Source organism: Marinococcus salis, from assembly GCF_054971365.1.
In genome coordinates this window covers 171,260-228,930 of record NZ_JBQOJB010000001.1, presented here as the reverse complement: position 1 = coordinate 228,930, position 57,671 = coordinate 171,260, and the positions used below count along the sequence as shown (strand labels likewise).

47 protein-coding genes and 1 pseudogene (2 of these 48 running past the window's edge) are annotated in these 57,671 nt (G+C 48.7%); 44 read left to right on the top strand and 4 right to left on the bottom strand.

Features of this window, described 5'->3' with window-relative positions; genetic code table 11:
* Positions 1-1,321, bottom strand: the beginning of a protein-coding gene (locus ACTTK6_RS01080) for a peptidoglycan-binding protein (RefSeq protein WP_462832396.1). 2,087 nt of this gene lie to the left of the window's left edge; only the first 1,321 of its 3,408 coding nucleotides appear in the window; the start codon lies at positions 1,319-1,321; its stop codon lies off the left edge, out of view.
* A 349-nt stretch (positions 1,322-1,670) separates the two neighbouring features.
* On the opposite strand from ACTTK6_RS01080, the gene ACTTK6_RS01075 reads away from it, so the two are divergent.
* The 5 genes from ACTTK6_RS01075 (at position 1,671) to ACTTK6_RS01055 (ending at position 8,737) form a co-directional block, all read left to right on the top strand.
* A complete protein-coding gene (locus ACTTK6_RS01075) occupies positions 1,671-4,112 on the top strand; it encodes an N-acetylmuramoyl-L-alanine amidase (protein ID WP_462832395.1) in 2,442 nt (813 codons plus the stop codon).
* A 206-nt stretch (positions 4,113-4,318) separates the two neighbouring features.
* Positions 4,319-5,125, top strand: a complete 807-nt coding sequence (cysQ, locus tag ACTTK6_RS01070) for a 3'(2'),5'-bisphosphate nucleotidase CysQ (RefSeq protein WP_462832394.1) — start codon at positions 4,319-4,321, stop codon at positions 5,123-5,125.
* A gap of 107 nt (positions 5,126-5,232) precedes the next feature.
* Complete coding sequence (locus ACTTK6_RS01065; protein ID WP_462832393.1) at positions 5,233-7,011, top strand: SLC13 family permease; 1,779 nt, start codon at positions 5,233-5,235, stop codon at positions 7,009-7,011.
* Between the two features lie 116 nt (positions 7,012-7,127).
* Positions 7,128-7,919, top strand: a complete 792-nt coding sequence (locus ACTTK6_RS01060; protein WP_462832392.1) for a hypothetical protein — start codon at positions 7,128-7,130, stop codon at positions 7,917-7,919.
* A gap of 125 nt (positions 7,920-8,044) precedes the next feature.
* Positions 8,045-8,737, top strand: coding sequence for a CpsD/CapB family tyrosine-protein kinase (locus ACTTK6_RS01055; protein ID WP_462832391.1), 693 nt, complete (start codon positions 8,045-8,047; stop codon positions 8,735-8,737).
* 24 nt (positions 8,738-8,761) lie between these two features.
* Here the strand turns inward: ACTTK6_RS01055 and ACTTK6_RS01050 are convergent, their stop codons facing one another.
* Both ACTTK6_RS01050 and ACTTK6_RS01045 read right to left on the bottom strand, forming a co-directional pair.
* A complete protein-coding gene (locus ACTTK6_RS01050) occupies positions 8,762-9,433 on the bottom strand; it encodes a response regulator (RefSeq protein ID WP_462832390.1) in 672 nt (223 codons plus the stop codon).
* 61 nt (positions 9,434-9,494) lie between these two features.
* On the bottom strand, positions 9,495-10,667 hold the full coding sequence (locus ACTTK6_RS01045; RefSeq protein WP_462832389.1) for a sensor histidine kinase: 1,173 nt from the start codon (positions 10,665-10,667) through the stop codon (positions 9,495-9,497).
* Between the two features lie 218 nt (positions 10,668-10,885).
* Here ACTTK6_RS01045 and ACTTK6_RS01040 point away from each other — a divergent pair, with 218 nt between their 5' ends.
* The 39 genes and pseudogenes from ACTTK6_RS01040 (at position 10,886) to ACTTK6_RS00850 (ending at position 57,212) form a co-directional block, all read left to right on the top strand.
* Positions 10,886-11,620, top strand: a complete 735-nt coding sequence (locus tag ACTTK6_RS01040) for a tyrosine-protein phosphatase (RefSeq protein WP_462832388.1) — start codon at positions 10,886-10,888, stop codon at positions 11,618-11,620.
* Positions 11,621-11,677: 57 nt separating this feature from the next.
* Positions 11,678-12,172: a winged helix-turn-helix domain-containing protein gene (locus ACTTK6_RS01035; RefSeq protein ID WP_462832387.1), complete on the top strand. Its 495-nt coding sequence runs from the start codon at positions 11,678-11,680 to the stop codon at positions 12,170-12,172.
* 15 nt (positions 12,173-12,187) lie between these two features.
* The gene (locus ACTTK6_RS01030; RefSeq protein WP_462832386.1) at positions 12,188-13,111 is read left to right on the top strand and encodes an NAD-dependent epimerase/dehydratase family protein; all 924 of its coding nucleotides are present in this window, start codon (positions 12,188-12,190) and stop codon (positions 13,109-13,111) included.
* A gap of 51 nt (positions 13,112-13,162) precedes the next feature.
* Positions 13,163-13,921 (top strand): tyrosine-protein phosphatase, encoded by a 759-nt coding sequence (locus tag ACTTK6_RS01025; RefSeq protein ID WP_462832385.1) that lies wholly within the window; start codon positions 13,163-13,165, stop codon positions 13,919-13,921.
* Positions 13,922-13,963: 42 nt separating this feature from the next.
* Positions 13,964-15,352 carry a sugar phosphate nucleotidyltransferase gene (locus tag ACTTK6_RS01020; RefSeq protein WP_462832384.1) on the top strand — a complete coding sequence of 463 codons (1,389 nt, stop codon included), beginning with the start codon at positions 13,964-13,966 and terminating at the stop codon, positions 15,350-15,352.
* A gap of 268 nt (positions 15,353-15,620) precedes the next feature.
* Positions 15,621-16,577, top strand: coding sequence for a GDP-L-fucose synthase family protein (locus ACTTK6_RS01015; protein WP_462832383.1), 957 nt, complete (start codon positions 15,621-15,623; stop codon positions 16,575-16,577).
* The gene (gmd, locus tag ACTTK6_RS01010; RefSeq protein WP_462832382.1) at positions 16,574-17,572 is read left to right on the top strand and encodes a GDP-mannose 4,6-dehydratase; all 999 of its coding nucleotides are present in this window, start codon (positions 16,574-16,576) and stop codon (positions 17,570-17,572) included. The genes ACTTK6_RS01015 and gmd overlap by 4 nt, the downstream gene beginning before the upstream one ends.
* 66 nt (positions 17,573-17,638) lie before the next feature.
* A complete protein-coding gene (locus ACTTK6_RS01005) occupies positions 17,639-18,295 on the top strand; it encodes a sugar transferase (protein ID WP_462832381.1) in 657 nt (218 codons plus the stop codon).
* Positions 18,296-18,330: 35 nt separating this feature from the next.
* Positions 18,331-19,533 carry a glycosyltransferase gene (locus ACTTK6_RS01000; protein ID WP_462832380.1) on the top strand — a complete coding sequence of 401 codons (1,203 nt, stop codon included), beginning with the start codon at positions 18,331-18,333 and terminating at the stop codon, positions 19,531-19,533.
* Complete coding sequence (locus tag ACTTK6_RS00995) at positions 19,517-20,104, top strand: WcaF family extracellular polysaccharide biosynthesis acetyltransferase (RefSeq protein ID WP_462832379.1); 588 nt, start codon at positions 19,517-19,519, stop codon at positions 20,102-20,104. The genes ACTTK6_RS01000 and ACTTK6_RS00995 overlap by 17 nt, the downstream gene beginning before the upstream one ends.
* Positions 20,101-21,327, top strand: a complete 1,227-nt coding sequence (locus ACTTK6_RS00990) for a glycosyltransferase family 4 protein (protein WP_462832378.1) — start codon at positions 20,101-20,103, stop codon at positions 21,325-21,327. Before ACTTK6_RS00995 ends, ACTTK6_RS00990 begins: the two co-directional genes overlap by 4 nt.
* Before the next feature lie 66 nt (positions 21,328-21,393).
* On the top strand, positions 21,394-23,481 hold the full coding sequence (locus tag ACTTK6_RS00985; RefSeq protein ID WP_462832377.1) for a Wzz/FepE/Etk N-terminal domain-containing protein: 2,088 nt from the start codon (positions 21,394-21,396) through the stop codon (positions 23,479-23,481).
* 13 nt (positions 23,482-23,494) lie between these two features.
* A complete protein-coding gene (locus ACTTK6_RS00980) occupies positions 23,495-24,607 on the top strand; it encodes a glycosyltransferase (RefSeq protein WP_462832376.1) in 1,113 nt (370 codons plus the stop codon).
* A 14-nt stretch (positions 24,608-24,621) separates the two neighbouring features.
* A complete protein-coding gene (locus tag ACTTK6_RS00975) occupies positions 24,622-25,917 on the top strand; it encodes a lipopolysaccharide biosynthesis protein (protein ID WP_462832375.1) in 1,296 nt (431 codons plus the stop codon).
* A gap of 151 nt (positions 25,918-26,068) precedes the next feature.
* Entirely contained in the window at positions 26,069-26,587 is a 519-nt protein-coding gene (locus tag ACTTK6_RS00970) for a winged helix-turn-helix domain-containing protein (RefSeq protein ID WP_462832374.1), read from the top strand.
* Positions 26,588-27,603: 1,016 nt separating this feature from the next.
* Positions 27,604-29,424, top strand: coding sequence for a polysaccharide biosynthesis protein (locus ACTTK6_RS00965; RefSeq protein ID WP_462832373.1), 1,821 nt, complete (start codon positions 27,604-27,606; stop codon positions 29,422-29,424).
* A 26-nt stretch (positions 29,425-29,450) separates the two neighbouring features.
* Positions 29,451-30,560 carry a DegT/DnrJ/EryC1/StrS family aminotransferase gene (locus ACTTK6_RS00960; protein ID WP_462832372.1) on the top strand — a complete coding sequence of 370 codons (1,110 nt, stop codon included), beginning with the start codon at positions 29,451-29,453 and terminating at the stop codon, positions 30,558-30,560.
* A 6-nt stretch (positions 30,561-30,566) separates the two neighbouring features.
* On the top strand, positions 30,567-31,175 hold the full coding sequence (locus ACTTK6_RS00955) for a sugar transferase (protein WP_462832371.1): 609 nt from the start codon (positions 30,567-30,569) through the stop codon (positions 31,173-31,175).
* A 35-nt stretch (positions 31,176-31,210) separates the two neighbouring features.
* The gene (locus ACTTK6_RS00950) at positions 31,211-31,744 is read left to right on the top strand and encodes a GNAT family N-acetyltransferase (protein WP_462832370.1); all 534 of its coding nucleotides are present in this window, start codon (positions 31,211-31,213) and stop codon (positions 31,742-31,744) included.
* A complete protein-coding gene (locus tag ACTTK6_RS00945) occupies positions 31,731-32,666 on the top strand; it encodes a 1-aminocyclopropane-1-carboxylate deaminase/D-cysteine desulfhydrase (protein WP_462832369.1) in 936 nt (311 codons plus the stop codon). Before ACTTK6_RS00950 ends, ACTTK6_RS00945 begins: the two co-directional genes overlap by 14 nt.
* Positions 32,666-33,634 (top strand): ATP-grasp domain-containing protein, encoded by a 969-nt coding sequence (locus tag ACTTK6_RS00940; protein ID WP_462832368.1) that lies wholly within the window; start codon positions 32,666-32,668, stop codon positions 33,632-33,634. Before ACTTK6_RS00945 ends, ACTTK6_RS00940 begins: the two co-directional genes overlap by 1 nt.
* Positions 33,635-33,682: 48 nt before the next feature.
* A complete protein-coding gene (locus ACTTK6_RS00935) occupies positions 33,683-34,846 on the top strand; it encodes a glycosyltransferase family 2 protein (RefSeq protein WP_462832367.1) in 1,164 nt (387 codons plus the stop codon).
* Positions 34,847-35,558: 712 nt separating this feature from the next.
* Positions 35,559-36,986, top strand: a complete 1,428-nt coding sequence (locus ACTTK6_RS00930) for an oligosaccharide flippase family protein (RefSeq protein ID WP_462832366.1) — start codon at positions 35,559-35,561, stop codon at positions 36,984-36,986.
* A 416-nt stretch (positions 36,987-37,402) separates the two neighbouring features.
* Positions 37,403-38,203 (top strand): O-antigen ligase family protein, encoded by an 801-nt coding sequence (locus tag ACTTK6_RS00925; RefSeq protein ID WP_462832365.1) that lies wholly within the window; start codon positions 37,403-37,405, stop codon positions 38,201-38,203.
* A 152-nt stretch (positions 38,204-38,355) separates the two neighbouring features.
* Complete coding sequence (locus ACTTK6_RS00920) at positions 38,356-39,114, top strand: YveK family protein (RefSeq protein ID WP_462832364.1); 759 nt, start codon at positions 38,356-38,358, stop codon at positions 39,112-39,114.
* Between the two features lie 335 nt (positions 39,115-39,449).
* A pseudogene (istA, locus tag ACTTK6_RS00915) lies at positions 39,450-40,663 on the top strand (IS21 family transposase).
* Complete coding sequence (gene istB, locus ACTTK6_RS00910; protein WP_462832363.1) at positions 40,660-41,316, top strand: IS21-like element helper ATPase IstB; 657 nt, start codon at positions 40,660-40,662, stop codon at positions 41,314-41,316. Before istA ends, istB begins: the two are co-directional and overlap by 4 nt.
* Positions 41,288-41,395: an ATP-binding protein gene (locus tag ACTTK6_RS00905; RefSeq protein ID WP_462832362.1), complete on the top strand. Its 108-nt coding sequence runs from the start codon at positions 41,288-41,290 to the stop codon at positions 41,393-41,395. The genes istB and ACTTK6_RS00905 overlap by 29 nt, the downstream gene beginning before the upstream one ends.
* A gap of 53 nt (positions 41,396-41,448) precedes the next feature.
* On the top strand, positions 41,449-42,783 hold the full coding sequence (locus ACTTK6_RS00900; protein ID WP_462832361.1) for an ABC transporter substrate-binding protein: 1,335 nt from the start codon (positions 41,449-41,451) through the stop codon (positions 42,781-42,783).
* Positions 42,784-42,842: 59 nt separating this feature from the next.
* A complete protein-coding gene (locus ACTTK6_RS00895) occupies positions 42,843-43,757 on the top strand; it encodes a carbohydrate ABC transporter permease (RefSeq protein WP_462832481.1) in 915 nt (304 codons plus the stop codon).
* On the top strand, positions 43,754-44,602 hold the full coding sequence (locus ACTTK6_RS00890) for a carbohydrate ABC transporter permease (RefSeq protein WP_244897344.1): 849 nt from the start codon (positions 43,754-43,756) through the stop codon (positions 44,600-44,602). Before ACTTK6_RS00895 ends, ACTTK6_RS00890 begins: the two co-directional genes overlap by 4 nt.
* Positions 44,603-44,651: 49 nt before the next feature.
* Positions 44,652-46,712: a beta-galactosidase gene (locus tag ACTTK6_RS00885; protein WP_462832360.1), complete on the top strand. Its 2,061-nt coding sequence runs from the start codon at positions 44,652-44,654 to the stop codon at positions 46,710-46,712.
* Positions 46,713-46,723: 11 nt separating this feature from the next.
* Positions 46,724-49,768, top strand: coding sequence for a glycoside hydrolase family 2 TIM barrel-domain containing protein (locus ACTTK6_RS00880; RefSeq protein WP_462832359.1), 3,045 nt, complete (start codon positions 46,724-46,726; stop codon positions 49,766-49,768).
* Between the two features lie 85 nt (positions 49,769-49,853).
* Positions 49,854-51,053 (top strand): ROK family transcriptional regulator, encoded by a 1,200-nt coding sequence (locus ACTTK6_RS00875; protein WP_462832358.1) that lies wholly within the window; start codon positions 49,854-49,856, stop codon positions 51,051-51,053.
* A gap of 85 nt (positions 51,054-51,138) precedes the next feature.
* Complete coding sequence (locus ACTTK6_RS00870) at positions 51,139-51,492, top strand: hypothetical protein (protein WP_094907605.1); 354 nt, start codon at positions 51,139-51,141, stop codon at positions 51,490-51,492.
* 148 nt (positions 51,493-51,640) lie between these two features.
* Complete coding sequence (locus ACTTK6_RS00865; RefSeq protein WP_462832357.1) at positions 51,641-52,804, top strand: MFS transporter; 1,164 nt, start codon at positions 51,641-51,643, stop codon at positions 52,802-52,804.
* A gap of 253 nt (positions 52,805-53,057) precedes the next feature.
* Positions 53,058-54,311 (top strand): L-lactate MFS transporter, encoded by a 1,254-nt coding sequence (locus ACTTK6_RS00860; protein WP_462832356.1) that lies wholly within the window; start codon positions 53,058-53,060, stop codon positions 54,309-54,311.
* Positions 54,312-54,368: 57 nt separating this feature from the next.
* Positions 54,369-54,725 carry a Na-translocating system protein MpsC family protein gene (locus tag ACTTK6_RS00855; protein WP_462832355.1) on the top strand — a complete coding sequence of 119 codons (357 nt, stop codon included), beginning with the start codon at positions 54,369-54,371 and terminating at the stop codon, positions 54,723-54,725.
* A 126-nt stretch (positions 54,726-54,851) separates the two neighbouring features.
* Entirely contained in the window at positions 54,852-57,212 is a 2,361-nt protein-coding gene (locus tag ACTTK6_RS00850) for an FdhF/YdeP family oxidoreductase (protein WP_462832354.1), read from the top strand.
* A gap of 60 nt (positions 57,213-57,272) precedes the next feature.
* Here the strand turns inward: ACTTK6_RS00850 and ACTTK6_RS00845 are convergent, their stop codons facing one another.
* On the bottom strand, positions 57,273-57,671 hold the 3' portion of the coding sequence (locus tag ACTTK6_RS00845) for a GGDEF domain-containing protein (RefSeq protein WP_179124030.1). Its footprint extends 687 nt past the window's final position; only the last 399 of its 1,086 coding nucleotides appear in the window; its start codon lies beyond the right edge, outside the window — the gene reads right to left on this strand; the stop codon is at positions 57,273-57,275.

Sequence of the window (57,671 nt, the reverse complement as noted above, 5' to 3'; positions counted from 1 at the left end):
TGGTGACGCCGTCCTTCAGGAGTGTATCGGTGCTGATTGGTTCCTCTTCTTTTTCGTCAGCAGCGTGGTTTTTCTTCAGCACGTCGTTCAGCTTTGCCAGGGTGTTCGGTCCGGCGACGCCATCGACCGCTAATCCGTGGTCGCGCTGGAAGGCTTTAACCGCGGCTTCTGTCTGCGGGCCGAAGCGTTCATTCGGGTCAGCAATGTCCAGGTAGCCGAGCGTGTACAGGTTCTGTTTCATCGCCTTGGCTGCGGAGCTGGTCACGCCGTCCTTCAGAATCGTATCAGTGCTTACAGGCTTCTCATCCTTTGGGGCGGCGGTGTTATTTTTTTTCAGCACTTCGTTCAGCTTTGCCAGGGTGTTCGGTCCGGCCACGCCGTCCACGACCAGCCCGTGGTCGCGCTGGAAGGCTTTAACCGCGGCTTCTGTCTGCGGGCCGAAGCGCTCGTTCGGATCAGCGATATCGAGATAACCGAGCGTGTACAGGTTTTCTTTCATCAATTGGGCGGCGGGGCTCGTTACGCCATCCTTCAGAATCGTACTGTTAATTTCTTTCATGATAGTTGCTGAAGAAAAAGTTCTAGCCGCCAATACAAAAGTTCTTTCTTTTTGCGGTTCAGCTTCTTCCTGCTTTTCTGTATTTCCACTTCCGTCGTCAGAGGACTCATTCTCAGAGGCAGAGGCGTTCTCTTGTACTGTATCTTCAGATGCCTGCTTTTCCTGGTCGATATTCTCCTCTTCATGATCAGGGCCAGCCTGGTCTTTGATCTCCGTTTGTTGTGAATCTTCTTCGGAACGTTCCACTGGCGGATCTTCCTCTAATTCTTGGTCTTTCTCCTCTTCTGAAGATCTCTCAATAGAAGATTCATCTATATCATCCTTTAGATCACTATTCTCCTCTTCAGAAGTATCTTCCGGGTTGGGTTGGTCAGTGGAGGAATCGTCCGGTAAGTCTTCTTCTAAATCCGTGTTAACGGAGGCTTCACCTTCTTCTTGGTTTTTCACGTCACCCAGAATATTTTCAAGCAATTCCTGATCAACTTCCCCAGTTACTTCAAAGCTGTTTCGCTCCTGGTAATCTGAAATATGTATAGACGTATCGCTGTCGAATAAAGTGTCTGCTTCTTGAAGGGGGTAGCCTAAAACAATTAAAGCTTCTTCGAGTTCTTTCACTTCAGAAGCTTCTGTACCCTGCGTCATGTATAATTCATTGCTATTATCTTCTTCATTGGCCTGGGCCGTGTCAGCGGTGGCGAAACTACCTAAAGAAATAGAAACGATAAACGAACTGAAAAATATAATTTTTTTAGATGAAACCATACTCAGCCTCCTAATTAAGTAGTACGTGTATATTATCGTCCTAACTAAGAAAAATTACACAATAAAGTGCGGTTTAAAAGAATTATGCAATTTTTAAAATATATATGATAGGACAAAAAATAATTCTTTAGAACTAATTATAACAAGACGAAAATGAAATTTAGTGTATAAGAATAAAATTAAAAAATAACGATAAAAACAGACTATATTGGGTTTTTTTATGAGGGGGTATATAATCACGATGCATTTTTTGCATAATAATTACCTATTGATTGATTCTTAAGTCCTAACTAGAATGAACACATGCATAAAATTAAGTTATAGAAAAAGGAGTGAGGAAGTAATCAAGATGTCTAAAAACTTCATATTTGTCTTAGCTGGCGTTTTGCTCGCTATTTCGTTTGTATTGTCTACGTCAACTCCAGCCAATGCAGCTTCCAATATCGTTAAATACGGAAACAACAGTTCGCAGGCACAGGAACTGAAAGAGGATCTGTATGAGCTTGGTTATTTGGATATAGCGAACCCGACTAAATACTTCGGTAGGCAGACAGAACGAGCGGTGGAAAATTTTCAAAAAGACCACTCGCTGACTGTAGACGGGGTCGCTGGACCAAATACATTCTCCAAGATAAACGAAATCTTACATAGCAAATCTTCTGGAGACAGCAATACAAACAGCAGCGTGCTGAAAGATGGCGTCACGAGCTCAGCGGCGAAGGCGATGAAAGCGGACCTGTATACGCTCGGATATCTGGACATCGCCAACCCGAACGAGCGCTTCGGCCCGCAGACAGAAGCCGCTGTTAAAGCCTTCCAGCGCGACCACGGATTAGCGGTCGATGGCGTCGCCGGCCCGAACACGCTGGCGAAAATCGATGACGTGCTCAAAGCTTCGTCGGACGACAGCAAGAGTGAAGACGACAGCGCAGGCAGCAGCGACAGCAGCACGCTCCTGAAAGACGGGGTGACGAGCCCGGCGGCGAAGGCGATGAAAGCGGACCTGTATACACTCGGCTACCTCGATATCGCTGACCCGAACGAACGCTTCGGCCCGCAGACGGAAGCGGCTGTTAAAGCCTTCCAGCGGGACCATGGCCTTGTCGTGGACGGCGTCGCCGGCCCGAACACGCTTGCGAAAATCGATGACGTGCTAAAAGCTTCGTCGGACGACAGCAAAAGTGAAGACGACAGCGCAGGCAGCAGCGACAGCAGCACGCTTCTGAAAGACGGGGTGACGAGCCCGGCGGCGAAAGCAATGAAAGCAGACCTGTATACGCTCGGCTACCTCGACATTGCTGACCCGAACGAACGCTTCGGCCCGCAGACGGAAGCCGCGGTTAAAGCCTTCCAGCGGGACCATGGCCTTGTCGTGGACGGTGTGGCTGGCCCGAATACCCTGTCGAAAATCAGCGAGGTACTGAAGGCAGCTTCAGAGGATGGCGACAACGATGACAACAGCAGTGACAGCAGCAGTACCCTTCTGAAAAACGGTGTGAGCAGCAAAGCTGCCCAATTACTGAAAACCGATCTTTATACCCTGGGGTATCTGGACATCTCCGAGCCAAATGAACGCTTTGGCCCTCAGACGGAAGCCGCGGTGAAGGATTTCCAGCGCGATCACGGGCTGGTGGTGGACGGTGTGGCTGGTCCAAACACCCTGTCGAAACTCAGAGAAGTACTGAAGACCCCGCCAGCAGAAGACGACAATAGTAACAGTGAATCTGGCAGCGGCTCTGATGAGCTGTTGAAAGACGGTGTAACGAGTCCGGCAGCAAAAGCGATGAAAGAAGACCTTTATACGCTCGGCTATCTGGATATCGCGAATCCGAACGAGCGCTTTGGCCCTCAAACGGAAGCCGCGGTTAAAGAATTCCAGCGTGACCATGGTTTGTATGTAGACGGTGTAGCTGGTCCGAATACCCTCGCGAAAATCAGCGAAGTTCTCAGCACTAAGGGGAGCGACGATGAAGAAAGCGATGTAGGAGATCCAGGAAACTACGGATCGATTTCGATCATGAAGATAGGCACGACTCATGATGGAGTGGTTCAGCTGAAGCTTGACCTTGAAGCACTTGGGTTCATGAGTGTAAGCAACCCATCCAATCAGTTTGATTCCGCAACTGCGCAGGCAGTAAAAGATTTTCAGCGTTCTGAAAATCTCGCAGTGGACGGTGTGGCTGGTCCGAACACCATGAAAGCTCTTCGTGCAGCATTGAATGTAGATGAAATATATCCATCCGAATCTGCTGTAGCCGGCAAGACGATTGTGGTAGACGCTGGACACGGCGACCATGATCCAGGCGCACAGGGAAATGGATTGAAAGAAAAAGATATCAACCTCGAAACATCTAAATACCTGGCTAGTAAATTACGTGCAGCTGGAGCAAACGTGGTAATGACGCGTGAAAGTGACAAGTATCTATCGCTTTCCCAGCGTTCTTCGATCGCAAATAACGCAGGCGCGGATGCTTTCATCAGTATCCACACAAACGCCGGTGGCGGTCACGGAATTGAAACGTACTGGTACAGTAAATACGAAGGTGCAGAAAGTAAAGAGCTCGCAGAAGAGATTCAATCAGGAATCATCCGGGAAACCTCTGGAAAAAGCCGTGGAGTAAAACAAGGCAACTTCCACGTTATCCGTGAAACGAAGGTTCCTTCTGTGTTAGTGGAAGTTGGATTTATCGATAACGCAACGGAAGCTTCCTACTTGAAACAAAGCTCCTACAGAGAAAAACTTGCTGAAGGAATTTATCAAGGTACCAATTCTTATTTCAGCAAAAATTAATAGCAACGAGCTGCTCATATGGGCGGCTCGTTTTCTTTATAATATGTAAAAAATTTCGGCCCACACTATTATTAAGAGGAAATCATCTTTTCACTTAATTGGAAGAAGTGTACAATAAAGCAAGTGAAACAAAGTAATTAAATTAAACGGCAAATTTTTAACTCAAATGGACCACATAAACATGTAATTAAAAAGGGAGCATGCATATGCAGGCGGTTATCACAAGCGCAATTATTTCAATTGCAGTAGAAGCAGGGCAGGAAATCATGGACGTGTACAAGCGGGATTTTACCGTTGAGCATAAAGAGGACAATTCCCCGCTGACAGAAGCGGATAAGCGCGCCCATAATGTCATCGCTAAAGGGCTTCACGAAGCAGACCCGGAAACGCCGGTCATCAGCGAAGAAGGAAATGCCGTGGATTACGAGCAGCGGAAAGACTGGGACTCGTTTTGGCTCGTGGACCCGCTGGATGGTACAAAGGAATTCGTGAAAAAGAATGATGAATTCACGGTTAACATCGCAAAAATTGAAAACAAATACCCGGTTATGGGAGTTATTTATGTACCTGCACAGGACGTGCTGTACATCGGCGGGCAATCATTCGGGGCATATAAAGTGACTGACGTTACCTCCAAGCTGCCCCTCAGTGAAGAGCTGCTCCGGCAGCACGGCGAAAAGCTTGCCGTTTCCAGGCCTGAAGACAAAGCGCATGTGGTAGCAAGCCGCTCACACATGTCAGCGGACACGGAAGCATTCATTAATGAACTAAAAGAAACGTATAATGAAGTCGATGTAGTCTCCGCCGGCAGCTCATTGAAATTCTGCCTGGTCGCAGAGGGGGAGGCCGATTTTTATCCGCGATACGCTCCGACGATGGAGTGGGACACAGGAGCGGGTCAGGCAATTGTAGAGGCCGCCGGAGGAACGGTAGTAAGGTACGAAGACAATGAAAGGTTCTATTATAATAGAAAAGACCAGAAGAACGGCTGGTTTATTGTAAAATCGGTTTAAACCTAATTCTTTTTTAAACTATAAACTAATGAAAAGAGACTCCCGCAGTGGGTCTCTTTTGCTGTATAATCATTCCTATAAGAATGGTAGGAAATAGAGGGATACATATGACGATCGAAATGGGTGTTGTATTAATATTAATTGTGGCAATGCTGCTGGCGTTGTTTTTTGAAGTTGCGCGCCCGGATATGATCGTATTTACTGTGCTGGTTATTCTTCTGATCAGTGGTATTCTGACGACGGAACAGGCCCTTGTCGGCTTTTCCAACGAAGGGATGCTGACAGTGGCGCTTTTATTTATTGTCGCCGGAGCAGTGCAGAAGAGCGGGCTCGTGGAGCGGTTTATGACTCACTGGCTGCAGAAGAGCCGCGGCCCGGTATCATCAATGGTACGAACCTTTGTGCCGATCTCCGGCATGTCAGCGTTTTTAAATAACACCCCCATTGTGGTAGCGTTCACCCCGATTATCAAAAAATGGTGCGAAGACCGCGGCTACGCCCCCTCCAAGTTTTTAATTCCTTTGTCATACGCGACAATTATGGGGGGGACGATTACGCTGATCGGAACTTCGACCAACCTGGTGGTTCACGGGATGCTTCTGGATTATGATATGGCAGGGTTTGGCATGTTCCAGCTGGCGATCGTCGGCCTGCCGCTTACAGCTGTCGGGCTCATTTACCTGTTTACCATCGGCTACCGGATACTGCCAGCCTATGAGGGAACGCAGAAACGGATGGAGGATGAGGCCAAGGAGTACCTGTGTGAGATGAAGGTGGAGCCGACATTTCCATATGTGCGGAAAAGCGTTCAGGAAGCAGGACTCCGGGATTTGCAGGGAATGTTTTTGATCGAAATTATCCGCCGTGATGAGCGGATATCACCGGTAAGCTCCAATACGATTGTGCAGGCGGGTGACCGTTTGATCTTCACCGGGATACTCGAGAAAATGGCCGATCTTCAGCGCACAGCAGGACTAACGCTGAAAACCGGCACCGAGCTGACGCTCGATGACCTGCAGAACGGCTCGAGTCAGCTGGTGGAAGCAGTCGTCTCCCACCAGTCCTCGCTTCAGTCAAAGACTATTAAGCAGGCGCAGTTTCGTTCTTCCTACGATGCAGGCGTAGTGGCGGTGCACCGTAACAACGAACGGATCCAGAGTAAAATTGGGGACATCCGGCTGCGTCCCGGGGATTCGCTTCTTCTTCTCGCCGGTTCGGATTTCCTGCAGAAATACAAGCGCTCGAACGATTTTTACGTTGTTTCTGCCCTCGAAACTCCGGGGTCCATTAGAGAGAAGCCCATGAAAGGATGGCTCTCGCTCGGGGTGCTGCTCGCAATGATTGCGATTGTTACAGTCGGATGGTTGAGCATGTTTCAGGCGATGGCAATGGCAGTACTCATTTTCCTGGTGGCGCGTATTATTACACCCGAGGAAGCGAAGCGCTACGTACAGTTTCAGGTGCTGCTGTTGATCGCGAGTGCCTTCGGGGTGGGGTCGGCCATGACCGAAACGGGACTTGCTGCTTGGATAGCGAAGGGACTGCTTGCCTTTGGGGAACCACTCGGGATCATTGTAGTGCTGTTTTTTGTTTACGCTCTGACGAACCTGTTCACTGAATTGATCACAAACAGTGCGGCCGCCGTGCTGATGATTCCAATCGGCCTTAGTATTGCCGAAAGCCTGAACGCTGATCCGATGGGTTTTGCCGTCACGATTGCGATCGCCGCTTCAGCGAGCTTTGTCACGCCGATTGGATATCAGACGAACCTGATTGTCTACGGGCCCGGCGGATATAAATTTTCCGACTATATCAAAGTCGGTTTGCCGCTTACGGTCATCGCGATGGGGATGACTGTTGGTATTGTGTACACGTTTTATTTTTAAAATATTTCAATAAGCTGAACGATATATGCTTTTATGGAAATTTTCGGTTTTCGTCTTTACAATTTGAAGGATTTTCGTAATACTTAAGAATGGATTAATAAACGAGGGGAGATCTCATGAAACAATCAATTGGGTTATTTATCCTCGTCCTGATTACAGCTGTGGTACTGATCGCGGGCTGGTTATACTACCAGGACCGCATCGATAACACAGGGGGGGCAGGAAGTGGAAGCGGGCAGCAGGATAGCAGCAGCGAAGCCTCCTCTGAAAGTGGGTCAGAGAGCGGCATTAATGCTGAAGGACTAAATGCCGGTCTGCAGACTCAGCTTGAAGAAGCCAAGCAGTCGGGCGAACCTCTGCGACTGGTTGTGGCGGGTTCCGGAGCAGTGACGTCAGAGGGCGATAACAGCTTTCCGCAGCAGCTGGCCGATCGGATCGAGGAGAACTGGAACGGAGTTAACACAGAAGTAGAAACGATTACATATGATGACAGCACGTCCCTTGAAGTGCTGAATGAAGGCGGACCGGAGGAAATGGCCGGAGCAGAGGCTGATTTGTTTATCTTTGTGCCGTTTGCAGTGAGTGATAACGGAACGGTCAGCAGCGACGATACTATTTACGCCACCCGTGAAATTACGGAAGCGGTGCAGGAAAACGACAGCGCGTACTATATCAGTGCGCCGCAGCCGTGGTACGAGGCGCAGTATTACTTAGAACAGCTCGACGCCGTAGAAGAATATGCCGACGAGGCCGGCGTCACCTACCTAAACCACTGGAGTGCCTGGCCGGCGGTGGATGATGAAGCCCTGATTGACTACGTCGGCGAGGATACACCGGTGCCGACGGAGCAGGGGCATACAGCCTGGATGGACGGCATATGGCAGCAGTGGACGGAAAACGGGTCATAAAAAGGTCCTGCTTTTTGAAAAAGCAGACCGGGGCCCGCTGGAATATGCTATACTACGCCTATAATGAATGAAGCCCCCGGCCTATATAAGGAGTAATGGACAGAAATCAAAAGGAGTGTGCGCCTTTGGCACGAAAAAAGAAGCAAGAGACGAATACGAACCAGCGGAAGCTCATCACCTGGCTGAACAGTAAATCCCCGGTTTCCGAGCAGTACCGTACGATCCGTACTAATATTCAGTATTCCTCGGTGGATAAAGAAATGCAGACGATGGTAGTGACTTCGGCAGGCCCGGGGGAAGGTAAGTCTACAACCGTGGCGAATCTCGCGGTAACGATGGCTCAGCAGGAAAAAAAGGTGCTCCTTGTAGACGCCGATCTTCGTAAGCCGACGGTGCACTACACATTTCGCCGGATGAATACCCACGGGCTGATCAACGCCTTGACCAATCACGGGGAGTACGCCTCATACGTCCAGGAAACCGAAGTGCCGAATCTCGATATTCTGCCGAGCGGACCGATTCCGCCGAACCCGTCCGAAATTCTTGGAAGCCGCTCGATGGCGCATCTGGTGGAGCTCGCCCGTGAGCAGTATGACGTGATTTTGTTTGATGCGCCGCCGGTGCTCGCGGTGACAGATGTGCAGGTGATTTCCCGCCACTGCGACGGAAGCATTCTCGTCGTCAAAGCTGGAGAAACCGAAAACGATGCTGCCCGGAAGGCCAAGGATCTGCTGGAAGTAAGCGGCGTGCCGATCCTCGGCTGCATTCTGAACCAGAAAAAGGGCATGGATCAAAGCTATTACTATTATTACGGTTAACCAGAACAAACCGGCTCCTAAGCTTTAGGAGCCGGTTTGTTTGTGCCGCCGCTGAAAATAGGCAATTGCTTCGCGGCGGTTGCGGACACCGATTTTCCGGTAGATGGCGGTCAGGTAATTTTTGACGGTGCCGAGCGTTAAAAACAGCGTATCCGCGATCTCCTGGTTGGAGTAGCCTGCAAGCAGCAGATCCACGATTCTCCGGTCCTGCAGGGAGAGTTCGGTGATGTCCTCGGTTTCCTGAAAACGGGGAGCACCGTCCTTCCGGTCCCGGGCAGCGAGCTGGTCACTCAGCGTTTCCGAGACGGATGTGGGAAGCACCATCTGGCCGCGGGCCACCTGGCGCACGCAGCGGACGAGCTCCTCGCTTTCCCAGTCCTTCAGAAGAAATCCCTTCGCGCCGTTGGCAAGCGCCTGGATGGCGTTTTCGGCATCCACGTAGGAGCTGAGCATAATAAACTTCGTCTGCGGCGACGTCAGCTGAAAGTCCGGCAGCCATTCAATACCGTTATTGCCTTCTAAGTACACATCCAGCATCACCACGTCCGGCAGCTCGTTGGTAAGCATCATTTCTGCTTCTGCCCCGTTTCTCGCAATACCTACCACCTCCAGATCCTCTTCAAGCTCCATAATCATCGCCAGTCCGTCCCGGACAATGGCATGGTCATCAACAATTCCTATCCGAACGGTATCCATCTGCAGATCCTCCTTCTGATACGTATCCTGAGATTTACGCGTACAAATAGTCAGCTTCATATTAGGACGGGGTGTAAGGACTCCGGTCTTTCACCGGCAGGCGCAGCTCGAGCGCCATACCGTTTCTGTCTTCGGCAATGGCTTCAAAACGAAGCAGGCCGCCAAGCTCCTCGGCCCTAGCGGACAGCCCGCGCAGGCCGAAGCCGTAGCTGACGTTTTTCGCGGCTGTGCGCCCGTTGTCTTCAAGCCGGGCAATCAGCTGACCGGGCACCTTCGTGGATAATGTATAGGAAAAATGCGTGCACCCGCCGTGGCGGAGCCCGTTAGTGAGCCCTTCCTGGAGCATCCGGTATAAAAGCATTTCCTGCTCCGCCCGGAGAAGGGGCAGCGGCTCGTCAAACTGCCACTCGATCCGCACATCCGACGTGTCACGGGTGGAGACGAGCAGCCCCTCCAGCGCAGCCGACAGATCAATGAAGCCGTCGGTATGCGCCATAGAATGCGCGGTTTTCCGGATTTCCTTCATGGTCTCCTGCACCTGGTGCTTGGAGGTCTGAAGCTGGGTACGGGCTTTTTCCACTTCGCCCTTTTCGAGCAGCCGTCTGGCTGTTTCCAGCGCCATCATGGAGGTGGTCAAGTAATGGCCGGCGCTGTCATGAATATCCCGGGAGAGCTTCAGCCGCTCCTGCATGATGGATTTGTCCTCCATCTCCCGGTGATACAGGCGGAGCCGGTCGTAGGCACGCTGCAGCTCATTACGCTGCTCGGTGGAGCGCTTGGCCAGGTAGCTGAAGCCCCAGAACAGCACGTATTCGATAAAGCGGGGAAGCACAAAGGCGAGAGCGGCAGGAGCTGGAAAGCCTTCATGAAAGGCTGTGGCGCTTGCGAATCCCGCAAAGCAGAGAAGCATGAACGGGAAGCTGAAGCGCCTCGGCGCCCGGTACCCGAGCTCGGCAATCAGGACGAAAAAAAGTGTCTGTGGAACAAACCCGCCCGCAATCGCCTGGACCGCCCAGGCAATGACGAACTGGAGGCTGATAACCATGACCGAGGAAAAACGAGCAAGCGGTATGGATAGAAATACGAGCCGGATCATCTGAATAATACCAAATACCCAGCAAAGGCCTGCGGCAAGCCACCGCTCACCCGGCGACTCCATGTACACGAATAGTCCGGCTGCGATGATGGCTATAAATTGGATCGTATACATGAAAATTCGCTGGCGGCGGTTCATATGGATCCACTCCCTTTCGCCGGGGTCATCCCGGGCGGGGTCCCATCTTCCTAGAAAAGGTCATATGACTATTAACATTTGTGTGATTATTAATGACTAGGTAATTACTATTAATAATTATACTGGACTATTAATATAAAAGAAACGGCAACAGGCAAAATATTCTAAAAAATATCATGTAGGACATTTGCCTTAATTAAATGGAAAGAGGTGAGTACATGATTGAGATGCATACCCATATTCTTCCCGGCTTTGACCACGGACCAAACACAATGAAGGAAAGCCTGGAGATGGCCAGACAGGCAGAGGCCGCCGGGGTCGGCATTATTTACGCAACACCCAGCTACCGGTATCCGTCGTACGATTTCGGAGCCGTTTTCGTAACAGAGGCCGTGAAATTTCTGAATTTTCAGCTCTTGAAAGCGCGGATTCCGGTCCGTGTCCGCTCGGGGCAGGAAATCACCCTATATGACGGAATGGAAATTGACTTGGAAAGAAAAAGGATTCTGCCGCTGGAGCATACCAATTATGTACTCATTCACATGAATGAAAGTCACAGCTTCCTGTACGTCCGGCAGATGCTCACAAAACTGTACAATCACGGGTTCATTCCCATTCTTTCATCGCCGGAGCGGCTTCAGATGCTTCAGAAAAAGCGCGGGGGAATCGAAACGCTCGTAAATGAAGGAGCAGCCGTACAAATTAGTGCCGGAGCGCTGCTCGGCCGCGATGGAAGAAGCGACAGGCGCTGGGCGAAATATTTTCTGAAAAAGCGGCTCGTGCATTTTATCGCTTCTAACGCCTGCAGTGCATATGACCTACCGTTCTGCCTGGATCAGGTGTACCGGCAGTTTGTCAGGATGGACCGGCTGGAAGAATGGGAGCGGATGCAGAAAAATACACATCTGCTTCTCGAAGGGGGAAGGGTTACGCCGCCGGCGCTCACATTATAAAAATGCCGGCGGAGCAAACAATCTTTATTGACGAGGGGACTGAAGGGGGAGATGGTTTTGCATCAATTAGTAACATCCAAAACAAGACTGCGGCTCGTAATGAAATTTTATCTGACAGAGGAAGAAACGTACCTGCGTGAGCTTGTGCGCGAATGCAAGGAGTCAACAAATGCGATCCGCCTTGAGTTGCGGCGGCTGTATGACATGAATTTAATTACCGACCGCTGGGTGAAAAACCGGCGCTACTATAAAATCAATAAAGATTACTACCTGCACGGACAGATGGAGTCGCTCATTAAACAGTACTTATACTGGGACGAGCTGCACGAGCAGCTCAAAGGCATCGACTGGAAGACCATCTACATTACGCCCGATCCGAAACGGAGCTCGCCGGTGGAATACGTGATCGAGGTGGAGGAAAACTCTCCGCACTGGGGCAAGCAGTTTTATCTCGGAGAGGGAACGACGGTGACATTCGCAACGACTTCCATGCTGAACCATATTGAACAGGTGCTGATCAGCGTAGGCAGGCAAAAAGAAAAAGTTTCCTAAAAGGAGGTCATCAGGTTGGATAAACAGGCGAAGATTTATGTAACCAATCATCAGGAGCGGGCAGGCAGCGCCATTTATCACTATCTATTAAAAGAGGGATACAAAAATGTAGTCGTGCAAAGCGGCATTGACACAGGGAAGGAAAGCATTCAGGCCATGAACATGTTTTTTGCGAAGGAAAATATCGAGTATGTGTTTATGACCGACGGCTATGAATATGCGGAGGCAAACGCAAAAGCACAGCTGCAGGCGAGGCGCTGGCAGCAGGCAAACGTGCTTGAAGCCTCCGCCCGGTATAAGGTGAAAAAGCTGCTGTACCTCGGTGATATTCATGTGTATCCGAAATATACCCCGCAGCCGCTGAAGGAAACGTTTCTGCAACGTGGGATTATTGACGAAGTGTACGCGGAGCAGACGCAGGTGACCCGGGAGGGCATCGCCCTCTGCCGGGCCTACAACCGCACCTCCAACACGAATTTTCACATTGCGGTGGCGCCGCGGATGTATGCCGCGACAGACATGAACAAATGGACCGGCATGGTGGCCGATGCGATGCAGCGGTGCATGCGGGCCCGGGACCAGTGGCAGCCGAAGGTGGAGATTCCGGAAAAGGAACCGGCCTTCCAGGAGCTCATCTACGGCGAGGATCTGGCCTCCGGCTGCGTGTTCGTGATGAATCACTACAATGAAAAGGGGCCGGTCAATATCGGCACCGAGCGGGAAATCAGCTCAAAGGAGCTCGTCATGCTGATCAAGCGGGTTACCGGCTACAGAGGGGCCGTATTTTTTACAGGATCCGGATCCGGGGGGATGCGGAGAAAAACGCTCGATACGTCGAAAATCAACCGGTACGGCTGGTACCCGGAAGTATCGCTTGCCAGGGGGCTTCGGGCCCTGCATGAATGGGAAACAGAGAGGGACCGCGCCGGCCGGGCGTAAAGGCGCTCCCCGCAAGGAACGAACCGAAACAAATACCTGGGGGAACGCCGCATGATTGATATACACACACACATCCTGCCAAAGCTCGATCACGGGCCGGAGGCGTTAAACGAAAGCATTGCCATCGCAAAGGAAGCCGTCGCAAACAATATCCAGACGGTGTTTGCCACGCCGCATTACCGGCCCGGCCTCTACGAAAATGACGGTCTGATTGTAAAAGAAGCCGTGCTTGACTTTAATATGCACCTCCGGGCCGAAAGCATTCCGCTGCACGTCAAAAGCGGCCATGAAATTACGCTGCATCAGGGGATGACAGATGACCTTTTATCCGGGCAGCTGCTGCCGCTTGAAGACACCAATTATGTGCTTGTGGAAATGCAGTCGGACGACACCTTCGCCCGGATTAAAAAGCTGTTTTACTTCATGCAGCTTGAGGGCTATATTCCAATCATGACGCATCCCGAGCGTCTGCACGGATCCACCGAAACAGACGACCCGCTGTATTATTTCGTTTCCCACGGAGCGCTTGCGCAGGTGAGTGCGGAAACGGTCGCAGGAAAAAACGGCCGCAAAAAGCAGCGATTTGCTCTAAAACTTCTGCGGAAAAATCTGGCTCATTTTATCGCTTCCCAGGCAGACAGCGTGCCTTTTCGCTTAAAGCCTGCCTACGAACAGACCGCTGCAGCCCTCGGCCTGAAAAAAGCCCGGGAGCTGCAGGAAAATACGAAGCGCCTGCTGGTCGGTTCGCCGGCGTTTGTGGACCCACCCGAGCCCCTGCACAAAAAACGTGCTTTTTTTAAACGAACGTAAGGAAATCCTGCCCAAAATTTCAGGAAACAAGGAGGAAGGCAGATGCGATTAGTCCTGTTATCCGGAGGATCGGGAAAACGATTGTGGCCATTGTCCAACGATACGAGATCCAAACAGTTTCTGAAGGTGCTCGACGGCCCGGACGGCCAGAAGGAGTCGATGGTCCAGCGGGTGTGGAGACAGCTTGAAGCATGCGGCCTTGCCTCCTCGGCGGTGATCGCCACCTCGGAATCACAGAAGGATCTGATCAGGCGCCAGCTCGGGGAAGAGGTTCCTCTGGTGATAGAGCCGTCGCGCCGCGATACGTTTGCGGCTGTGGCCCTTGCAGCGAGCTACCTGTTTTCTGTCGAAAAAGCGTCTCCGGAGGAAGTGATTGTGATGCTGCCGGTAGATGCCTTCGTAGACAATTCGTTTTTTGAAAATTTTAAACTTTTGGAACGACTGATTCAGGAAGGCACGAGCAATATGGCTCTGATGGGCGTGCGGCCGGTATACCCATCCACCAAATACGGCTACATTGTGCCGGACAGCCAGAATAAGCAAACCGGCGCTTTTACCGTCAGAGCCTTTACGGAAAAGCCGGACGAAGCAACCGCAAAGCGGCTCATCGATAAACAGGCGCTCTGGAACTGCGGCGTGTTCGGCTTTACGATGAATTATCTGCTTCGGATTCTCAAGGAGGAGCAGCTGCCGTTTGAGTACGAGCTGCTTAAAAGCCAGTACCATATCATCCCCGAGATCAGCTTTGATTACCGGGTCGTGGAGAGAGCGGAAAAAATCACCGTTTTAAAATACGAAGGCGACTGGAAGGACCTTGGCACGTGGAACACGCTTACCGAGGAAATGGCCGCGAATCAGACCGGGAAGGGCATCATTTCCGAAAGCTCGGTCAACACGCATCTTGTGAACGAGCTCGATATTCCGGTCGCCGTCATCGATGCCCGCGACATGGTGATCGTCTCAAGCCCTGACGGCATCATCGTTGCCAGCAAAGAATCGAGCTCGCAGATTAAAGAGCTCATCAAGGACTTCCGCTACCCGCAGATGTACGAGGAGCGGCTGTGGGGATGGTCACGGGTGCTCGACCACGCTACGTATCCGGACGGCCAGATGATGATCACAAAACGTATTCTGCTGGAAAGAGGAAAAAATTCAACGCTTCACTATCACCATAACCGCGACGAGGTGTGGACGGTCGTGCGTGGGGAAGGCGAAGTTGCGGTCGACGACCATATGTACCGCATTAAAGCGGGCGACGTTGTCCATCTGCCGGCCGGAACGAAGCACGCGCTCCGGGCCACCATCGATCTGGAGATTGTAGAGGTGCAGACTGGCACCGACATTAGTGACGACGACACCGTCCGGCTCCATGACACGTGGGATGACGTGCTGCGCGCCCACAACGGCTCTGCGGCCAAGTTTATTAAATAGGCTTTTCCAAAACCATTCGGTCATGTCTCCTGCACCGGTATCACGTGGAGGCACTCGGCAGTGCTAAGGGCTTTTAGAAAAGCCTTAGACGTTTATCGTCAACAGCGCTGCGTGAGGAGAGGTTCAATGCCTCCGGTTTACCTGCAGCAGCTGCGCATACAACGCTGCTGCAATTAGAAAACCATTGGCATTCAGACTTCAGCCATCTGTTTTGAATGGATGCAGGCACTGCACAACACCAAAATCTTAAAAGAAAAGAGGGCCCTGAGTGGAAAAACATGCGTGTATATATGTAGCCGGGCACCGGGGGCTTGCAGGCTCCGCGATTCTGCGGAAGCTGCAGGACGAAGGCTATACGAACCTGGTGTACCGGACGAGCAGCGAGCTTGACCTGCGAAACCGAACGGACGTAGACGCTTTTTTTCAGTCCTCTTCGATCGATTATGTATTTCTGGCAGCCGCAAAGGTTGGCGGCATTACCGCAAACCATGATTATCCGGCGGATTTTATCCGCGATAACTTATATATTCAGACGAACGTCATTGACGCGGCCTGCCGAAACAGCGTGAAAAAGCTGTTGTTCTTAGGCAGTACGTGCATTTATCCAAAACATGCTCCGCAGCCAATTAAAGAAGAAGCGCTCCTGACCGGGGCGCTTGAACCGACCAATGAACCGTACGCCATCGCAAAAATTGCCGGCCTGAAGATGTGCGAGTCCTACAACCGCCAGTACGGCGCCCATTTTATCGCCGCGATGCCGACAAACCTTTACGGAAAACACGATAATTTTGACCTGGAAACGTCGCACGTGCTCCCGGCGCTGATGCGAAAATGTCACGAAGCGAAAGTGAATGGGGACCCCACAGTCGAAATATGGGGCACGGGCGAGCCGCGCCGGGAGTTTATGTACGCGGATGACCTCGCCGATGCGTGCGTATTCCTGATGAACGAATACGACGGCACCGACATGGTGAATATTGGCACGGGTCGGGACCTTTCCATCCGGGAGCTCGCCGAAGCGCTCAAAGCAGTCACCGGCTTTGAAGGCGAATTCGTATTTAATACGAGTAAGCCCGACGGCACGTTCCGGAAGCGCACGGACGTCACGAGGCTAAATGGCCTTGGCTGGCAGGCCGAAACCTCGCTTGCCGACGGACTGCAGAAAACGTACGACTGGTACCTCGGCCACGCGGCACAACCAAACAAAGGAGCTGCTTCCCTATGACAAAATCAGCACTTATTACCGGCGTGACCGGTCAAGACGGCTCATACCTGGCGGAATTTCTGCTCGAAAAAGGCTACACCGTCTACGGCCTCCGGCGGCGGACAAGCACCCCGAACTTTGAAAACATCGAACACGTGAGAGACCGGATTGAATGGATCGACGGTGACCTGACCGACCTGTCTTCCTTAATTACCGCCGTGCAGCAGGCGCAGCCGGATGAGGTATATAACCTGGCGGCCCAGTCATTTGTCGCGACCTCCTGGCCGCAGCCGATCGCCACCAGCCAGATCACCGCCGTCGGCGTGGTCAACATGCTTGAAGCAGTCCGCATCGTGAAGCCGGACGCCCGCTTTTACCAGGCCTCAAGCTCCGAAATGTTCGGCAAGGTGCTCGAGACGCCGCAGACGGAAACGACACCGTTCTGGCCGCGCAGCCCGTATGGGGTAGCGAAAACGTACGGCCACTGGATTACCGTTAATTACCGGGAAAGCTTTGATATGTTTGCCTGCGCCGGCATTTTATTCAACCACGAGTCGCCGCGGCGCGGTATGGAATTTGTCACCCGCAAGGTGACCGATGCCGCCGCCCGCATCAAGCTCGGGCTGCAGAGCGAGCTCCGGATGGGCCACCTTGATGCGAAACGCGACTGGGGCTTTGCCGGCGACTACGTAAAAGCGATGTGGCTCATGCTGCAGAGCGACGAGCCGGATGACTACGTGATTTCGACAGGCGAGACGCATACGGTCGAAGAACTGGTGGATATTGCCTTTCAGTATGTCGGCCTCAACTGGCGCGACTACGTCGTGACCGACCCGAAGTTTGTGCGGCCGGCCGAAGTGGATCTTCTGCTCGGCGACTGCACGAAGGCGAAGGAAAAGCTCGGTTGGGAGCTCGAAGTCGGGTTCCGGGAGCTGGTGGAGATGATGGTGGAGAGCGATTTGAACCATTACCGGAGCCAATCCCAAACGCCGGGCCTGTACCGTGAAACTTCTTAACGCGTGTCGCTTATTTTTCGGCGGGCGGCGGCAGCCGTCCGGGCCACTTAAAAGAGGAGGAGACCAATGCAGAGATCAAGCGCGTCGCTCAAATCGGAAAAACAGTCCATGGACCAGGCTCAGGCCAAACGTGTTATCGACAGTGTTTTATCCTTTCTAATGCTCATGCTCCTGTCTCCATTGTTTTTGGTCATTGGCCTTATGTATATGCAGGAAAAGCCAAAGGGTCGAATGCTGTACAAGCAAAAGCGGATTGGTGCCCAAGGAAAACCGTTCTATATTTACAAGTTCCGGACGATGGTTGTTGATGCTGAAGAAGTGCTGCGCCGCGACCAGAAGCTATACGCCGAATTTGTCCAAAACGGCTACAAGCTGCCCGCGGACCGGGACCCGCGAATTACCAAAACCGGCCGGCTGCTTCGCGAAACGAGCCTGGACGAGCTTCCGCAGCTGATCAACGTATTAAAAGGGGAGATGAGCCTTGTCGGCCCGCGGCCAATTATCTCGGAGGAGCTGGAGGAATACGCGGAAAACAAACAATTATTTTTATCAGCTAAGCCGGGGATGACCGGCCTCTGGCAAGTGAGCGGCCGAAGTGACTTGACCTATCCCGAACGGATGGAGCTCGAGCTTGATTACATCCGCCATCAGCGTCTGGGTACGGATGTTCTGATTCTGTTCAAAACAGCCGGAGCCGTCCTGCGAAAAAAAGGGGCTTACTGAAAATAGGAAAATAAACAGGCAGAGGAGGCGCTTTTTTGGAAAATAAACTGCTGTACGTGGCATTTCTTCGCGAGGATTCAGACGCCGTCGGCTTTGTGAAAAAAGTCTACGCCCAGTGCAGAGCGATGAACCAGCTCGGGCGCCGTGCCTATCTACTGCTCTCGCAAAAGGACCGGGCCGTATGCTACGACACGTGGACCGGCCGGGAAGTGGTGCGGGAGCACCATTATTCGCCAAAAGCGATTTTTGTCGAAACACCGGCCTGGAAGCGGAGCACTGCGAGCTATTTCCGAATGACCGAATTTTTGCAGTTCGCCGCCTTTCTCGCGGAGAATCTGGATGTGCAGGAAATTTACATCCGGAGGATAAAGCCTGTCCTGCCCCAGCTGTCGCTATGGCTGCAGCGCTGCAAGCGCCAGGGCAGAAAAACGTATTATGAAATTCCGGATTATCCAGTCGAAGTGCCGTTTAAAACAGATTGGCCGGCTTATGGCTCTTACATTATGGACCAGGCGACGTTCCGGCTTGGCGTCTATCCGCTTGTCAAAAAAATAGTTGCTGTCTCCATTACTCCGGTGGCGGATCCCAAAGTAATCGCCATTAAAAATGGAATCGATCTGGCCGCCACCCCTTTAGTAGAAAAGCCTGCTTTCCCTCGCCAGAATGAGGACTTCGTGCTTGCAGGAGTGGCAAACTTAGCTCGCTGGCACGCCTATGACCGGGTCATTAAAGGGTTGAACAAATGTCGCGCTCCGATCCGCCCGAAATTTCATATTATCGGCGACGGGCCGGTCAGCGACGAGCTCCGGCAGCTGGCAGTTGCCGAAGGAGTCGAGGACCGCGTCATCTTTCACGGCACGCTCACCGGTAGTGAACTCGATCAAATGATGAACGGGGTGGATGTGGGCATCGGAATTCTTGGCAACCACCGGCGCAATTTTTTTGGAGATTCCTCGTTAAAAAACAGAGAATACTGTGCCCGCGGCATTCCGTTTCTCCTGGCCTCCGAAGACAGCGATTTTCCGGTTAATCTGCCGTTTGTGTTCCGGACGCCGGCCGACGAGAGCCCGGTAGATATTGACCGTTTGTTTTTCAAATACATGCAGCACCGACACCGGAATACTCCGGCCAACATCCGAAGCTACGCCGCGGAGCACCTGAGCTGGGAACAAAAATTGAGAGGTGTATTCCGCAAGGTGCCAATAGAGGAGGGGAAAGCACATGAAGGTTCAGCTTGACCGCTATGATCAGTCTGATTACGATCGCGGCCGGCCGGGGTGGTTTATTTTGCTCTGGTGGCTCGTGCAGGGAACGGTGTTCCGCCTATCGCTGCACCCGATGTATGCGTTCCGGCGGCGGCTTCTCCGGACTTTCGGAATGCAGGTGGCAGACGGGGTCAAAATCCGTCCGAGTGCCCGGTTTACGTATCCGTGGAAAGTGTCCATCGGCGCCCATTCCTGGGTGGGGGATGAAGCCTTTTTCTACAGCCTCGACCGGATCACGATCGGCGAGCATTGCGTCGTGTCGCAGAAAACTTACCTGTGTACGGGATCACACCATCTGCAACAACCATCCTTTGACTTAATCACCGCGCCGGTCACGTTGGAGCGGGGCGCCTGGGCAGCCGCTTCCTCGTTTATTCATCCGGGCGTAACGCTTGGGGAGTACGCAGTAGCTGCTGCCTGCAGTAATGTAACCAAAAGCGTGCCCGCAAATGAAATCCACGGAGGCAACCCGGCGGGATTTATCAAGCGCCGCTTCGCAGCCGCCGAAGATCCATTAAAACAAGCAGAAGGAGCAGGCATATGAAAAAAATTGTGTTTGTCGTCAACTATTTTCCGCCTGATGTGGCCTCACTCGGACAGCTGATGGGGGATCTCTGCTTTGACCTGCAGGATGATTTTCGCGTTACGGTCATCACCTCGCACCCGCACTATGCCGGCGAGCTAAACGAAGTGCTCGCGGACCGCCTGGAGTGGGACAGGGCAGTGAAAGTGATCCGCATGAAACTGCCCGCCGTAAACAAGCAGTCCAAAGCGAGCCGGGTCCGGTACATGGCTGTTTATTTCGTTAAAGCGCTTCGTGCGCTCATTCGGGAGCCCGGGGTGGATATTATTTACACTGTTTCGCAGCCACCAATACTCGGCGGGCTGATTGGTACGATCGGTAAAGCTGTGAAGCGGGCGAAGCATATTTATAACATTCAGGACTTCAATCCGGAGCAGGCAGAGGCCGTCTCTTATTCCCCTAGCCCGGCCATCACTAAAATGGCGGCGGCCGTGGATAAGCTGAACTGCCGCTACGCGGATATGAATGTTGTAGTCGGAAGCGACATGGCGGCGACGCTGCAGAAGCGGTTTGCATCCGGAACTCCGGACTATGAAGTGATTCACAACTGGGTGGATGAAAAAGACCTGGTGCCAAAGCCAAGTACGGATAAGGGCGTGGAAGAATTTCTGCATGCAAAACAGCTCGAAGGCAAATTCATTGTAATGTACTCCGGCAATCTCGGGTTGTTTTACGATCTGGAAAACCTGATCCGTATCACAGAAGCATTTCGGGATAACCCTGATATTGTGTTTGTGTTTATCGGCGAAGGAGCCAAAAAGAGTGAAATGAAGGAATACGTGACAGCCAGCCAACTGACAAACGTCCATTTTTTCCCGTACGAGCCGAAGGATCGCATCAAATATTCCCTGAATGCCGCTGACGTGCACCTTGTCGTGAATCAAAAGGGCATTAAAGGAGTATCTGTGCCGAGCAAAATATACGGCGTGCTCGCCGTCGGCAAACCGGTGCTCGGCGTGCTTGAAAAGGGCAGCGAAGCGGCCGTGATTATCGAACGTTCCGGTGCCGGAGTAGTCATAGAACCCGGCCAGTATGAGAACATCATCGAAGCGGTACGCACATATTACGAAAAAACAGAGGAAGAGCGGGAAGCCATCGGGCAAAAAGGGCGTATGTACCTGGAAGAGCATCTTACGCGCCGGAAATCGATTGATAAATATAAAGCTGTGTTCCAGCAGGTATAGTGTGCATTGACGCTCCACCGGCAGCAGCGCAATAAAAAACAGCCGGGAGATAGGGGGCAGGAGCCTTTGTTTTATTATAACCGCACGGGGAAAATGTGGCTGTATTATTTGTGGGGTGTCTACTTTATTACAAATATTGCCGGCGCCGTGCTGTTTAAGCAGGTGCTCGGCATGGGCGGATTCTCGCATACTCCCTATATTCGCGGCATGTTCATTCTGTTTCTTGTTCTTGGCATAACGTTCATCTGGGTGCCGCTGTATATGCTGAACAGGCAGGCAAAGCTCAAGCGGGGGGACCTGGCCATAGTCGCCCTGATAAGCATGCTTATAGGCTACAGCGTCATTATCGGCCTCGCTAATGCCAATACGTGGACGTATATCCTTTCGGATACGGCGTATTTAATCACCGGCCTGGCCATTTATCTGCTCACCCGTTTTGGCGGCATTCATCTCCGGATGCGCGACCAGTATCTGGCTCCTGCTTCCGCCGTATTAGCTGTGCTGCTTCTCGGGCTGTATTTTTTAAGCAGCTGGGTGCCGGTAACGCTTCTCGTAGTATTCGTGGGACTGTTTTTATACGCTCTGTATACTGCGCGGACAGGGGTGCTTCTTCTTCAGCTCGGCCCGCTTGCGTTTTTGCTGATCAGCTCCAATCGTTCCCTGCTTCTCACGGTCATTGTCATGGTGCTCGTGCTGATGATTGTCATGCTGGTGAAAAATCGCTGGCAGCCGATACTCACGCTCGTGTTTGCATTCAGCTTCGCCGGGTTGGCAGCGGTCCTTGCCGGGGGAAGTGTACTCGAAATGCTGAATATCGATTTTTACGAAACGGCTCTTGGCAGCCGGATCAAAGTCATGATGGGCATGGGAAGCTCCTCCGGAGTCAATCTGGACGAAGACGTTACGATCGCCCAGCGGCTGTACGAAGTAGAAATGATCGTGGAAACGCTTGGCAACAACCCGCTGTACTGGCTGTTCGGCTACGGGGCCGGCGGTACAATTGATATGTCCGGGTCCATGGATCCATCCGTTACCAGCGCCGCGCTGCTTGGGATGACCGAAGTGCACAACGTTCATTTTCTGCACGGGGCGCTGTTGTTCCGGTACGGGTTGTTTGGCGCTGCCGTGGTGGCCGGCCTCGTCTGGCGGCTGTTCACCACTTCCATCAAGCATGACGATCATTCCCTCATGTTTGCCAATCTGACGGCGCTGTCGCTTGTGGTCTACAGCTACTCCTCGTCCTCTTACCTGCTTGTAGAGCCGCTGCTTTGGTTTCTGCTCGCGTGGCGAACGACGCGGATCGAATGGGAACAGACTCACGAAGAAGCTGCAGCCAGCCGGCCAATGTCTAAAAAGGAGGGCGCTATGAAAGAATCGTTCCGTATCCAGGATTTAATTTACATCATCCGAAAAAGAGGAAAACTATTGTTGCTGGTGGCGCTTGCGGCCCTGAGTGCCGGGGCGGTGTATACGTGGCTTATCGCCGAACCCCAGTACGAGGCTTCGACACAGATACTTGTCACGCCGGCAACGAGTGAAGGCCAAGCTCCTGCCTCGGAAGACTGGCAGTCGAGCAGGGAGCTTGTGAACACGTATAACACGCTTCTTACCAGTCCAGCCATCATTGAACCGGCGGTAGAGGAGCTGGGGACGGGGCAGACAGAGGAAGAGGTAGAGGGCCAGCTGACAGTTACGACCGAAAACGAATCGCAGATTGCCACCGTTTCGGTCCGGGATGCCGATCCTGAAGCGGCCGTTGCAATTGTAAACACCGTCACCGAAACGTTCGAACAAAAGGTACCGTCGATTATGAACGTGGACAATGTGAGCATTTTATCCGAGGCGGAACTGAAAGACACAGCCGAGCCGGTATCACCGCAGCCGCTGCTGCATCTGGCCGTCGCTCTGTTCGGCGGACTATTTGCGGGCCTGGGGCTCGTTCTGCTGCTGGAGGTCATGAATAACAAAATTAAAACCGAAGAGGAGCTGGAGGCTGTGCTGGGCCTTCCGATCCTGGGGTCGGTGAATATTCCGCTGGAAAAAGATTTTATCCGGAAAACAGACGAAGAGATGAGCCCGCAGCCGGTGCCGGTCATCCCTCTCCGGAGAGATGGCGGCACGGATCAGGATCCAGAGATTAAACAAAAAGTATAGGGGGTGTGGGGAAATGAAAATCCTTATAAACGCAACGGCGTTAAGCGACCGCGGCGGCTACAGCGTCGCTGCCGCCTGCCTGGAGGACTTTGCCGGCTCGGAAACGTATTTCCGCGAAAACAACATCCGTGTCACTGCCTACGTGTCCCGGAAGGAACTGCTGGAATACCGGCGCAGCTGGATGGATGTGCGGGTGACTCAGGTGCCTAAAAAGAGTCCGCTCCACCAGTGGTGGTTTGAGCGCCGGGTCCTTCGCAGGGAAATGAAAAAGCATGATGTGTTTTTATCCCTGCAGAACACACCGCTTGGCGGCATCCACAAGCCGCAGTACTGCCTGATGCACCAGCCAATTCCGTTTTCCGACGTGCGACCGGGAGAACTGGAGTGGCAGAACCTGCTGAAGTATAAGCTGCTGATGCCAAAGCTCGTACAGCGGGCAATGCCGCGAATGAGCGGGATCTTTGTGCAGACCGGCTGGATGAAAGAAGCAGTGCAAAATCGGTATACGGACTGCCCGCCCGTGTATGTGATGCGACCAAAGGTGGTGGATTTAAAAAAGCATAATGCTCCCCTGTCCACCCGACAGCAGGAGGCCATTGCCAGAAGCAGTGGCACAAAGCTCATTTACGTGACCAATCAGGAACGATACAAAAACAACGAACGGCTCATGCAGGCGGCACGGCAGTACAACAAGGAAGCGAAGCATCCGGTCGATCTGTTTCTAACCGTAGAAGGCACGGACGAGCCGGGTATTCATTTCCTGGGAAAAGTCAGTTACGATGCCATCTATACGCTGTACACATCGATGGACGCGCTCGTGTTTCCGTCTCTGATGGAAACGTACGGCCTGCCGATCACGGAGGCCCGGCAGGCCGGGCTCCCGGTGCTGCTGGCAGATCTCCCGTACGGCGAGGATCACCACGGAAAAGGAGAGACGCTGCTGTTTGACCCTCGGAGCACGGACAGCATTAAAGAGAGCATTCAGAGGCTCGAGGAAAAGAGGTTGTTCCGTCCGGGCCCGGCAGTCAAGGAAGCCGGAAACGATTACGTTGATTTTATCCGGACGGTGCAGAGGGATTACGAAAAAACAAATACCCGGAGCGGCATGTATCCGGACGCGGGGTAGAAAGGAGCCGGAGGATGCAGGCGGATAATTCGAAGGCTGGTAAAGATGTGGCAGCTCCTAAGTCACTGAAGGTGAATTTCACGTGGGTCGTGTTTGCGGACGCGTTTTACGGTATCTCCCAGTGGGCATTGATTGCCTTAATCATTCATTTCAGCAATGTAGAGCTTGCCGGCCAGTATACGCTTGCCCTCGGGCTGGCGGCTCCGTTCTTTTTATTTTTCAATTTAAATTTACGTTCTATCCAGGTGACGGACCAGGACAACGATTATCGTTTTGAACATTACAACCTGTTCCGCATGATTACGTCGCACGCCGCGTTTATCTTTGTAATAGTAGTCGCATTTGCGATGAACTATGAAGCGAACCTCCTGTGGATTATTGCCATCATGGGCGTGATTAAAGCGCTTGAAGCCCAGAGCGATATCTGCCACGGGCTGTTTCAGAAAAAAGAAAACATGCAGTACATTGCTTTTTCAAAAATAGCCAGGGGCACGGTGAATGTGCTCAGCTTCTGGATTGTTCTGATGGCGACAGGAAGCCTGCTGCCTGCCTTGTGCACGATGGCTGCAGCAAATATCGCCTCCCTGCTTTTTGTGGATATGAAAAACGTAACAAAGGTCCACCGCTTTCGGCTGGCCGATATGCAGTTCAACCGGCAAAAGCTCGTGATGTTCCGCCATTTTCTCGTATTGGGCTTCCCTCTTGGCATTGCCGGAGCCCTGGATGTGCTGAATATTAACATCCAGCGGGTGATTATCGAGCAGGCAGACGGTCTGGAGCAGCTTGGCTATTACGCTTCGATTGTCTACATTATCATGGCCGGGCAGATGTTTATCGGCGCGTTGTCGCAGGCGTGCCTGCCGCGTCTCCGGGCGTACTGGGGCAGAAATACCGGGCAGTACGTAAAGCTTCTCCGCATGCTGCTCGTATTCTCAGCCCTTCTCGGTGCAGCGTTTGTTGCCGTGGTCGCCGCGGGGGGAGATGTTCTGCTTTCGGTCATTTACGATCAGAGCTTTGCGGCGTACCATCACATTTTCGTCTTAGCTTCCGTTGCTGCTTTTTTCTGGTATTCCGGTGGGTTTTTAAACATCGCGCTTCTTGCGACGAGAATGTTCAAGCATCAGGTGGTCATTTACGCTGTTTCCTTTGCCGTTACGGCCGGCTTTTCTCTGTACCTGGTGCCGGAATTTGGCATCGAAGGCGCGGGCTGGGCGCTGATTTTAGGGATGGCGGCCCGGGCGCTGACCATGGCTGTGATTTTAATCAAGCTGTACGGGCAGAGGCAGAAAAGCTTTACCGCCGAGCTGTGATCCAGGTTTGGCGGAAAATAATTTCCGGGCTGCCTTTAGAATGCCGGCAAAGCAGCCGATGAAATAGAAGAGAAATGAAATCGGATGCAAGTGTTTTCCGGCTCAAGCGAAGATATCTGTGCATGCCATTGCCGAGAGAGGAGGAAAATCATTGCTGCATCAATTAGTCACATCGAAAACGAGATTACGGTTGATCATGAAGTTTTTTTTATGCGAGGAAGAAACGTACCTGCGAAAAATTGTGCGCGAGTTCAATGATTCGGCCAATGCGATACGTGTGGAATTAAAGCGGCTGAGCGAGATGGAGTTGATTACCGGCCGTCCTGTGCAAAACCGCCGCTACTACCAGGTGAATAAAGAGCATTACATGTACGAGGATATGAACCGCCTGGTGAGGAACTACGTGCAGTGGGAGCACTTGCAGGAGCTGCTGGAAGAAACCGAATGGCAGTACGTTTACATGGCTTCGGAGGGACAGCCGCCGCACGGGCTGGAATACATTGTCGAAGTGGGAGAGAACTCTCTGGACGTGGGCAAGCAGCTACTGATTGGTGAATGCATGAAAGTCACTTTTGTTACGGCGGACACAATATGCCAGATGGAGCAGACGCTGATCATGGTCCACAGCCTGGATTTGGAAAAGCCGGGCGCCAGCCCGCAGCCGTCATAGAATTACATAGAATATAAAAACCAGCCTGCCGATGAATTTCGGCAGGCTGGTTTTTAGAAGCTGATTGGACGGAAAAGTACTCCGGATAGTAATCCTTATACCACTCCACGAATTTGCCGATGCCCTCGTCAAGCGAAGTAACAGGTTTGACCCCGACAGCCTTCTACAGGCTGTCAATGTTGGCGTACATTGCCTGTACGTCCCCGGGCTGCATAGGCAGGTATTCCTTCCGGGCTTCCATGCCCAGATGCTTTTCGAGTGTTTCGATAAACTCCATCAAAGCGACCGGCTGATGTTACCAAATTGGTAATAGTTGTTGTCGTATATGTATGAAAATTATCCTAAAGAGCAGCTGGATCGGTCAGATCTATTTCGTGAAAGTGAAATTAGTCGTGTTTTTCCAGGCGTTCCTGTCTGCTATACTTAAATCCGTATCATAGTAATTATTATTGTGATTAATTTGACTACTTCATAGCTTTCTTACAATGGATGTTCCGCTGTATGCATGCCTACAAAACCATTACTTTCTGTCACTAATATCATATGTCTGCCTCAGTTGTTATTTAATGATTTTTAGTTAATTTTTTATCATTTTAGTATTCATCGGTCGAAAAGATATATCTAACAATTCACGAAAGGTTTCGTTTGTGAATTAGATAAAAGAAGATTTTGTTAGAAATAATGAAGTTAGCACGGGACAGAAGAAGCGCTATGAAGTTATAGTTCGGGAATTTTCCTGAGAAATTAAACTTGGCTGTTGAAATTACTGGCAATGAAGAGGAAAATGACTTTGTATTATGGTTTGAATTACAGTTTTTATGTTTGTAAAATATGTACCTAAATTACATAATGAAAGAATTAATGTATAATACTTTAATAGGTTAACCTAGTAAGTTCAAGCCTGTAAATGAATACCATTCATTTCAAACATAACCAACTCACACTGATCCGCTAAAGAAGATATTAGTCAGTGCTAAGAATTTATTATTATTTATTATGAAGGAGTAGAGCAAAGCATGGGGTTAAAACAAAGGCTGCTAGCTTTAGTTTGTCTGGATTCAGCTATTGTTATTTTTTCTATATTTATCTGCAATTTTATACTGGCGGCTGACATACGCCCTGTTGATAACGTCTTAGTTACAAGTTCAGTGCTACTTTTGATTGTTCACCATATCTGCGCTTATTATTTTAAGCTGTATAAAAAAGCTTGGGAGTATGCAAGCGCAAAAGAAATTAAATCGATTGTGTACGCAGTCACTATATCGATAGCTATTACAGCTTTAATGCAGGTAGTAGTTTTTCAGGAATTTTACGTACGTACGTTGATTATGACCTGGATGGCGCACGTTATCCTAATTGGCGGTTCTAGAATGGCGTGGCGATTGTACCGGGATACTTACATTTCAAACAATAAAGACGGGAAAAAGACACTGATTGTGGGCGCAGGTTCTGCAGGAACAATGGTGGCCAGACAGTTGACGCAGGAAGCAAGTTCAGGGCTATTGCCTGTGGCTTTCTTAGATGACAATCCTTCCAAGCAGGGCCTTGAGATTATGGATCTCCCAGTTTATGGAGGAATAAGAGACGTAAAGAAAGCAGTAGAAAATTTTTCAATTGAGCACATAATTATTGCGGTGCCTTCACTGGAAAGCGAAGAATTAAACCAAATTGTCAATGTATGCGCTGAAACAAAAGTAAGAACCCAAACGCTGCCGCGCATGGAAGATATTATGCTCGGTAAAGTAGAGGTTACCCAGTTTAAAGACGTAGATGTAGAAGATCTGCTTGGACGTGAGCCTGTTAAGTTGGATGTAGAAGGTATTGCCGATTCAATTACTAACAAACGAGTATTGGTAACAGGAGCCGGGGGTTCCATAGGTTCGGAAATCTGCCGGCAAATTGCTCGCTTTTCACCGGAAGAAATTGTGCTGCTTGGGCACGGGGAAAACAGCATCTATTCCATTGAAATGGAGCTTAGAAACAGTCTTCCAGAGTTAAATGTTTCCACAGAAATCGCTGATATTCAGGATAAAAGCAAGTTGGTGCAAATTTTCGACAACAGAAAACCTCATGTAGTCTTTCATGCAGCTGCTCATAAGCATGTGCCGCTTATGGAACGTAATCCTGAAGAAGCGGTGAAAAACAATGCGCTGGGAACAAAAAATACAGCGGAAGCTTCTGATCATTCGGGTGTTAACACGTTTGTAATGGTGTCCTCTGATAAGGCAGTAAACCCAACAAGCGTGATGGGAGCAACCAAACGCTTGGCTGAAATGATTGTGCAATATATGGATACTGTTAGCAAAACAAAGTTTGTAGCCGTACGTTTTGGAAATGTGCTTGGGAGCCGCGGAAGCGTGATTCCATTGTTTAAAAAGCAAATACAGAATGGAGGACCGGTAACAGTTACAGATCCTGAAATGGTCCGTTATTTCATGACGATACCAGAGGCTTCAAGATTAGTTATACAAGCTGGAGCTCTTGCGAAGGGTGGAGAAATTTTTGTGCTTGATATGGGTGAACCAGTGAAAATAGTAGATCTTGCGAAAAACTTGATCAAGCTTTCTGGTTATACGGTGGATGAGATTGGTATTAAATTCAGTGGTATTCGTCCAGGCGAAAAAATGTATGAAGAGCTTCTTAGCAATGAGGAAGTGCATGAAGAACAAATCTATCCAAAAATTTACGTAGGAAAAGCAAATGAAGTTAATATCAATGAAGTATTTAATTTTGCACAGAAATGCAGCAGATTAGAGAAAAAAGAAATCACCCGCTTAGCATTAGAGATTGCTAACAATAAATTCAAAAATAAGCAAAACATTTCAGCTTTAAAATAAATATTTTTTAAGGACGGTTTCAAACTATGAGTGAAAAAATATATCTCTCCTCTCCTCACATGAGTGATGAAGGCTATGAAATGGAGTACGTACAGGAAGCCTTCGATACTAATTGGATTGCGCCGTTAGGTAACAACGTGAATGAGTTTGAAAATGAATTAGCAGCTAAAGTTGGCAGTAGGCATGCTGCAGCTTTAACTACGGGGACAGCGGCTATACATTTAGCATTGAAGGCTGCAGGTGTTGGTGATGGCGACATAGTATTTTGCCCTACTTTAACTTTCTCAGCCACAGCAAATCCCATCATTTATCAAAACGCCGTGCCAGTATTCATAGATAGTGATTATAAGACTTGGAACATAGACCCAGACGCTCTAGAGCAAGCTTTTGAAAAATATCCAGAAGTGAAAGCTGTTATTGTTGTACATCTTTATGGGCTGTCGGCGGATATGGATAGAGTTACCGAAATATGTAATAAAAACAATGTTATCCTAATAGAAGACGCAGCCGAGTCCTTAGGAACCTATTATAAAGGACAGCACACGGGCACGTTTGGAGACTACGGAATATTTTCGTTTAACGGAAATAAAATTATCACTACTTCGGGCGGAGGCATGTTGGTTTCCAATGATGAGGAAAAAATAAATAAAGCGAGGTTTTGGGCAACTCAGTCGAGAGATCAGGCCAGACACTATGAACACAGCGAATTAGGCTACAACTACCGTCTTAGTAATGTAGCAGCCGGAATTGGAAGAGGCCAGCTAAAGGTTCTAGATCAAAGAGTAGAAAAAAAGAAGTACATATTCAACTTCTATAAGAATGAGTTAGAGAAGTTAGAAGGGCTTGAATTTATGCCTGTTAATGACTGGGACTCTCCTAACTATTGGTTAACCAGTTTAACTTTAAATGGCAAGGTAAAACCAATAGAAGTAATTGAAGCTTTAGAAAAAGAAAATATCGAAGCGAGACCTATTTGGAAACCTATGCATATACAGCCCTTTTTTGAGAAATATAATTTTGTGGGAAAAAATGTAGCTGAAACCTTATTCGAAAAAGGAATATGTTTACCTTCAGATACAAAAATGAATGATGAAGAATTAAATAGAGTTGTAACAACTATAGAAAGATTATGGTGAGCACAAATGAAAAAGTTTAACCTAATTTCAAAGCGATTAATGGATATTTTTGGAAGCTTAGCAGGCATCGTAATTTCCTCACCATTTTTAATAATTATTGGTTTCTTAATAAAAACTTCCTCAAAAGGACCTTTACTATTTAAACAAGAGAGATTAGGAAAGAATGGTAAGAGGTTTAAAGTTTTAAAATTCAGGACAATGGTCGTTAATGCTGAAAACATTGGTAGTGGTTTGTTTGTTAAAACTGAAGAAGATGACAGAATAACAAATGTAGGTAAGTTTTTAAGAGGAACCAGCTTAGATGAACTTCCGCAGCTATGGAATGTAGTAGTTGGGGATATGAGTTTGGTAGGCCCCAGGCCACCTGTGCCTCACCATCCTTATAAATATGAAAAATACGATGATTTTCAAAAACAACGTTTTAATATGAAGCCTGGTATCACTGGTTTAACTCAAGTAGAAGTAAGAAATTCTGTGTCTTGGGAAGAAAGAATACCAATGGATGTAGAGTATGTAAAAAATTTTAATATTTGGCTAGACATAAAAATTATTATGAAAACTATAAAAAAAATGTTTGCTCGTGAAAGTATATATTTAGAAAGCGAGAAAAAATAAAATTAAATCTTTAATTAGGAGTTAGGAGCGAGTACATGCAAGTTGATATTAGGGAATTTGAAGAAAATGATGTTCCTTATAAAGTGAAATGGATCAATGATGATAAAAACAACAAGTTTTTGCATTATGATTTGCCATTGAGAGAAGATAAAACTTTAGAATGGTATAAGACTCTGGCACACAAAAAAAATAGGGCTGATTATACTGTCGTATGTGATGGTGAACCAGTAGGTATCATAGGCTTATTAGATATTGATCAAAAAAATAAAAAAGCGGAGTATTATATTTGTATTGGTGAACAAAAAGTCAAAGGTCTAGGAGTGGCTCAAAAAGCTACAGACATTCTAATCAGAATTAGTGAACAAGAATTTTCTCTTAATAAAATTTACTTGTTTACCGAAATAGAAAATATTCCAGCTCAAAAATTATTCGAAAAAATGGGTTTCCAAAAAGAGGGATTGCTAAAAGAAGATATCGTTCATAACAACAAATATATTGACAGGTATGTGTATGGGTTAAATATTACTTCCTATCTTGAGAGTGTCAGGTGGAAAAATGAACAATATTAACTATTTCAACACACCAATTCATAGATTAAGTGAAGGTGTTAATGATAATTCATTTTATATCAAGCGAGACGATCTTATACCTTTTTCGTTCGGTGGAAATAAAGTAAGGAAAGGTTTTTTATTTTTTGAGGACTTAAAAAAGAGTAACTGTAATTGCGTGGTAACCTATGGAAGTAAAGCTTCTAATCATTGCCGGATTATAGCTAATTTAGCAGCATTAGAAAAAATCCCTTGCCACATAATTTCTCTCAGGGAAGATAAAGGTATTAATTTTAACAATAGAATGGTAGAAATGTTTGACGCACATGTGACTTTATGTTCTGTTGAAGAAGTAGCTTCTACTATTGAGAATAAAATCCAGGAATTAAATAATCAGGGGTATCGACCATACTTTATTCAAGGTGGCGGCCACGGAAATATTGGTACAGAGTCTTATATAAGAGCCTATGAAGAAATTTTAGAATATGAGAAACGAGAAGATTTATATTTTGATTATGTTTTCCATACTTCCGGCACTGGGAGCACTCAAGCTGGTTTAATATGTGGTAAATATTTAAATAAAGATCAAAGAGAGATAATAGGAATAAGTAATGCTCGTAAAAATCCTTATGGTGGGCAAGTCGTATTAGATAGTGTAAATGAGTATTTGGAAATTCCAGCTAAGTCGTCAAGCATGGAAAAAGAAGTTAATTTTATTGATGATTTTGTACTTTCTGGTTATGGCGATTATAACGATGAAGTATTAAAAACTATTAAAAAGATTATGATTGACGATGGTGTACCTATGGATAGTACCTATACAGGGAAAGCTTTTTGGGGAATGAAAAATTACATAATGAATGAATCTATATTTAACAAAAATATATTATTTTTACACACAGGCGGTACGCCTCTATACTTTAATGATTTGGAATGGTTATAATGAGCGAAGAAACAAACATACTAATTTTAAGTTGTGGATCAAGAAATAAAATAGTTCAATACTTTCGAGAAGAATTAAAAGGGATAGGATCAATACTAGCCACGGACTGTAGTGAGCTAGCTCCAGCCCTGTATGAAGCAGATAAACATTTTATAGTTCCAAGAATAGATGAAGAAAATTATCTTGAAACAATATTATCTATTTGCGAAGCAAATAATATAAAAGCGGTTTTTTCTTTGATTGACCCAGAAATTAGCATTTTGGCTAAGCATAAACAAGAATTTTTAAATATTGGGACTGCTCCTATTATCCCTGAATTAGATGCAGTAGAAACTTGTTTTAACAAATATAAAATGTTTAATTTCTTAAAGGAAAACAATTTTAACGTCATTAAAAGCTATATAAAAACTAAAGAATTTTTTAAAGATATAGAAGAAAAAAAAATTAACTATCCTGTCTTTGTAAAACCTGTAACAGGAAGTGCAAGTTTGAATATTAATAGAGCGACTTGTAGAGAAGAAGTTGAATCATTATTTAACCGTTTTGATAATCTCATGATACAAGAATATATGGGAGGGAAAGAATACGGAATTGACGCTTATATAGACTTGGTTTCTAGAAAACCGGTGGAAATTTTTATAAAAGAAAAACTTAAAATGAGAGCTGGGGAGACAGATAAGTCTGTTTCAATTAAAAATAAAGAGATTTTCGAACTAGTAGAAGTACTTATTGAAAAAGCAGGTTATATAGGTATTATAGACATTGATATTTTTGAAGTAGGAGGAAAATATTATATATCTGAAGTGAATCCTCGTTTTGGAGGTGGATTCCCTCATGCCTATAAAAACGGAATGAATGTACCCAAAATGATTGTTAACAATTTGAAAAATAAAAAAAATGATGTATCAATTGGAGAATATAAAGAAGGAAATTATATGATGAAATATAATGAAGTCAAATTTCTATAAACAGGTAAAGTAATTTTGATAACAATGAAAAATTAAGGAGATGCCAAGTTGATAATTTTACAAATAATTTTTTGGTTAAGTTTATTGTTAATATTTCATGCTATGATAGGTTACCCTGTTTCTTTATATTTTTTAGATAAATTAATAAAGAAAGATGAAGTTGAAATAGATCCCTCTTATCGACCGAACGTTTCTATCATCATCCCAGCCCATAACGAAGAAAATGTCATAGAGAAAAAGCTAAAAAATTTAATAAACATTAATTATCCAAAGGAACTGCTAGAAATAATCATCTCCTCGGATAATAGTACAGATAAAACTAATGAAATCGTAAATGACTTCCGAAAGAAGAATCCCAATTTCAACATTAAATTATATATCGTAGAAAAAAGAATGGGAAAAACCAACGCTCAAAACGAAGCAGTAGAAGTAGCTTCAGGAGAAATAATAGTGTTTAGCGATTCTAACGCAATGCTAGATAAGGAAGCAGTCATTCAATTAGTATCTTACTTTGTTGATAATAGAGTTGTTTATGTTACCGGAAAACTTGTTTATACAAATAGCGCAGATTCTACCGCTAGTACAGCAGAAAGCAAATATTGGAATTATGATTTATTTATGCGTAAGGTAGAATCAAATTTAAAGACAATTACTGCTGGTAATGGAGCGATTTATGCTATAAAAAAATCAGAATATGTAAACTTTGATCCTATAAGAAGTCATGATGCAGCGATGCCAGGGTATGCTGCACTCAATCATAAAAAAGCTTTATTTAATGAACAAGCTGTGGCCTATGAAAAAGCAGGAGAAACTAATGAGGATGAATTTAAAAGAAAAATCCGAATGTTTCGCGGAGGGATAAACTTACTGTATAAAGACCCAAAAAAATATAATCTATTCAAATATGGATGGTATAGTTATTTTTATTTTGGACATCGAGCTTGTAGACAAATGCTTTTCATATTTCATATATTATTAGTAATAACGAATTTAATGATTTTAGGAGAGCACTTTGTATATTTAATTACATTTATTTTTCAGATATCCTTTTATTTACTAGCTTTGGCAAAAAAAATATTTAAAGTTGAGAATAAAATTTTTCATTTTCCTTACTATTATTCTTTAACTTTAATTGCCCAGTTAATAGGGACTTACAATAAAATCACTGGTAAATCTAAACCTTTTTGGGAAAAAGCAGAGAGTACAAGGTGAATTTTATTTAGCGAATACCATAATAGTTTAGGAGAACTAATGGAGTTCAAGAATTTTGTTATAATAGGTAGTCATATATCAACATATATTTATTAAGTATAGCGCTTAGACAGATTTAATACACTTAATTAAGAATCCTGAAGCAGATTTATATATTACTTGAACTATATAAAGTGTGTAATGTTTTAAAAATTATCTTGGTATTCTTAGATAAAAAGCAAATGCTATTAAAATTGCTCACAAAAGAATGTTATGAGGTGGTCCATTCCAAAGTCTATTTGGTGGAGCGCTACTTATCTTTTCGGACAACTGTCAACTATTTTCATGTGAAAGCCGTCGTCAGACAACAGCAGGATTTTATATAAGCACTCAGGTGGAGAGAGCTTGTCAGCAATGAATAAGTGCCCGCGAATAAAAAAGCGAGGAGAAGGGTCCAAAAATCTAGACCATTTCAAGGCGGGCTCTCATAATAAGATCAATTTAATTTAACTGTAAGGAGACGGACACATTAGCTTTATTCAGGGATTTTTTGCTTTGATGAAAAACCAAAACTGTTTCGAATGATGAATCTAGGTATTAGCCAAAATTATAAGAGTTTTACCCAGGAAAAATGTTTAAAACTATTGGGAAAAAGCATAAAAACACTTAGTTCCTAAAAGATTTTCAATGATATATTATATTAATTTGAAGTAAAGCTAGAATAGGTGGAATGATGAATTTTTTAAAAAGCTCTTTATGGAGTATTCTTGGTAATATCGGTGTGCAGTTGATAGGATTATTAACTATGGTGGTGTTAGCCAGACTCCTTAATCCAGAAATTATTGGCGGAGCAAATGCAGCTATAATATTCATTGTGTTAATAATAACTATTCAAGAAGCTGGATTTAGTTCTTTTATTATCTATAAAGACCAAGTTACTTCTTCTATTAGAAATACTGTATTTTTTGCTAATATCTTTATCTCTATACTCTTTTGCATCTTGGTAGCTGTTTTTGCTGAAAATATCGCTAATATTTTTGGTAACAGTAATATAGAATATATACTATATTTTTCGACTATAGGGCTAATATTAGGTTCACTAGGGATATCTAGCCGTGCAAGTCTAATGAAAAAGAATAAATTTAATACTATAGCTAAAATCAATATTTTAGCGGAATTGGTAGGCGTAGCCATAACCTTTTTCCTCTTTTTTTTGGAGGCTTATTATTTTGCAGTAGCTTCCAGGGTTATATTTAGACCAGCTATACAAAGTCTTTTCTTATTATATGTTGAAAGAATAAAAATTACTGGTTTTTTCAATTGGTCTTCCTTTCAAGAAATAGTGAGATATAGCGTAAATGTATTAGGAGCTAAATTTGCTAATTTTAGTAGAAATAATGTTGATTATTTTTTAATTGGGTCTATACTTGGGGATAGAAACTTAGGGATTTATTCTATAGCTTTCCAGTGGAGCACAGTAGCTAGGTTTTATTTATCAGGATCTATTGGAAAAGTGTTATTACCCCGAGTTAGTAAACAAAAAGAAAATAATTCAAAAAATAGTAAAGAATTATTCAGTGTTATCGTTACGCTAATGTATTTTATCATCCCATTCTGCTTAAGCTTAGTATTTTTCGCTGAAGAGTTTATTTTGATAGTATATGGAGAACAGTGGAAAGAAGCTATACCTATTCTCCAAGTTTTGATGATAGTAGGCATAACGTCATCTTTATCGACATTGATAGGTTTTGTATTTCAGGGTATAGGTTTTCCAGAAAAAGACTTTAAATTCAATCTATGGTCTTTAATTTTTTTAATATTAGTATTAGTTATTGGCACTCAATATAGCCTTTTAACTACAGCTATATTAATATTAGTCCATTCTTTAATTTTGGATAACTTTTTTTTGTACAGCATAGCGAAAACTTTAAAAATGAAATTATTTGATCTCTATTTATCATTGTTAAAACCTTTAATAATGTTTTTGGTATCCTACATAATTATGAGGTTCGGTATTTCGAGCTTTATTAGTATTAAATCAGAAATTTTGGGATTTATTGTACAATGCTCAGGAGGATTAATAATTTATATATTAATAGTTTTTAGTTTTGAAATAAAAACTATTTTGAACATTATTAAAAGATTTAAGGTGAGAAAATGAGTATAAATTTTGATCTAAGAAAATTATTGTTTATTTCATGTTTTTTGACTTTATTTGCAGGAGACTTTTCATTAAGTAGAATTAATGAAAATCTCCCAGAAATTAAATTATTATATATATTTTCATTAATAAATATAATAATTTTCATTTTAACAATCATTACATACAAGAAAATCTATTATAAAGGTAATTTATATAATTTATTTTATTTTATCTTTTATATATTTATTGTAGTAACGCTATTTTCATTCTTCCAAAGCGAAGATAAAATATTTTCAGTGTTAAAATTCATCGACATTTTGATCATGTTTATTATAATTTCAATTATTTTTGTGACCTTTAAATTAGTCGAGAATTCTAAAATTTTGATAAATCCTTTTGCCAAGTTGCTAATATGGATAGGGATGCTGTATTTTTTGATTCTTGTAGGTTCTTTTTTTACAGGAAACGAAGGTGGAGGAGTCGGTATAAGCGGCCCCAACGTAGCTACTAGAATCGCTTTTTTTTCCTTAGTTGCTAGTGTGTACATATTTTTTCAATCTAAAAAAAATATGTACTTAATATTTGCTCTCTTACAATTATTAAGCATTATAATGTTGGGTTCCCGAGGCGGGATGTTAGGAGCTTTTATTACTTTAGCGTTTTTATTTATTATCATACTAAGAGAAAAAGAATATTTGCGTTCATTTTCAATAAAACATTTGATAATCATAATATTAATTCTCCCTGTCCTTTTTCCGGTATTTAATCTGGCAATTGAAGTATTTAATGAGCGTTTTATAAAATTGTTTGTAGAAAATATATATTATTCAGGACGGGACACCATATATTTAAATTCCTTCGAACTAATTAAACAAAATTTTATTTTAGGTAGCGGATTAGACAGTTATGCTATTAACTTTGACGGGGCTTATGCACATAATATTATAGTAGAAGTCCTTTTAGAAGCTGGAATTTTAGCTTTGGTGTTATTAACAGTTTTGTTGCTCTTTGCTTTATTTCCAATTACTTTTCAAAAAAACAAGTATAACTCCGTGTTCAGTGTGCTCCCATTTTATATGATAATTGTTTCAATGTTTTCGGGCAGTCTCTTCGATTTTAGATATTTTTTCTTGTTCGTATTAATAGTGATTAGCGTTAATTATGAAAATCGCAAAGAGCAGCAAACCCAGTCATTTACATTTTCAAACGCCGCAGTAAATCAAGAGAGCAAATAAATTAACTCGAATAATTAGTTCAAAAGGTTTTAAGAAAGAATAGATATAAACTGCAATTGCGATCTTCTTTTTGAAAATATATTATCGGATTTAAAACTAGACTGTGGTAAACTAAATTTATTGATAGAAAAAGTAATATTTTGGAGGAACCTATGGAAGAGACAATCAATATTAAAGAAATACTTCAAACCCTAAAAAAACGTATTAAACTTATTATTGCCATAACACTTGTAGCGCTACTTACAAGCGCATTTGTTACATTTTTTGTAATGACCCCGCAGTATGAAGCATCAACTCAGATTCTAGTTAATCAATCTCAAAATGAAAGTGACACTGTTTCTTCTTCAGAACTTCAGTCTAGTAGAGATTTAATTAGTACATATAATGTTATTATTACTAGTCCTACTATATTAGAACCGGTAATCGAAAATACAAACTTTGAGGGCTCTATAGAAGAGTTACGTTCTAAAATTGAAGTGACATCAGAAGAAGAATCCCAAGTCGCGACGGTCAGTATTGAGGATTCTAACCCTCAAATGGCTTCAGCTTTAACTAATAATTTAGCTCAAACATTTGAGGAAGAAATTCCTAATATCATGGATGTAGACAATGTTAGTGTACTATCTGAGGCACAATTAGCAAACGAGGGAGCCCCAGTTGCTCCACAGCCAATTTTGATTTTAACGATCGCTTCAGTGATTGGTTTAGTAATAGGAGCGGGAATCGCGTTCTTACTTGAATTTTTAGATAGATCAATAAAAACTGAGCAGGATATAGAAAAAGAACTAGAATTGCCTATATTAGGTGTAGTTCCTACTATGAAAGAAACAGAATTCGAGAAGTCCTCAAATCAAACAGTTTCGAAAAAAAGCATGCGTTCTAAAAATAGAGAAGAAAGAAAAACTTCATAATATAATTTTTAAAGAGAAGTCCTTATTTTGGGCTTTTCTTTTCTATTTTACATAAAAGAAAATTATCCAATTTTAATGAATCAAGGCATAAATAATCTCATTGACACCGCTTACAAAATGCTGTTTAATAAATACTAAGTTAATTAATTTATTTTACTAACTTTTGAAAACGCTTTAATAAATTCTACATACACGACTTTCAAAAGCTGGTAATACACTTTGAGGGGGATGGGTTCATGAAAATGTTAAAGCCGATGATAAACTCCCCATTATAGCCGGAATAAATTTCCCCACGTAGAATACAAACCATAGCTGAGAAAGGAGTGCTGTGGTTTGTGAAAACGAAAGGGGAATTTTTTATGATTAAGGAAATGAAAGAACGGGGGATGTCGATCTCCGATATTGCCAGAGAGCTTCACATGGATCGCAAAACGGTACGTAAATACTCTCGGCTCCGTCAGCACCGGTATCATCCAAACGGAAACAGAAAGCCAGTAAACTCGATCCCTACAAATCCTATTTGGACCAGCGTATGTTGGAGGATCAGGTGTGGAATAGTGTGAAATTGTTCGAAGAAATTGAGGCGCAGGGCTATCGCGGTGGGCTTACCATTCTGAAGGATTACATGAAGCCCTACCGGGCTGCCGCGAAAAAGAAATATACGATGCGGTATGAAACGCGGCCGGGGGAACAGATGCAGGTGGATTGGAAAGATGTTGGGCTGGTGGAGATCGACGGCAAGCAACGCAAACTGTCGTTATTCGTGGTGATTCTCGGATATTCGCGAATGAAGTATGCCTGGTTAACCGACAAACAGGACCTGGAACATGTGATGGAAGGGCTCCTTCGGGCGTTTGAGTATTTTGGGGGCATCCCAAAGCACCTTCTGTTCGACAATATGAAGACGGTAGTCCATGGACGGGATCAGGGGCGGGTATTGTGGAATGAACGATTCGCGGCCTTTGCCGATTATTACGGGTTTATTCCGAAGGCCTGCCGGCCCTACCGGGCCCAGACGAAAGGCAAGGTGGAGCGATCGATTCAATACCTGCAGAACCATTTTCTTCAGGGCCGACCGATCACTTCCCTGGATCAGACGAACCTGGAGCTTTTACGGTGGCTGGATCAGACCGGCAATCGGAAGATCCATCAAACAACGGGGATTTCGCCGCAGGAACGCTGGGCCGAGGAACAGCTGCAGCCGATACATACCGTGAAACGATACGATACCAGTTATCATACGTACCGAAAATCGCACTGGGATGGCTCGCTGTCCTACCGGGGAGAGAAATGGATGCTTCCCTCCGCCTATGCGGGCAACGATATATTGATTAAAGAAACGCTTCATGGCGACCTGTCGATGTTTTGTCAGGGCTCACCGGTTTCCTTTCAGCGATTCGGCCCGTCGGCTTCCCGATGGGAAGACCACAACAAAAAGAAACAGACGGCCCCGGCTGACCACCGGCCATCTGTTTCCCTATCTTCGCTGGATGTCGACACGCGTTCATTGACGTTTTATGATCGGTTCTCGTGGGGAGAACAATCATGAACAAGCGTCTTGAAGCCATGTGCCGCACCTTGAACCTGCCGGTCACGGCGGACCGATGGTCCGCCATGGCCCAACAGGCTTCCACCGATAATATAGCCTATTCGACGTTTTTATACAACCTCCTGGAAGAAGAAGTAGCAGCCAAACATGCCCGGTCGGTGCAGACCCTCCTCAAGTTTGCCCGCCTGCCATTTCGAAAGACCCTGGATGATTTTGATTTTCCGGCCCAGCCCTCGGTGGATCACCGGCGTATACAGGAATGTGCCACCTTGTCCTTTATCGAGGCGAACGAAAATCTAATTTTCCTTGGCCCTCCGGGCATCGGAAAAACGCATCTCGCTGTTTCGCTGGGGCTGGAAGCCATCGCTCATGGCTACAAAACGTATTTTGTGACAGCGCACGAGCTCGTCCTTCAGTGCCAACAAGCAGACGCCCAAGGCCGGCTGGAGAAAAAGATTCGCAGCCTGGTCAAACCATCGGTGCTCATTATTGATGAAATGGGCTATATGAAGCTCGATCCAGGCAGTGCTCATTACCTGTTTCAGGTGATCGCCCGGCGGTACGAACGCGGACCGATTCTCCTCACGTCGAATAAAGCCTTTGGCGAATGGGGAGAAATCATGGGTGATTCCAATCGCGACAGCGATGCTTGATCGGCTGCTTCATCACTCCCATATTTTCAACATGAAAGGGGAAAGCTACCGAATGAAAGAAAAACAGAAGGAAGACTGAGCTTCCTTCTGGGGAATTTTATTCCGGCGTTTTCGGGGAAAGATCGACCGGCCTTGACAAAAACATCATATTGGAAATTGGCAGTAGCGGGGGCAGCGTCGGTAGGTCTGTTAACAGCATGCAGCGGCAACTGCGGAGGTGGAAGCGGTGACAGCGGCGGCGATGGCGGAGGCGGCGACGGTGAACTGAGCGGCGAAGTGGAAGTATGGTCGTGGAACGTGGCAGCGTCATCCCTGGAGCAGGCAGCCGAACAGTTTATGGAAGAGCATCCGGACGTGGAGATTACAGTCCAGGACAGCTCGACCGATGACGTGTACGAGCGGCTGACGGTTGGCCTTGGCTCCGGCGGTTCCGGCCTGCCGGACGTTGTATCCCTGGAGTCCTCCCAGCTGGAAAACTACAAATCCCAATTTCCGGATGGCTTCATGAACCTGTCGGAAAACGGCTTTGATGAGCATGCGGATAAATTCACGGAATTTAAAGTGGATGCCGCGCAGGACGAAAACGGCGACTTTGTTTCGATGCCGTGGGACATCGGCCCGGCCGGTGTATTCTACCGGGTGGACCTGTTTGAAGAAGCCGGGGTGAATCCGGATGATATTGAAACGTGGGATGACTACGTGGCTGCTGGTGAAAAGGTCGTCGAAGAAACGGATGCGTTCATGCTGCCAGTGCAGGTGACCTCCGATGATTCCCCGTACCGCGTGTTTTTGAACCAGCAGGGGGTCAACTACTTTAACGAGGACGGCGAAATCCAGCTCGACACGGACGAAGCCCAGGCGGCGATGGACCTGATGGCGGAAATGAGTGAGAAGGAATTGATTTATAACGCTAACACCTGGGATGCAATGGTCGGGGCAACTGTAAACGGCGACGTGGCTTCGGTGCCGACAGGCGCCTGGTACAGCGGCACGATCATGGATCAGGCTCCGGACATGAGCGGGCAGTGGGGCGTCATGGAACTGCCGACGTTTGAAGAGGGCACGCCGCAGGCAGCGAACTCCGGCGGATCCAACCTGGCGGTACTGGAGTCTTCGGAAAACCAGGATGCAGCCTATGCGTTCGCCGAATACTTTACAACCAATGAAGATGTACAAATTCAGGCCTTTGAAGATTACGGGCTGTTCCCGTCGCTCACCAGCACCTATGAGGATCCGATCTTTGAAGAGCCGGTGGAATACTTTAACAATGAGCCGGTTTACGGCCTGCTTGCTGATACAACCGACAACATTGAACCTCCGGTCTACAACTCCGATATCCCGCGGGCGGAAGATGTGATCATGGACGCGCAGTCCTCGGTCATTCTCGAGGGCAACGATCCAAGCAATGTTATGAGCAATGTGGTCGATCGGCTGGCCAGTGAAACCGGCCGGGAAACATCACAATAACGAATGAACGGGAGAGCGCCTGCTCTCCCATTTTTATAAGGAGGTACAACATGTCGAACATGGAAAACGTCAACTCGGAGCACGCCGAAGAAAAGACGAAAACCAAAAAGAAATGGATCACCCCGAAAACCTTTCCTTACATTCTCGTTTTTCCGGCCGTGTTTCTGTTTGCCGTCTTTACGGTTTACCCGGTTATTTCTTCCTTTATATTAAGCTTCCAGGCTAGTGAAGGGGGAGAAATGAGCTTTATCGGCTTCCAGAACTACATACGGCTCTTTAACGACGGACTGTTTTACCAGTCGCTCATTAACACGTTTACGATCCTGATTATTCAGGTGCCGATCATGATTACGCTCGCGATTCTGCTTGCGGTGATGCTCAATTCAGCACTCATACGCTTTAACGGCTTTTTCCGGGTTTCCTTTTTCCTTCCATCTGTAACGGCGCTTGTTACGGCATCGATCGTGTTTATCATTCTCCTGGACAGCAACTACGGGATCGTCAACTACGTGCTTTCCACGATTGGCCTGGAAAAAGTCTCCTGGCTGAACGACCCGTTCTGGGCGAAGGTGTCGATTATGCTCGTCGTTACGTGGCGCTGGACGGGCTACAACATGGTGATCCTGCTTGCGGGTCTGCAGAACGTTTCCAAGGATCTGTATGAGTCCGCAAGCATCGACGGCGCCGGCAAGGTGCGCCAGTTTTTCTACATTACCCTTCCGCAGCTGAAGCCGGTCATTCTATTTACGGTGGTGCTTTCTACGATCGGTACACTCCAGCTGTTTGACGAGTCGTACATTTTAACGAACGGCGGTCCGAACAACAGCACCTTGACGGTCATTATGTACCTGTACGACCAGGGCTTCCGCTACTTTGACTTTGGCTACGCCTCGTCGGCGATTGCCTATGTGCTGGTAATTATTATCGCTGTATTGTCCTGGATACAGCTGAGAGTTGGGAGTGATCGGGATTGAGTACTTCAACGGCTAATACGCCAAAAAAACACCTGCCGAAAAAAATCGTGCTGTATGCTCTGCTTGCAGTAGGCGTCATCGTTTCCATTTTTCCATTCTACTGGATGGTTATCGGGGCAACCAACCCGTCGGGAGAAATCTTCGGCATTCCGCCGTCGCTGCTTCCCGGCACGTACCTGATCGAAAACTTTATCAACCTGAATGAGTCCATCGGCATTTTGCGCGTCGTGTTCAACTCGCTGTTTATCGCCATTACGTTTACCGCGCTCAGCTTGCTCATATGCAGCGCGGCGGGCTATGCATTCGCGAAGTTTAAATTTAAAGGACGCGACGCTATCTTTTTTATCCTGCTGCTGTCGATGATGATTCCGTACCATGTCACGCTGATCCCGTTGTTCCGGATTTTCGTGGAGCTCAACTGGCTGAACACGTACCAGGCAGTTATTCTGCCGCAGCTCGCGTATCCGTTCGCCATTTTTCTCATGCGCCAGAACATGCAGGCGATCCCGACGACGCTATTGGAGGCAGCGCGGGTGGACGGTGCTGGGGAATTCCGGATCTTTTTCAAAATTGTGCTGCCGACTATGCGTCCGGCGCTCGCGGCTGTCGCCATCTTCCTGTTTATGTTCCAGTGGAACAACTTTATCTGGCCGCTTGTGGTGCTGAACTCTGGGGAAATGTACACGCTGCCGGTGGCGCTGTCGAGCCTTGTCGGCCTGTCAGACATTGATTACGGGCAGATTATGCTCGGGGCTGCCATTTCCGTTGTGCCGATCATGGTGTTCTTCCTGATCCTGCAGAAGCAGTTTATTGCCGGGATCCTGGGTGGCTCGGTCAAGGAATAGGTTAGCGTAATGCAACCGAAATACCACAGCTTTGAAAGGATGATATATATTGAAACGTGACTACGAGTCCATCTTCCCGGCGCCGGGAACGCTTCTGCACGGGGCAGACTACAACCCCGAGCAGTGGCTCGATTATCCCGACAAGCTTGAAGACGACATTCGGCTCATGAAGGAAGCCAACTGCAACGTCATGTCGGTCGGCATCTTTTCCTGGTCGAGCCTGGAGCCGGAGGAAGGGACGTTTACGTTCGGCTGGCTTGACCGTATTCTCGAGCAGTTCGAGGCGAACGGGATCTATGCCTTTCTCGCGTCGCCGAGCGGCGCCCGGCCGGCATGGATGTCGGAAAGGTCTCCGGAGGTGCTGCGGGTAAATGAGCACCGGCAGCGCAACCTGCACGGGCTGCGCCACAACCACTGCTATACCTCGCCGGTCTACCGGGAAAAGACAGAACAGATGAACGCCCGCCTCGCCGAACGCTACGCCCATCACCCGGCAGTGATCGGGCTACATATTTCAAACGAATATGGCGGCGAATGCCACTGTCCGCTTTGCCAGGCAGCATTCCGGCAGTGGCTGAAAAACAAATACGGCACGCTCGAGCAGCTGAACCATGACTGGTGGACGACGTTCTGGAGCCACACGTATTCCTCCTGGGAGCAAATTGAATCCCCGGCGCCGCACGGTGAAACGATGGTGCACGGGCTGAACCTGGACTGGAAGCAGTTTGTTACCGACCAGACGATTGATTTTTACGAGCATGAGCTCCGTCCGTTCCGCAAGGCCAACCCGAAGCTGCCGGCGACCGCCAATTTCATGGAGGCCTTCGACGAGCTGGATTATGCTAAATTCGCCAAAGTGATCGATTTTATTTCCTGGGATTCGTACCCGACGTGGCATTACACGAAAGATGACACGGACCTGGCTGCCTGGGTCGGCATGAACCATGACTGGTTCCGGGCGATGAAGGACGGGCAGCCGTTTTTCCTGATGGAAAGCACGCCGAGCACGACCAACTGGCAGCCGCTCAGCAAGCTGAAAAAGCCGGGGGTGCATATGCTTTCATCCCTGCAGGCAGTCGCCCACGGCTCCGACTCGGTGCAGTATTTTCAGTGGCGGAAAAGCCGGGGCTCGAGCGAAAAATTTCACGGCGCGGTGGTGGATCACGCCGGCCATAGCGAGACGAGGGTGTTCCGGGAAGTCGCTGAGCTTGGCCGGGCGCTCGAAGCCGCGGGAGAGCTAGCGGGAACGACGGTGCAGCCGGAAGTGGCGGTCATTTTTGATACCGAAAACCGCTGGGCAGTCAAGGGCGCCCAGGGGCCGCGAAACAGCGGCATTCATTACGAAGCCACTGTGAAAGACCATTACAAGGCGTTCTGGAAGCAGGGCGTGCCGGTGGACGTGATTGATATGGATAAAGACCTGTCGCCGTACAAGGTGCTCGTTGCCCCGATGCTGTACATGGTGCGAGAAGGCGTCGGTGAGAAAATTACCGAATTTGTAAAAAACGGCGGCACGCTGATCACCACGTACTGGTCCGGCATTGTGGATGGACACGACCTGTGCTTTCTAGGTGGATTTCGGGGCCCGCTCCGCGAGGTGCTCGGCATCTGGTCCGAGGAAATCGACAGCCTCGGCGACGGCGAAGAAAATACCATGATTAAGCGGGCAGACGTGCCGGAGCTCGGGGGCGAATACACGCTCACCGAGCTGTGCGACCTGATTCACACGGAAGGGGCGGAGGTGCTGGCTGCGTACCGGGACGATTTTTATGCCGGCCGGCCGGCACTTACCCGAAACCGTTACGGGGGCGGGCAGGCGTATTATATAGCCGCCCGCCCGGAGGAATCATTTTACGATGATTTCTATGCCTCCGTCCTGCGGGAGAGCGGGGTTGAACGTCTGGTGGACGTGCCGCTCCCGCATGGTATGACTGTCCAAAAACGCGAAAACAACAGCCATCAATACCTGTTTGTCTCCAACTTCAGCGAGCGAAAGCAGAGCCTGACGTCCAAGAAACTGACCGGAACGAACCTGGTGAGCGGGGAAGCGATTCATGAAACCCTCACGCTCCCACCGCGCGGAATTACCATTATTAAACAGTCCAAGTAGGAGGCATTGCTATGCAAAAAGATTGGGAAGACTTAACCACGCTCGAGCGGAACCGCCGGGCAGCCCGGGCCTCATTCGTATCACAGAGCGACACGGGAGGCGCACGGAACGTCACGCTGCTGAACGGTGACTGGAAATTTCACTATGCACCGTCGCCGGAGGAGGCACCGGAAGGCTTTCATGCACCGGACTTTTCCGATGCAAACTGGGATACGCTCGCCGTGCCGTCGCACTGGCAGCTGCACGGCTACGGGCGTCCGCATTACACAAACGTGATTTATCCGTTTCCGGTGGACCCGCCAAACATTCCGTCCGAAAATCCTACCGGAAGCTACCGGCGGACCTTTGAACTGGCGGAGGTGCCGGAGGGCCACACGGTGCTTTTGGCCTTTGAAGGCGTCGACAGCGCCTTTCACGTCTGGGTGAACGGCCGGTTAGTCGGCTACAGCCAGGGCAGCCGGGTGCCAGGTGAATTTGATGTGACGGAGCTTGTGAATGCCGGCACCAATCATATCGCCGTGCGGGTCTACCAGTGGTCGGACGGCAGCTACATCGAAGACCAGGACATGTGGTGGATGAGCGGCATTTTTCGCGACGTGTCCGTGCAGGTGAAGCCGCCCGTCTATGTGAATGACTTTTTCGTTCGTACTATGCTCGACGAGGAGTACCGGGACGCGGTCTGCCGGATAGACGTGCACACAAACCGGGCGGAGGAAGCCTATACGGTCGACGCCTATCTGTATGACGGGGCAGAAGAAATCGGTACGGCACAGCTGCCGGCGGACAGCTCGGGAGCAAGCGCGGATATGCACGTAGCGAATCCAAACAAATGGTCGGCGGAGTCGCCGTATCTATACCAGCTCGTGCTCGTGGTGCGAGACGACAGCGGAGAAGAGGTGGACCGGGTTGTCCACGACATTGGCTTCCGGTCTGTCGAACTGAAGGGCGGCGTCTTTCTCGTGAACGGTGTGCCGATTACGCTGAAGGGCGTAAACCGCCACGACCACGATCCGGAAACCGGACGGGCGGTGAGTGCAGCACGCATGGAGGAAGACGTGCTATTAATGAAGCAGAACAATATTAACGCCGTGCGCACCGCGCATTATCCGAACGCGCCGGCCTTTTACGACCTGTGTAACCGTTACGGACTGTATGTGATCGATGAAGCAGACCTGGAGTGCCACGGCTTTGATGTGATAAATGACTGGAGCCGGCTCAGCCGGGACCCGGAATGGAAAGAGGCCTATCTGGACCGGATGGTACGGATGGTTGAGCGTGACAAAAACCACCCGTCGATAATCATGTGGTCGCTTGGCAATGAGTCCGGCTTCGGCCCGAATCACCAGGCAATGGCCGACTGGGCGAAGGATCGTGACCCGGGGCGTCTCGTGCACTATGAAGGCGAAACACGCCAGCTGATGAATGAAGCAGCGGTACGGAATCAGCCGGACCAGGATCCAACCGCCTCCGACGTGTTTACGACCATGTACACAAGCGTCGAAGTGATGGACCAGCTCGGGGCACACACGGATTATGAAAAACCGCACATTCTGTGTGAATACGCGCACGCTATGGGCAACGGGCCGGGCGGGCTGAAGGAATACTGGGAAACGATCCGCCGCCACGACCGGCTTCAGGGCGGGTTCGTCTGGGAATGGATCGACCAGGGCATTTTAAGTACCACGGATGATGGTAAAAAGTACTTCGCTTACGGCGGCGACTTCGGGGAATATCCGCACGACGGCAACTTTGTCATTGACGGTCTGTTGATGCCGGACCGCACACCTTCTCCGGCGCTCCGGGAATACAAAAAAATCATCCAGCCGATCTGGGTGGAAGCGGGTAGCGACGAGGAATACCGAATCGTGAATGAGTATGATTTTCTCGGCACGGAACACCTCGCGTGGCACTGGCAGGTGAAAATCGACGGCACCACCGTTCAGGCAGGCGAGCTCCGCGGTATTGAAGTACCGGCGCGCACGTCGCAGCTGCTCAGTATTCCCTATGAAACCGTGGAAGCTGAAGCCGGCGAAGAGGTAGTTCTATCGGTGGAATGCTCGCTGAAGGAAGACACGCCGTGGGCACCGGCCGGACACGAAGTAGCCTGGAGCGAGCACGTGCTGCAGGAGGCAGTGCTTCCGGGTGATGTGCCGGTTGAAAGCGACAGTGCATCTGCGCTCACGGTGACAAGGACGCCCACGGAATGGATTATTTCCGGGGAAATAACGCACCTCGCGTTCTGCAGGCAGACGGGCAGAATGAACGCATGGACGCACAACGGGGAGCCGCTGATCGAGCACGGGCCGAAGCTGAATCTGTGGCGGGCGCCGATTGATAATGACCGCTGGGGGCAGAAGGAATGGAAGCCAGTACCATCGGAGACCACGTGGAAATTGTCCGGGCTCCATTATCTGCTTACGCGGACGAACAAAGTCGAAGTGACCGAACACGGCGAAGTGGTGTATGTGGCCGTTCAGGAAAGCGTCGCGCCCCCGGGGCTTGCGTGGGGGATGAATGTCGATTGGACGTATGTTATTGCGCCCTCGGGGACGGTGGATATAGATGTTTCTGTGGTGCCGCACGGCGATTATCCGGAAACAGTGCCCCGGATCGGCATGGAATGGACGGTGCCTAAGTCGATGCAGCAGGTGGACTGGCTCGGCCTGGGGCCGGGAGAGGCTTATCGCGACAGCCGGCAGTCGGTGCGCCGCGGCTCCTGGTCGTCCCCGGTGCCGGAGCTGATGACGCCGTACATTTTTCCGCAGGAAAACGGAAACCGCCACAACGTGCGCGAAGTAACTATTAAAGGGGGAGCGGTATCGCTAACGGCGGAGGCCCGCGGCGAGCGCTTTGACTTTACAATTCAGGAGTATACCCGGGAAAATATGGAACAGGCCCGTCACCGTCATGAACTGGTGAAAGCGGACTATGTGACGGTACAGCTCGACCACCAGCAGCACGGGCTGGGTTCAGCCAGCTGCGGCCCGGATGTGCTGGAGCCGTACCGGCTGTACACCAAGCCTTTTCATTTTCAGCTGCGTCTGCGCGGGGAATAGGACATAGAGAATCCGCGCAGGTTCTATGCACTGCATCAGGGCACGTGGAAGAAGAACCAGGGGCCGCGAAACGGGGGAAACAGTTATGCAAACCGGCAGTTTTCAATGGATGAAGTCCATTAATAAATCGATTGTCTTAAATAAAATCCGTAGCGAGGGCCCGATCTCACGTGCCCAGATTGCGAAAGAAACAAATCTGACGCCGCCGACGGTAAGCGCGAACGTGCGTGAGCTGATCGAGCAGGGCATCGTCAAAGAAAGCCGTCTCGGCGATTCCCGGGGCGGCCGGAAGCCGACGATGCTTGTGATCAATAGCAGCGATTTTTATATTATCGGCCTCGACGCCGGTCCGACAGAAGTGGAGTTCGGCCTTGCCGACCTGTCCGGCACAGTTATTCATCACTTGAAGGCAAGCATTAACCTGATGGAGGAAACGGCGTTTTTGAATGTCGTGAAAAAAGGGATCCATGATTTACTGAATGAAATACCGCTCATGCGGGATAAAGTGATCGGTATCGGCGTGGCCATGCACGGGGTCGTCGATATTTCGACAGGAACTTCGTTGTTTGCGCCGAACCTGCATCTTCGAAACATACCGATTAAAGAAGAACTGGAAAAGGAATTTGGCTTTCTTGTTAAAGTGGAAAACGATGCGCGTGCCATGGCACTCGGTGAAGCCTGGTTTGGAAGCGGGGAAAATGTGACGAGCATGGTGGCGGTGAACGTTGGCCGCGGAATCGGGTCGGGTGTTGTGATCAACGGGGAGCTCTACCACGGAGAATACGATATCGCCGGGGAGCTTGGCCATATGGCAATTGACGTGCACGGGCGCCGCTGTGCGTGCGGAAGCAATGGCTGTCTGCAGACAGTCGCTTCCGGGCCGGCGGTGGCGGAGCGGGCTGTGGAAAGCTTAAAAAATTATCCCGAGAGCGAGATATGGGAATTAATCGAGGGCGATCTGGAGCGTGTGAGCGGAGAAATTATATTTGCCGCCGCTGAGGCGGGGGATCCGCTCGCAGTCGACATTCTCCGTCAGACCGGCGAATATCTCGGCATCGGGCTCACTAATCTGATTCATATTATCAACCCGACCAAAATCATTATCGGCGGCGGGGTCTCAGCCTCCGGAAAGTACGTGCTCGGCCCGGTCCGGCAGACCATTCAGGAGCGCGCTCTCACCCAGCAGGCCAAGCAGACGAAAGTCGTTATTACCGAATTCGGCAGCCAGGCAACTATGCTGGGCGCGGTGGCGCTGCTGCTCGTGGAACTGTTTCAGCCGCAGTGAAGTAAGCTTTTCTCATAAAACATTCACCATTCATGTCTAAATTTCCTTTCTTCTGGGAATAGATGGAGGAAAGGAGTTGTCACTGATGAGAAACACATTCATTGCTGCTCAGATACGTTCGGATCGTTGGGAAGACATCGGCTCTCTTTTTCGTGATAGTGCAATTGTTAACTTCGAACAGGCGAAGGAGCGAAAGGAAGGATTACTTATTCCTTTTTTCTACGATGAATATATGATGTGGAAGCCGGAAACGTACGAGCTGCTGGAGGAACTGCAGGGACGCCCGGTACACATAGAGGAGCTTGCCTCCTGCCGTTTGACCGGTTTTCGGCACGAATTGGTTCTTTCGATCACCGATTGGGAAATTACTCCGGAAGGCATTATGGCCAGGCAGTACCAGAATCACGAAAAAACGACACCAAATGTGCAGCTGATATAAATGAGAGAAGGCAGGGCCCGGTTCGGGTGCTGCTTTTTTCGTGCAGGCCGCATATCGTTTTCAATGTCATGTTCATGTTAGACTGAAATAGAAGATTTTAGGATAGAAAGGGACGGAAGACGCAACAGTCTTTCGAGGTCATTGTGTTATGAATTCACGTGTTTACTTACTGGCGGTGTCGGCGTTTATCGTCGGCATGGTCGAGCTGATTATCAGCGGCATTCTTCCGCTCATTTCGGACGATTTAGGGGTTTCTATTGCGATTGCGGGACAGCTGATTACAATTTTTGCCCTCGTGTTTGCGGTGGCAGGGCCGCTGCTTTTGTCATTTACGTCCAACGTAGAGAGAAAAACCGTCTACATGTGGGCGCTTGCGGTGTTTGCCATCGCGAATATCGGTGCAAGCTTTGCTCCGACGTTTGCGGTGCTGATGACCGCCCGGTTTGTGACAGCGGCCAGCGCCGCTCTCATTATCGTGCTCGCACTCACGATGGCGCCGAAGCTTGTGGAAGCCAAATACCGCTCCCGCAGCATCGGACTCGTCACGATGGGCGTGAGCTCGGCGCTCGTGCTCGGGGTGCCGCTCGGCGTGCTTATCGGCGAGGCGTTTGGCTGGCGGATCATCTTTGTCATGATCGCAGTGCTCACGATGCTGATCGGTGCGCTCATGGTCCGCTTTCTGCCGCGCATGCAGCCAGAGCAGGTGGTCACGGTCGGCCAGCAGATCCGCTCGCTCAAGGATATCAAGATCGTCGGCATTCACAGTGTGACGCTGCTCGTGCTTGCGGGCCACTACACGCTGTACGGCTACTTTAACCCGTTTATGCAGGAGACGATGGGGCTGAACTCGTTCTGGATCAGCGCCATGTTCTTCATCTTCGGTGCCGCTGCGGTCTCCGGCGGAGGCGTCGGCGGCTGGCTGACCGACCAGTTCGGCTCCAAAAAAATGTCGCTTACGTTCATCGCATCGTTTGCGGTGATCCTATTCATCCTGCCATTTGCGACAAACTCGATGGCTCTCTTTATCGCAGCTGTCATCATCTGGGGTATTCTCAGCTGGTCGATCGCCCCGGCGCAGCAGAGCTATCTGATTGCAGTCGCCCCGGAAACGTCGGATATCCAGCAGAGCGTCAACACGTCGGCGCTCCAGGTCGGTATTGCGATTGGTTCCATTCTCGGCGGCATCGTCGTGGAACAATCCGTCGTCGCAGCCACCTCCTGGGCCGGAAGTGCACTCGTCGTAGTCGCCATGGGAATTGCGCTGATGGCGTACCGGGCGCCGCGCGTGCGGGGGAGTGAAGCGAAAACGTAAACGATCAGAAAAAACAATTGTAATTCAGCCCAAAAACAGCTATGATAAAGATGTTCATAAAGCTGTAACATTTAAACACCGTGGCAGCGGTCCTGTTGGCGGTTTTAAATGAGTATAATCTTGGAAACGATTACATTAGTATTTCGGCAGAGGTCCTGCCTGAAGCTAAGCGTCGTTCTGTTTTCGTCTGGGAATTTTTCTCCCGGCGGCACAGGCGGCGCTTTTTTTTATTACATATTGGGGAGTGAGAAAGATGAGTAAAACAAAAAACCGCTGGCTGATTGCGCTCGCGGCTGTCGGGATTCATATTTCCATCGGCTCGGTCTACGCCTGGAGTGTCTTCACCAATCCGCTCATTAACACGTATGGCTGGAATTTAAGCGCGGTGTCGCTGACATTTAGTATTGCGATTCTGTTTCTGGGGCTTTCGGCTGCCTTTATGGGCCATTTCGTTGAAAAGCACGGGCCGCGGGTGTCGGGAATGGTGGCCGCGAGCTTTTTCGGCTTCGGCATGATCGGATCCGGGGCGGCGACGATGCTGGAGTCCCTGTGGCTGTTGTACATAACGTACGGAATACTTGGCGGGATCGGCCTTGGCATCGGCTACATTACGCCGGTGTCGACGCTTGTGAAATGGTTCCCGGACCGCCGGGGGCTCGCGACCGGCCTTGCCATTATGGGATTTGGCTTTGCAGCCATGATCGCAAGCCCGGTGATGGCGTCTCTCATTGAAGGCGCCGGTATTCCATGGACGTTTTTCATTTTGGGGGCCGTGTATTTCACGGTGATGATGAGCTCGGCGCTGTATCTCGAGCGTCCGCCGGAGGGCTACATGAAGGAATACGCAGCTGCCGGAAAACAGAAGCCGGACCTGGCACAGCTGACGGCGAATGAAGCAGTCAAGACGCGCCGCTTCTGGTACCTGTGGGTGATGCTGTTCATTAACGTGACGTGCGGAATTGCGATTTTATCGGTCGCTTCCCCGATGGCTCAGGAAATTGCCGGGCTGTCGGCGGCCGCCGCGGCAACGACAGTTGGTCTGATGGGCTTTTTCAACGGCGCGGGCCGGATTGCCTGGGCGAGCATTTCCGACTATCTCGGTCGCCCGAATGTTTACACGGCGTTTTTCCTGATCCAGATTGTCACTTTCTTTGCGCTGCCGAACCTGACTGTGGCACTCCTGTTCCAGCTGGCACTGTTTTTGATCATGACGTGCTACGGTGGAGGCTTTGCTTCCATCCCGGCCTACATCGGCGATATCTTTGGCACCAAGCAGCTGGGCGCCATTCACGGCTACGTGCTGACTGCCTGGGCGGCTGCCGGGCTTGCCGGACCGCTGCTGGCCTCCTGGATCCGCAGCGTCACCGAGAGCTACGCGCTCACGCTTTCGATTTTTGGCAGCATGTTTATCGTCGCACTTCTCGTATCCCTGCTGATCCGGGTCGACATCCGCCAGCTGAAGCAGGCAAACGCTGAGCCGGCCAAAAAAGAGAGACTTTCGAGTTGATTTTTCCGGCCGCCGGGCATAAAATTTAGAGAGCTTAATATAGTAAAGGTGAAAAAAATGAACAAATACGAAGCTGAGTTCAGCAACCTGGTCAAAGCATTTCGCAAACGGCATATGGGCAAGGGCCCGGGCAAAATCAGCACGACCTTCTGCAAGCACTGGGCCATCTGTGAGATGGAGGGCAATCTGTCGCCGGTGGAAAAGTTTATTGCCGCCGCGGACAACGGGGAACAGATGCTGCGGGCGGCCCGGACCGAGATGGTCAAGGACATGTACAAAAAGAACCATCCGGTGGAGATGGAGGAATTCCTCGGCAGCACGTTCGTCGATTTGTATGTGGATATTGATATCGAAAAGGACTTTGGCATGTCGATCTTTGTATTCAGTGACAACATTCAGGAGAAATTTACTTAAACATACAGCCGGTTAGGCACTTCGCAGCGACCCTGCAAAAGACTCAACCGCTTTGCGCTCCGGGCGATTCAGGCTCCGGGGCGTGAAGTGGTTTTTTTATTATTACATATAGAGGAGTGGTCAGTTATGGGAGAGACAAAGCATCAGGGACCAATGAAAAAAGCAAAAATGCCGGCGCCGGAGCACTGGGTAAGCCCGATTCCGTTCGGGCTCGGCAAAGTAAAGCCAAAGCATATCCGGGATACGATGAAGATTGCCTGGAATAATAAGGACAACCTCGGCTACGCCAAAAATATTATTACAAAGGGCGTCTGTGACGGCTGCGCGCTCGGGGTCTCCGGGCTGTATGACCAGACGCTCAGCGGGCCGCACATCTGTACGACACGGCTGAACGTCCTGCGGCTGAATACGATGCCCGCAGTGGAGGACGAGATTTTAAATAAGGATATTGATGAGCTGCGTGAATACTCGAGCACTGAACTGCGTGAGCTTGGCCGCGTGCCGTATCCAATGATCCGCCGCAAGGGGGAGCGCAAATTTTCCCGGCTCAGCTGGGATGAGGCCATGGATACGATTGCGGATAAAATGAAAGCACTGGATCCGAAGCAGTATGCGTTTTACCTGACATCTCGCGGTATTACGAACGAATCCTATTACGTGGCTGCCAAGGTTTCCCGGTTTCTCGGAGCGAACCATATCGACAACGCGTCGAGAATCTGCCACTCGCCGAGCAAGACGGCGCTCAAGCGCTCCGTCGGCGTCGGAGCATCGACAGCCAACTATCAGGACTGGATCGGCACCGACGTGCTGATGTTCTGGGGGAGCGTGGCGTCCAACAGCTCCCCGGTCTCCACTAAGTACATGCTGGAAGCGAAGAAAAAGGGGACAAAAATAATCGTCATCAATCCGTACCGCGAGCCGTCGATGGATGAGTACTGGATTCCGTCGAATCCGGAATCGGCACTTTTCGGAACCAAGGTGGCGGATGATTTTTACCAGATTAATATCGGCGGCGACATTGCGTTTATGCACGGCATCATGAAGCACTGGTTCGATATGGAGGAAGAGGCACCGGGTTCCGCGATCAATCATTCCTTCGTCGACGAGCACGTGAATGGCTATGAGGAGCTGAAGCAGCAGGTCGCAGCCCAGTCCTGGGAGGAAATTACGGCGTCCTCCGGGGTAACGCAGGAGCGGATCATTGAGCTTTCCGACCTGCTCGCCCGCAGCAAAAATGCGGTGTTCGCCTGGGCCCTCGGGCTGACGATGCATTCCTTTGCGACCGACAACATTTCGCAGGTGGCTAATCTCGCGCTTTTGCGAGGTTTTCTCGGACGCCAGTACAGCGGCCTGATGCCGTTTCGCGGCCACTCGAGCGTGCAGGGAAGCGGGGAAATGGGTGCCGACCCGTTTGTGCTTCCGGGCGGTGACTTTAAGGGCGGTAACATCGAACGGATTGAGAAGCTATGGGGTTTTGAGGTGCCGAAATGGCAGGGCGATGTGGTCGGCGTGACGCTTGAAAATATTATGCTCCCACAAGATCACGAACGTAAAATCAAAATGTACTATTTGTCCGGCGGGAATTTCCTTGAGACGATGCCGGATCCGGCCTTTGTAGAACAGGCGCTCTCGGAGCTTGACGTCCGCGTTCATCAGGACATTATCCTGAATACGTCGACGCTTGTGGACGCGAAAGAAGCGGTGATTGTATTGCCGGCTAAAACCCGCTACGAGCAGGAGGACGGCGGAACATCAACGTCGACCGAGCGGATGGTTTACTTTTCCCCGGAAATTGAAGGCAACAAAAATAAAATCGAAGAAGCACGCGCGGAATGGAAGATCTACATTGACCTCGCCAAACGCGTGAAGCCGGAAACCGCCCACCTGGTTGATTTTAAGGACGGCTACGAGGTGCGCGAGGAAATGGCGAAGGCAAACCCGAACTACGACGGTGTCCAGCATTTGAAAAAGCAGGGTGACGTGTTCCAGTGGGGTGGTGCGTGGCTGTGCGAAGGCGGCGTCTGCCCGACACCGGACGGCCGCGGCAATCTGATCCCGGTCGAAATCCCGGATTTAAACCGGCAGCCGGGAGACTTTTACCTCACGACCCGGCGGGGCAAGCAGTTTAATTCAATGGTGTACAAAACGACCGATCCGATCAACGGCGCAGAGCGGTACGATGTGCTGATGAATGAAGCGGATGCCAGAGACAACCGTCTCACGGACGGCGAAGCGGTGGTGCTGTACAACCGGTATGGTGTGTTCCAGGGCCGGGTACGCATGGCTGATATGGCTCCGGGCAACCTGGGCGTTCATTTTCCAGAAGGTAACTTCCTGCTGCCAAAAGGACGCTACGAGCAGTTTGCAAAGATCCCGGATTACAATATCAGCGTAAAGGTGGAAAAAGCCGAAAAATTCAACGCCCGCAAGGATACCGAGTATCTGGAGAAACGGGTAGATGACCTCGAGGATACGCCGGGTGCGTAATGAAAGACTAATAGTATAAATGAAGAGCTGTCTATTGAACGGGCAGCTCTTTTGGCTTAACTAACTTACTGATTCTGGTGCACAGACGCAGTTGCGTCCCTGCCGTTTGGCCTGATACAGTGCTTGGTCTGCCAGCTCATACAAAGCATGAACGTTTTTTTCGGGCACCGGGTAGGATCCAACCCCAATGGACACGGTGATAAATTGGGGAGCGGGTTGCCCGGAAAGGATAAACGGGGTGCGGGCGACATCAGTGCGAATACGCTCGGCAATGGTTAACGCGTGGGTTTCGTCGCAGTCATACAAAATCACGCCGAATTCCTCTCCACCGATGCGAAAAGCCACATCATCCGGCCGGATAGAAGCAACAATTACATGACTGAGCTGCTTTAAAACCATATCGCCCTCAAGATGCCCGTATGTATCATTGATTTGTTTAAAGTAATCGATATCAAGCAC

Bases quoted from the DNA above. Each gene is read 5' to 3' on its own strand.
- ACTTK6_RS01075 (WP_462832395.1), top strand. From the start codon at position 1,671: ATGTCTAAAAACTTCATATTTGTCTTAGCTGGCGTTTTGCTCGCTATT.
- cysQ (WP_462832394.1), top strand. From the start codon at position 4,319: ATGCAGGCGGTTATCACAAGCGCAATTATTTCAATTGCAGTAGAAGCA.
- ACTTK6_RS01065 (WP_462832393.1), top strand. From the start codon at position 5,233: ATGACGATCGAAATGGGTGTTGTATTAATATTAATTGTGGCAATGCTG.
- ACTTK6_RS01060 (WP_462832392.1), top strand. From the start codon at position 7,128: ATGAAACAATCAATTGGGTTATTTATCCTCGTCCTGATTACAGCTGTG.
- ACTTK6_RS01050 (WP_462832390.1), bottom strand. From the start codon at position 9,433: ATGGATACCGTTCGGATAGGAATTGTTGATGACCATGCCATTGTCCGG.
- ACTTK6_RS01045 (WP_462832389.1), bottom strand. From the start codon at position 10,667: ATGAACCGCCGCCAGCGAATTTTCATGTATACGATCCAATTTATAGCC.
- ACTTK6_RS01040 (WP_462832388.1), top strand. From the start codon at position 10,886: ATGATTGAGATGCATACCCATATTCTTCCCGGCTTTGACCACGGACCA.
- ACTTK6_RS01025 (WP_462832385.1), top strand. From the start codon at position 13,163: ATGATTGATATACACACACACATCCTGCCAAAGCTCGATCACGGGCCG.
- ACTTK6_RS01020 (WP_462832384.1), top strand. From the start codon at position 13,964: ATGCGATTAGTCCTGTTATCCGGAGGATCGGGAAAACGATTGTGGCCA.
- gmd (WP_462832382.1), top strand. From the start codon at position 16,574: ATGACAAAATCAGCACTTATTACCGGCGTGACCGGTCAAGACGGCTCA.
- ACTTK6_RS01005 (WP_462832381.1), top strand. From the start codon at position 17,639: ATGCAGAGATCAAGCGCGTCGCTCAAATCGGAAAAACAGTCCATGGAC.
- ACTTK6_RS00995 (WP_462832379.1), top strand. From the start codon at position 19,517: ATGAAGGTTCAGCTTGACCGCTATGATCAGTCTGATTACGATCGCGGC.
- ACTTK6_RS00990 (WP_462832378.1), top strand. From the start codon at position 20,101: ATGAAAAAAATTGTGTTTGTCGTCAACTATTTTCCGCCTGATGTGGCC.
- ACTTK6_RS00980 (WP_462832376.1), top strand. From the start codon at position 23,495: ATGAAAATCCTTATAAACGCAACGGCGTTAAGCGACCGCGGCGGCTAC.
- ACTTK6_RS00975 (WP_462832375.1), top strand. From the start codon at position 24,622: ATGCAGGCGGATAATTCGAAGGCTGGTAAAGATGTGGCAGCTCCTAAG.
- ACTTK6_RS00965 (WP_462832373.1), top strand. From the start codon at position 27,604: ATGGGGTTAAAACAAAGGCTGCTAGCTTTAGTTTGTCTGGATTCAGCT.
- ACTTK6_RS00960 (WP_462832372.1), top strand. From the start codon at position 29,451: ATGAGTGAAAAAATATATCTCTCCTCTCCTCACATGAGTGATGAAGGC.
- ACTTK6_RS00955 (WP_462832371.1), top strand. From the start codon at position 30,567: ATGAAAAAGTTTAACCTAATTTCAAAGCGATTAATGGATATTTTTGGA.
- ACTTK6_RS00950 (WP_462832370.1), top strand. From the start codon at position 31,211: ATGCAAGTTGATATTAGGGAATTTGAAGAAAATGATGTTCCTTATAAA.
- ACTTK6_RS00945 (WP_462832369.1), top strand. From the start codon at position 31,731: ATGAACAATATTAACTATTTCAACACACCAATTCATAGATTAAGTGAA.
- ACTTK6_RS00940 (WP_462832368.1), top strand. From the start codon at position 32,666: ATGAGCGAAGAAACAAACATACTAATTTTAAGTTGTGGATCAAGAAAT.
- ACTTK6_RS00930 (WP_462832366.1), top strand. From the start codon at position 35,559: ATGAATTTTTTAAAAAGCTCTTTATGGAGTATTCTTGGTAATATCGGT.
- ACTTK6_RS00920 (WP_462832364.1), top strand. From the start codon at position 38,356: ATGGAAGAGACAATCAATATTAAAGAAATACTTCAAACCCTAAAAAAA.
- istB (WP_462832363.1), top strand. From the start codon at position 40,660: ATGAACAAGCGTCTTGAAGCCATGTGCCGCACCTTGAACCTGCCGGTC.
- ACTTK6_RS00895 (WP_462832481.1), top strand. From the start codon at position 42,843: ATGGAAAACGTCAACTCGGAGCACGCCGAAGAAAAGACGAAAACCAAA.
- ACTTK6_RS00880 (WP_462832359.1), top strand. From the start codon at position 46,724: ATGCAAAAAGATTGGGAAGACTTAACCACGCTCGAGCGGAACCGCCGG.
- ACTTK6_RS00875 (WP_462832358.1), top strand. From the start codon at position 49,854: ATGCAAACCGGCAGTTTTCAATGGATGAAGTCCATTAATAAATCGATT.
- ACTTK6_RS00870 (WP_094907605.1), top strand. From the start codon at position 51,139: ATGAGAAACACATTCATTGCTGCTCAGATACGTTCGGATCGTTGGGAA.
- ACTTK6_RS00865 (WP_462832357.1), top strand. From the start codon at position 51,641: ATGAATTCACGTGTTTACTTACTGGCGGTGTCGGCGTTTATCGTCGGC.
- ACTTK6_RS00860 (WP_462832356.1), top strand. From the start codon at position 53,058: ATGAGTAAAACAAAAAACCGCTGGCTGATTGCGCTCGCGGCTGTCGGG.
- ACTTK6_RS00855 (WP_462832355.1), top strand. From the start codon at position 54,369: ATGAACAAATACGAAGCTGAGTTCAGCAACCTGGTCAAAGCATTTCGC.
- ACTTK6_RS00850 (WP_462832354.1), top strand. From the start codon at position 54,852: ATGGGAGAGACAAAGCATCAGGGACCAATGAAAAAAGCAAAAATGCCG.